The sequence below is a fragment of the Pseudomonas sp. MF6776 genome, assembly GCF_016613125.1.
In the GTDB taxonomy this organism is placed as follows: domain Bacteria; phylum Pseudomonadota; class Gammaproteobacteria; order Pseudomonadales; family Pseudomonadaceae; genus Aquipseudomonas; species Aquipseudomonas iridis.
The window spans coordinates 115,344-173,014 of the sequence record NZ_JAENSQ010000012.1; the positions used below are offsets into that span (position 1 = coordinate 115,344).

At 61.1% G+C, this 57,671-nt stretch carries 42 protein-coding genes and 1 pseudogene (1 of these 43 only partly in view); 15 read left to right on the forward strand and 28 right to left on the reverse strand.

All coding sequences use genetic code 11. The annotated features are described in order from the left end of the window. The first annotated feature begins 671 nt into the window (after nt 1-671). From JJD74_RS15930 to JJD74_RS15950, 5 genes are all read left to right on the forward strand, one after another. A complete protein-coding gene (locus JJD74_RS15930; protein WP_047301545.1) occupies nt 672-1,382 on the forward strand; it encodes a histidine phosphatase family protein in 711 nt (236 codons plus the stop codon). Nucleotides 1,383-1,446: 64 nt separating this feature from the next. Further along, nucleotides 1,447-1,761, forward strand: coding sequence for an SCP2 sterol-binding domain-containing protein (locus JJD74_RS15935; RefSeq protein WP_115147013.1), 315 nt, complete (start codon nt 1,447-1,449; stop codon nt 1,759-1,761). Nucleotides 1,762-2,187: 426 nt separating this feature from the next. After that, nucleotides 2,188-3,051, forward strand: a complete 864-nt coding sequence (locus tag JJD74_RS15940; RefSeq protein WP_047301547.1) for a LysR family transcriptional regulator — start codon at nt 2,188-2,190, stop codon at nt 3,049-3,051. A gap of 123 nt (nt 3,052-3,174) precedes the next feature. Then, on the forward strand, nt 3,175-4,320 hold the full coding sequence (locus JJD74_RS15945; protein ID WP_200615355.1) for a sterol desaturase/SRPBCC family protein: 1,146 nt from the start codon (nt 3,175-3,177) through the stop codon (nt 4,318-4,320). Next, nucleotides 4,317-5,393 (forward strand): SMP-30/gluconolactonase/LRE family protein, encoded by a 1,077-nt coding sequence (locus tag JJD74_RS15950; protein WP_200615358.1) that lies wholly within the window; start codon nt 4,317-4,319, stop codon nt 5,391-5,393. Before JJD74_RS15945 ends, JJD74_RS15950 begins: the two co-directional genes overlap by 4 nt. Nucleotides 5,394-5,516: 123 nt before the next feature. Here JJD74_RS15950 and JJD74_RS15955 read toward each other — a convergent pair whose 3' ends face one another. Both JJD74_RS15955 and JJD74_RS15960 read right to left on the reverse strand, forming a co-directional pair. After that, nucleotides 5,517-5,672 carry a hypothetical protein gene (locus tag JJD74_RS15955; RefSeq protein ID WP_200615360.1) on the reverse strand — a complete coding sequence of 52 codons (156 nt, stop codon included), beginning with the start codon at nt 5,670-5,672 and terminating at the stop codon, nt 5,517-5,519. Nucleotides 5,673-5,781: 109 nt separating this feature from the next. After that, entirely contained in the window at nt 5,782-6,024 is a 243-nt protein-coding gene (locus JJD74_RS15960) for a DUF465 domain-containing protein (protein WP_042559423.1), read from the reverse strand. Between the two features lie 206 nt (nt 6,025-6,230). On the opposite strand from JJD74_RS15960, the gene JJD74_RS15965 reads away from it, so the two are divergent. Next, a complete protein-coding gene (locus JJD74_RS15965) occupies nt 6,231-6,752 on the forward strand; it encodes a DUF4142 domain-containing protein (protein ID WP_047301553.1) in 522 nt (173 codons plus the stop codon). A gap of 63 nt (nt 6,753-6,815) precedes the next feature. Here JJD74_RS15965 and JJD74_RS15970 read toward each other — a convergent pair whose 3' ends face one another. Continuing rightward, on the reverse strand, nt 6,816-7,094 hold the full coding sequence (locus JJD74_RS15970) for a hypothetical protein (RefSeq protein ID WP_042559425.1): 279 nt from the start codon (nt 7,092-7,094) through the stop codon (nt 6,816-6,818). 250 nt (nt 7,095-7,344) lie between these two features. On the opposite strand from JJD74_RS15970, the gene JJD74_RS15975 reads away from it, so the two are divergent. Genes JJD74_RS15975 through JJD74_RS16000 form a run of 6 tightly spaced genes read left to right on the forward strand, consistent with a single transcriptional unit; the run spans nt 7,345 to nt 12,751 of the window. Further along, nucleotides 7,345-8,196, forward strand: coding sequence for an STAS domain-containing protein (locus JJD74_RS15975; protein ID WP_042559426.1), 852 nt, complete (start codon nt 7,345-7,347; stop codon nt 8,194-8,196). Nucleotides 8,197-8,200: 4 nt separating this feature from the next. Next, nucleotides 8,201-8,563 (forward strand): STAS domain-containing protein, encoded by a 363-nt coding sequence (locus tag JJD74_RS15980; RefSeq protein ID WP_042559427.1) that lies wholly within the window; start codon nt 8,201-8,203, stop codon nt 8,561-8,563. Continuing rightward, on the forward strand, nt 8,560-8,964 hold the full coding sequence (locus JJD74_RS15985; RefSeq protein ID WP_042559428.1) for an anti-sigma regulatory factor: 405 nt from the start codon (nt 8,560-8,562) through the stop codon (nt 8,962-8,964). Before JJD74_RS15980 ends, JJD74_RS15985 begins: the two co-directional genes overlap by 4 nt. Next, on the forward strand, nt 8,961-9,971 hold the full coding sequence (locus JJD74_RS15990; RefSeq protein ID WP_200615581.1) for an anti-sigma regulatory factor: 1,011 nt from the start codon (nt 8,961-8,963) through the stop codon (nt 9,969-9,971). Before JJD74_RS15985 ends, JJD74_RS15990 begins: the two co-directional genes overlap by 4 nt. Beyond that, nucleotides 9,964-10,839: a sensor histidine kinase gene (locus JJD74_RS15995; RefSeq protein WP_042559429.1), complete on the forward strand. Its 876-nt coding sequence runs from the start codon at nt 9,964-9,966 to the stop codon at nt 10,837-10,839. The genes JJD74_RS15990 and JJD74_RS15995 overlap by 8 nt, the downstream gene beginning before the upstream one ends. After that, nucleotides 10,829-12,751: a response regulator gene (locus tag JJD74_RS16000; protein WP_200615363.1), complete on the forward strand. Its 1,923-nt coding sequence runs from the start codon at nt 10,829-10,831 to the stop codon at nt 12,749-12,751. Before JJD74_RS15995 ends, JJD74_RS16000 begins: the two co-directional genes overlap by 11 nt. 183 nt (nt 12,752-12,934) lie before the next feature. Here JJD74_RS16000 and JJD74_RS16005 read toward each other — a convergent pair whose 3' ends face one another. The 13 genes from JJD74_RS16005 to JJD74_RS16065 all read right to left on the reverse strand — a co-directional run bounded on the left by JJD74_RS16005 (nt 12,935) and on the right by JJD74_RS16065 (nt 29,627). Next, nucleotides 12,935-15,568 carry an excinuclease ABC subunit UvrA gene (locus JJD74_RS16005; protein ID WP_200615366.1) on the reverse strand — a complete coding sequence of 878 codons (2,634 nt, stop codon included), beginning with the start codon at nt 15,566-15,568 and terminating at the stop codon, nt 12,935-12,937. Nucleotides 15,569-15,597: 29 nt separating this feature from the next. Beyond that, nucleotides 15,598-17,709 (reverse strand): hybrid sensor histidine kinase/response regulator, encoded by a 2,112-nt coding sequence (locus JJD74_RS16010; RefSeq protein ID WP_200615374.1) that lies wholly within the window; start codon nt 17,707-17,709, stop codon nt 15,598-15,600. 134 nt (nt 17,710-17,843) lie between these two features. Further along, nucleotides 17,844-18,533 (reverse strand): GntR family transcriptional regulator, encoded by a 690-nt coding sequence (locus JJD74_RS16015; RefSeq protein ID WP_042559433.1) that lies wholly within the window; start codon nt 18,531-18,533, stop codon nt 17,844-17,846. Nucleotides 18,534-18,804: 271 nt separating this feature from the next. Continuing rightward, nucleotides 18,805-19,464: a DUF799 domain-containing protein gene (locus tag JJD74_RS16020; RefSeq protein ID WP_042559434.1), complete on the reverse strand. Its 660-nt coding sequence runs from the start codon at nt 19,462-19,464 to the stop codon at nt 18,805-18,807. After that, entirely contained in the window at nt 19,461-19,829 is a 369-nt protein-coding gene (locus JJD74_RS16025) for a DUF4810 domain-containing protein (protein ID WP_047301565.1), read from the reverse strand. The genes JJD74_RS16020 and JJD74_RS16025 overlap by 4 nt, the downstream gene beginning before the upstream one ends. Nucleotides 19,830-19,858: 29 nt before the next feature. Beyond that, nucleotides 19,859-20,545, reverse strand: coding sequence for a CsgG/HfaB family protein (locus tag JJD74_RS16030; protein WP_162184601.1), 687 nt, complete (start codon nt 20,543-20,545; stop codon nt 19,859-19,861). Between the two features lie 197 nt (nt 20,546-20,742). Further along, entirely contained in the window at nt 20,743-23,820 is a 3,078-nt protein-coding gene (locus JJD74_RS16035) for an error-prone DNA polymerase (protein ID WP_200615384.1), read from the reverse strand. Further along, nucleotides 23,817-25,232 carry a Y-family DNA polymerase gene (locus JJD74_RS16040; RefSeq protein ID WP_042559438.1) on the reverse strand — a complete coding sequence of 472 codons (1,416 nt, stop codon included), beginning with the start codon at nt 25,230-25,232 and terminating at the stop codon, nt 23,817-23,819. Before JJD74_RS16040 ends, JJD74_RS16035 begins: the two co-directional genes overlap by 4 nt. A 7-nt stretch (nt 25,233-25,239) precedes the next feature. Continuing rightward, on the reverse strand, nt 25,240-25,857 hold the full coding sequence (gene imuA, locus JJD74_RS16045; protein WP_047301571.1) for a translesion DNA synthesis-associated protein ImuA: 618 nt from the start codon (nt 25,855-25,857) through the stop codon (nt 25,240-25,242). After that, complete coding sequence (gene lexA, locus JJD74_RS16050) at nt 25,857-26,474, reverse strand: transcriptional repressor LexA (RefSeq protein ID WP_047301573.1); 618 nt, start codon at nt 26,472-26,474, stop codon at nt 25,857-25,859. The genes imuA and lexA overlap by 1 nt, the downstream gene beginning before the upstream one ends. Before the next feature lie 80 nt (nt 26,475-26,554). Next, nucleotides 26,555-27,523: a Gfo/Idh/MocA family protein gene (locus tag JJD74_RS16055; RefSeq protein ID WP_200615387.1), complete on the reverse strand. Its 969-nt coding sequence runs from the start codon at nt 27,521-27,523 to the stop codon at nt 26,555-26,557. 19 nt (nt 27,524-27,542) lie between these two features. Then, nucleotides 27,543-28,430 (reverse strand): Dyp-type peroxidase, encoded by an 888-nt coding sequence (locus JJD74_RS16060; protein WP_115147030.1) that lies wholly within the window; start codon nt 28,428-28,430, stop codon nt 27,543-27,545. Between the two features lie 156 nt (nt 28,431-28,586). Then, the gene (locus JJD74_RS16065) at nt 28,587-29,627 is read right to left on the reverse strand and encodes an AraC family transcriptional regulator (protein ID WP_200615395.1); all 1,041 of its coding nucleotides are present in this window, start codon (nt 29,625-29,627) and stop codon (nt 28,587-28,589) included. A gap of 210 nt (nt 29,628-29,837) precedes the next feature. On the opposite strand from JJD74_RS16065, the gene JJD74_RS16070 reads away from it, so the two are divergent. Continuing rightward, nucleotides 29,838-30,785, forward strand: a complete 948-nt coding sequence (locus tag JJD74_RS16070; protein ID WP_200615398.1) for a SphA family protein — start codon at nt 29,838-29,840, stop codon at nt 30,783-30,785. Nucleotides 30,786-30,874: 89 nt separating this feature from the next. Here JJD74_RS16070 and JJD74_RS16075 read toward each other — a convergent pair whose 3' ends face one another. The 9 genes from JJD74_RS16075 to gspG form a co-directional block, all read right to left on the reverse strand. Then, the gene (locus JJD74_RS16075; protein WP_200615406.1) at nt 30,875-43,378 is read right to left on the reverse strand and encodes a filamentous haemagglutinin family protein; all 12,504 of its coding nucleotides are present in this window, start codon (nt 43,376-43,378) and stop codon (nt 30,875-30,877) included. A 192-nt stretch (nt 43,379-43,570) separates the two neighbouring features. Then, nucleotides 43,571-44,680 carry a substrate-binding domain-containing protein gene (locus tag JJD74_RS16080; RefSeq protein WP_042559458.1) on the reverse strand — a complete coding sequence of 370 codons (1,110 nt, stop codon included), beginning with the start codon at nt 44,678-44,680 and terminating at the stop codon, nt 43,571-43,573. Nucleotides 44,681-45,177: 497 nt separating this feature from the next. Continuing rightward, the gene (gene gspF, locus JJD74_RS16085; protein ID WP_200615409.1) at nt 45,178-46,389 is read right to left on the reverse strand and encodes a type II secretion system inner membrane protein GspF; all 1,212 of its coding nucleotides are present in this window, start codon (nt 46,387-46,389) and stop codon (nt 45,178-45,180) included. Continuing rightward, the gene (gene gspE, locus JJD74_RS16090; RefSeq protein WP_200615418.1) at nt 46,389-47,795 is read right to left on the reverse strand and encodes a type II secretion system ATPase GspE; all 1,407 of its coding nucleotides are present in this window, start codon (nt 47,793-47,795) and stop codon (nt 46,389-46,391) included. The genes gspF and gspE overlap by 1 nt, the downstream gene beginning before the upstream one ends. A gap of 160 nt (nt 47,796-47,955) precedes the next feature. Beyond that, on the reverse strand, nt 47,956-50,310 hold the full coding sequence (gene gspD, locus JJD74_RS16095) for a type II secretion system secretin GspD (protein WP_200615426.1): 2,355 nt from the start codon (nt 50,308-50,310) through the stop codon (nt 47,956-47,958). Continuing rightward, nucleotides 50,307-50,855 carry a type II secretion system protein GspM gene (gene gspM, locus JJD74_RS16100; RefSeq protein WP_200615428.1) on the reverse strand — a complete coding sequence of 183 codons (549 nt, stop codon included), beginning with the start codon at nt 50,853-50,855 and terminating at the stop codon, nt 50,307-50,309. The genes gspD and gspM overlap by 4 nt, the downstream gene beginning before the upstream one ends. Then, nucleotides 50,848-52,026, reverse strand: a complete 1,179-nt coding sequence (gene gspL / locus JJD74_RS16105) for a type II secretion system protein GspL (RefSeq protein WP_200615430.1) — start codon at nt 52,024-52,026, stop codon at nt 50,848-50,850. Before gspL ends, gspM begins: the two co-directional genes overlap by 8 nt. After that, the gene (gene gspK, locus JJD74_RS16110; RefSeq protein ID WP_200615441.1) at nt 52,023-52,979 is read right to left on the reverse strand and encodes a type II secretion system minor pseudopilin GspK; all 957 of its coding nucleotides are present in this window, start codon (nt 52,977-52,979) and stop codon (nt 52,023-52,025) included. Before gspK ends, gspL begins: the two co-directional genes overlap by 4 nt. A gap of 8 nt (nt 52,980-52,987) precedes the next feature. Next, a complete protein-coding gene (gene gspG / locus JJD74_RS16115) occupies nt 52,988-53,446 on the reverse strand; it encodes a type II secretion system major pseudopilin GspG (protein WP_042559465.1) in 459 nt (152 codons plus the stop codon). A 147-nt stretch (nt 53,447-53,593) separates the two neighbouring features. Between gspG and gspI the strand changes: the two genes are divergently transcribed. Next, nucleotides 53,594-53,968, forward strand: coding sequence for a type II secretion system minor pseudopilin GspI (gene gspI, locus JJD74_RS16120; RefSeq protein ID WP_200615449.1), 375 nt, complete (start codon nt 53,594-53,596; stop codon nt 53,966-53,968). A 262-nt stretch (nt 53,969-54,230) separates the two neighbouring features. Here the strand turns inward: gspI and JJD74_RS16125 are convergent, their stop codons facing one another. Then, a complete protein-coding gene (locus tag JJD74_RS16125; RefSeq protein ID WP_200615451.1) occupies nt 54,231-54,590 on the reverse strand; it encodes a DUF6124 family protein in 360 nt (119 codons plus the stop codon). 361 nt (nt 54,591-54,951) lie between these two features. Between JJD74_RS16125 and JJD74_RS31470 the strand changes: the two are divergent. Continuing rightward, nucleotides 54,952-55,069: pseudogene (locus tag JJD74_RS31470) on the forward strand (DUF6124 family protein); the annotation flags it as partial. A 256-nt stretch (nt 55,070-55,325) separates the two neighbouring features. Here JJD74_RS31470 and JJD74_RS16130 read toward each other — a convergent pair. Together JJD74_RS16130 and JJD74_RS16135 are read right to left on the reverse strand one after the other, a co-directional pair. Continuing rightward, a complete protein-coding gene (locus tag JJD74_RS16130) occupies nt 55,326-56,342 on the reverse strand; it encodes a CNNM domain-containing protein (protein WP_200615453.1) in 1,017 nt (338 codons plus the stop codon). Beyond that, nucleotides 56,339-57,671, reverse strand: partial view of a hemolysin family protein gene (locus JJD74_RS16135; protein WP_200615456.1) — the 3' portion only. Its footprint extends 44 nt past the window's final position; 1,333 of the gene's 1,377 nt are visible here — the last part of the coding sequence; its start codon lies beyond the right edge, outside the window; the stop codon is at nt 56,339-56,341. Before JJD74_RS16135 ends, JJD74_RS16130 begins: the two co-directional genes overlap by 4 nt.

The window sequence follows — 57,671 nt, forward strand, 5'->3', positions numbered from 1 at the left end:
CCCGAGGGCGACTTAAAGAGTCCGTCACTTAGGGCGGCTCCGAGCTTTGTCAGCAAGCGAACGTGACCAATACTGCCCATGCCACTACTGCCGAGACCTTCCCAGTAGGAGCGAGATTGTAAAACGCCTTCAGCAAGCCATAACAGATGCTCTTTGAGTTGCTCCCAAGTCGCGTCAGGGTTATCCAAATGGAAGGCTCTAAGAGTCGTCAGGAGATGAGTCGCAGTCGTCAACGCGGCCTGCCTTTGCGATGTCTTGAGGGAGAGTGAGCAGGTCATTCGGGAGCCCTTTGGGCGGACTCTGAGGGTGTATCGACCCTGCCTCCTATACAGATAAGGACAGGCAAGGTCTAACAGTTTTCTAACAGTTTGAGTCTGATTTTCTGCGGAGAGTATCGTCATGAAAGGCCCAGCCCGTATGGTTCTTAGGGTTCGGCCTCATCGATGTCAGTTGGTGAAAAACTCCACAGAGACTCCTCAAAACGAAGCGTGGATGTGATTTCCACGCGTAATGGCCCCAGCATACCCATGCGCCGGCTCGTCGGCCAGTCGTGAAACCTCTGGCAACACGCCTGTAACGGGCATTTCAAACAAGCGTATGTTTTTTCATTGACAGCTCCCCGGCATCCTCATAATCTCGCCAAACCTTCAACGTACCGGGACGACGCGGACGTGGGCAGCATCTATTTGATTCGACATGGCCAGGCCTCCTTTGGTGCAGACGACTATGACGTCCTGTCGCCGACCGGTGTGCGTCAGGCAGAAATCCTCGGTCAGCACCTCGCTGAACTGGGGATTCGCTTCGATCGCTGCCTGGCAGGTGATCTGCGCCGCCAACAACACACGGCCACCAGTGCGCTGGAGCAATTCACTGCCAAAGGCCTGTCGGTGCCGACGCTGGAAACCGATTCCGCGTTTAACGAATTTGATGCTGACGCGGTAATCCGCGCCCTGCTCCCGGCGATGTTGCCAGACGAGCCTGAAGCCCTCGACATCTTGCGCAACGCTGCGCAAAACCGCGGCGAGTTCCAGCGCATTTTTGCCCTGATCATCGAGCGCTGGCTGGCCGGCACCTATGACACACCGGGGCTGGAGAGCTGGCTGGGTTTCGTTGAACGGGTTCAGGCCGGGCTGCATCGAATTATTGAACAGGCCGAACAAAACCAGAAAATCGCGGTGTTCACCTCTGGCGGCACGATCACCGCCATGCTCCACCTCATTACACAAATGCCTGCCAAACAGGCTTTTGAACTGAATTGGCAAATCGTCAACACCTCGCTCAACCAGCTGAAGTTTCGCGGCCGCGAGGTGGCCCTGGCTTCCTTCAACAGTCATGCCCATCTGCAACTGTTGAAGGCCCCGGAACTCATCACTTTCCGCTGAGTCCGGATTACTGTGACCCTTGCTGTAATCACCCAGCTCCTATTACCCAAGAAAGGATCGAACCATGACCTCCGTAGCTGATGCCGTACAAGCAATGAAAGCCAAGTTCAACCCAGCCGCTGCTGCCGGCCTGGACCTGGTCTTCGGTTTCCGCATCGACGACACCAAGAACTTCTCGCTGATCGTCAAAGACAGCACCTGCGAGCTGCAAGAAGGCGAGAACCCGGACGCCCAGGTCACTCTGGTCATGGACGGTGAAACCCTGCAAGGCATCGTTGACGGTGAGACCGACGGCATGCAGGCGTTCATGGGCGGCAAACTGCGCGCTGAAGGCGACATGATGCTGGCGATGAAACTGTCCGAGCTGTTCCCTTCGTAATACCGCTGTTCAGTGACAAAAAATCCCGCCCCTGTGGCGGGATTTTTGCGTTCTGGAGCAAAGAAACCTGGCAGTGTGCGAACAGGCCACCCCCGCAATCGTCGGCGCGGCTGGTGGGATTGAGTTGGCGGGTTGATTCTGTGGCGACTGTTTTTCCCCTCACCCTGGCCCTCTCCCAACGGAGAGGGAACCGATTCGGGAATATTGGAGATGTACACCGACTTGAAAGACCTGTTCTGAATCCAAAGTCGACCGACCTGAAGGTTTGGCGCTGAATCCATAGTCGACATGGCGGTTCAGGTCGATGCATGACGAAAGACACCTCGGTCGGTCCCCTCTCCCTCGGGGCTGTCCGACGTTTCGGGAGGGTTAGGGTGACAGGCTCTTTGCATTTACAATGCCCGCACCTCAAACACCGGCCCGCCCATGGACATCGACCTCGCTCGCACCTTTCTGGAAATCGTCCGTCACGGCAGTCTCGCGGCGGCGGCGCAGAAGCTGTTCGTCACCCAAACGGCGATCACCGCCCGGGTGCAGAAACTCGAAAGCCAGTTGGGCAGTACGCTGTTCGTGCGCAATCGCGCCGGGGCGAAATTGACAGCCAATGGCGAGGCCTTCGTGGTCTATGCCAATCAACTGGTGCAGACCTGGGAGGCGGCGCGACGCGACCTGCCGCTGCCTGAGGGTTATCACAACGTGCTGCACATCGGCGGCGAAGTCAGCCTGTGCAACCCGCTGATGCTCAGTTGGGCCGCCGAGCTGCGCGAGAAGATCCCCGGGCATGCCCTGCGCATGGAAATCCGCGACGGTGAAAACCTGCTGCGCCAACTAGAACTCGGCGTGCTCGACGCGGCGCTGGTCTATCAACCGGAATACTGGCCGGGGTTGCAAGTCGAACAGGTGCTGGAGGAAAAACTGATTCTGGTGCGCGCGCCTGATCGCCCGGACCCCTACGTTTATATCGACTGGGGCCCGGACTTCCGCCGCCAGCACGACGCCGCCCTGCCGGAAAAAGCCAAAGCCGCGCTGAGTTTCAATCTGGGCCCACTCGCCCTGCAATACATCCTGGAAAACGGCGGCAGCGGCTACTTCCGCACCCGTGTGGTGCGCACCTATCTGGAAAGCGGCGCACTGGAAACGGTAACCAAAGCCCCGGAATTCGGCTATCCAACCTATCTGGTGTATTCGCGTGATCGCGACTCGGCGACATTGCAGCAAGCCTTCAATCTGCTGCGTGAAGTGATCCGCACCGATGACGATTGGTCACAACGCTGGAACCCGCTGAGCTGATCGCGAAGCCCGAGTGGGCGCTTTACACCGGATCATGGCGCATGTGGCCTCAAGGTCCGGCCTGCATCGATGGCCGGATCGGCTAATCTGCCGGGTACAACAAAATACCCGCAGGTGAACGCAGTGAGGCAGACCACCGAGGCATTCCGCAGCCGCTATCGTGCGGCCATTCATCCGCGCTACAACCCGTGGCTGCACGGCGCCTTCGTGCTGCTGTTCGGGGTGCTGGCCATCGGCGCGTTCTGGAGCAGCGTGCACCAGGCGAGCTGGCTGGAATGGCTGAGCGTGCCGCTGACCCTGCTGTTTTTCAACTTTGGCGTGTACATGGTCCATCGCCATCTCGGCCACCACAAAAAAACCTTCGCCAAAATGTTCTACGCCCGGCATGCGGGGGACCATCACAGCTTCTTCACGCCCGGCCACATGACCTACGACAGTGCTCGCGACTGGCGGGTGATTCTGTTTCCGGCGTGGCTGATCGTGATCCATACGCTGGTGATTACCCTGCCGCTGTGGTGGCTGTTCGCGCAGTTCAACGCCAACGTCGCCGGGCTGTTTGCTGGCAGCATGGTGCTGGGTTACCTGACTTACGAGGTGTTTCACGCCGCCGAACACTTGCCGCCGCACAACCCGCTGACGCGCCTGCCGTGGATCCGTCAGATGCGCCATTTGCATGAGCTGCATCACCGTCGCGAGCGCATGCAAGAGCGTAATTTCAACATTGTTCTACCGCTGATGGACTACCTGTTCGGCACCCTTTACTGGGAGCCGCAAACCGCCCCTTTGAGCTATTCAAGAATGCCCATGACCCGCATGCAGCACCAGATCGATATCGCTGGCGACCCGATTGCCGTACTCGCCTACGCGGCCAGTGTCGGCCGCTGGCCTGAGTGGCATCCGTCATCGCTGAAGATCGACGGCCCATCCGGCCCGCTGCATGCAGGCGCATGCTTTGAAGAAGACATTCATGCCGGCGGCCGCGCAGGTCACTTGAGCTGGGCAGTCACCGAATACCTGCCCGGGCGACGCTGGTGCGCGCGGGCCCAGGGTGATCACGGGTTGTCGCTGGCGTTGACTTACGAGTGCTACGCCGAAGGTGACAGCACGCGGTTTGTGCGCACGCTGGATTATCGTTTCGACGGCTTGGGCATGCGTATCGCCAATCGATTGCTGCTCAAGCGCCGGATCGACCGTGAGTCCGCCGCATCCATGCTCGCGCTGCGTGACATGGCTACGCAGTATCTGGCTTCAGCGAGGGCCAGCGCATGAGGTGGGGGCAGTTTCTATTGTTGCTGATTGTCGTCGTCATCGCGTTTCTGCTGCTGATGCCCACCAAGGTCGAGCCGGTTGCCTGGACACCGCAGGCGGCGCCCTCGTTGCGCGAAGGGATCTACGCCGATAACCAGCGCCTCAAAGGTGCGGTGCAGGTCGGCCCCAGTGACATCGAAGGGCCGGAAGCGCTGCTGCTGGAAGGAGAATTCCTGATCACCGGTCTGCATGACGGTCGGCTGATCCGCAGCAGTCTTGATGGCAAGGAACGCAAAGTGCTGGCCGACACCGGTGGCCGGCCGCTGGGGCTTGCGCGGCATCCCAACGGGCTGCTGGTGATCGCCGACGGGGTCAAGGGTTTGCTGTCTCTCGATGCACAGGGCCAGGTGACGGCCTTGACCAAAGAGGCCAATGGCGTGCCCTTCGGTTTCACCGATGATGTGGCGATCGACAAGTCCGGGCACTACGCCTACTTCAGCGATGCCTCCAGCCGATGGGGCTACGGTCATGACGGCGAGGCGATCATTGAGCACGGCGGTGACGGGCGTTTGCTGCGCTATGACTTCCAGACCGGCAAGACCAGCATCCTGCTCGACAAACTGCAGTTCGCCAACGGCGTGACCCTCGGCCCGGATGATGCCTATGTGCTGGTCAATGAAACCGGCGCCTACCGCATCAGTCGCTTCTGGCTGAAAGGCCCCCAGGCGGGCACTCATGACCTGTTTATCGACAACTTGCCGGGGCTGCCGGACAACCTGTCATTCAATGGCCACGACCGTTTCTGGGTTGCGTTGTACGCACCGCGTAATGCCTTGCTCGATGGCACGGCCGGGCATCCATTCGTGCGCAAGATGATTGTGCGGGCGTTGAGCGTGTTGCCCAAACCCGTGGAGAAGCGCGGTTTTGTATTGGGGCTGGATTTGCAGGGCAAGGTGATTACCAATCTGCAGGACGCGAGCGACGGCAATTATTCGCCGATCACCACGGTGAGGGAGTATGGGGACTGGTTGTATTTCGGGTCGTTGAAGGCGATGCATATGGCGCGGATGCCGTTGGCTGATGCGCTGAAGTGAGTCTGTCGGTTTTGTGGTGAGTTGACTGACGCCATCGCTGGCAGGCCAGCTCCCACAGGGGTTCACAGAGTATGTGCACGACCCAATACCTGTGGGAGCTGGCTTGCCAGCGATAGCGGTCTGTCAGTTGGAAGACTTGTCGGGGTTTTCGTCTTCAGGAAGATCCTCGACAGGCTCATCTGGATTGGCCGTGGTATGCGCCGGGCTGTTCGGCTCGGGATGCGTCGGCACCGGGTCGAATGCGCCCTGCTCTTCACTCGGGAATTTGGGATCGCTCATGAGGCACCTCGCAAGAAGTCGATGAATTCGGACTCTGTACATTCGAGGTGCCGGCAGGGGTTGTCGTTCCCGTCCATTTGCAACCGTAGGTCGGCGGACAACCAGAAGATCAGGACGGCGCCTGCAAGTGGCTGACGATCTCGTCCTTGACCTTCAGACGCTTCTCTTTGAGTTTTTTCAATGCGTCGTCGCTGGGGGCGTCCGAGGTGGCTGTCTCTGCCTTGACCACGTCGGCATCAGCCTGAGAATACTTGTTGATCAATGAATCCAGTCGCGGATCCTGGGTGCGTTTTTGCTGGATCTCTTCCTTCGTGCAGCTCAAGTCCTGAAACAGGTCATGGGGAACCGGCATGGAACACCTCCGTGAGTTGATCGGTGACCAACGCGACCGATTGCGCTGGCCAGCCATCAGAATGGCCTCGGTCAGGGCGTTCTGTCGACTCCCTGTCAGACCAGCGGTGGCCGTTCGTCGCCCTGTCGCAAATGCGATAAAACCTTTGATCGCCCTCGCCTCTCCACTCTTTAACGCTCACAAAAACCTGCGTGGAGATACACCAAATGGACGGATTCAACCTGCGTCACCTGGCTCTCGCCGTTGCCCTGAGTGCGAGCATGGGCAGCGCATTTGCCGCTACCGACAATGACTTCGTCGACAATGCCGCTGCCGGTGGCATCGCCGAGATTGAAACCAGTCGCCTGGCGCTGGAAAAAAGCCAGTCGGCCGACATCAAGCAGTTTGCCGAAATGATGATCACCGATCACGGCAAGGCCAATGACGAACTGGCGACGATTGCCAAGGCTCACGATATCGAGGTGCCGGACACCACCACGCTGGTCAAACAGGCCAAAGAGAAAATCCTCGAAATGCGCGATGATTCCTTCGATGCGGCCTACGCCAACAATCAGGTCAAGGCCCACGAAGACACCATCGAGTTGTTCAAGAAGCAAGCCAATACCGTCACGGATGACAAGGTCAAAGGCGCGACCGAGCTGAAAGCCTTCGCCCAGAAAATGCTGCCAGGGCTGGAAAAACATCTGTCGGCGGCGAAAGAGCTGCAAGCCAAATATCCGAGCAAGTAAGTATCGGGCAGGCAAAAAAAGAGGCCGCATCCAATGGATGCGGCCTCCTCGTTTCAGCCTTGATTAACCCCCGTCAGTATCAATATCCGCGTCGGTCTCTTCACCCGGCTTCGCCCGATCCGGTTCAGGTTCGAAACCGGGGCTGAACTCGTTGTCGTTATCGGTGTTCTGGTTCTTCTGATCCACTGCCGGATCAGCACTTTGCGCCTGGTCTGTATCGCCCTGTTGCTGCGCAGGCTGCGTCGGCGCCGATTGCCCCGGCACTTGCGGGTCAATCGCCGGGTCATTGCGATCGATCGGTTCCCCGGATTGATTGTTCTGCTGTGTCGATTGCTCGTTCATAAGCACCTCTTTAGTCATCGCCAGCGCGACTGAAACCAGTCGGGCCTTGCAGATTCGAAGCCGCCTGCACGCCAACGTTCAAAACTTCGCGCCTTGCAGCCATGCCGACTAGAGTTACTCGGGCCTTTCTTGAGGCAAATCAAAAATATCCTCGAAGACTGCACAACTATTTGAAACGGCTACGGTCACTGATTTCGCGCCGATCAATTTGATGAAATCGGCCCCTCATTCGTTACGGAGCAACAGGCACATGGCAGCACTGCAGAACAGCACACTCGATGCGATGAAAAACAAGCAGGCACAACTGCTGGGCGAATGGATCAACGGCCTGGAAGCGAGCGGCGCCACGCGCAATCTGAAAGAACACGACCTGCAGCAGCAAACCAGCGAATTCCTGCAACTGGTGGTCACGGGCCTTGAGAGTGACAACGGCACCAACGTCAATGCGCAAGGTTGGGAAACGACCCGCCTGTTCCTTGAAAAGCTTTCCCATAGCCGCGCCCTGCTCGGCCAGGACTCACAACAAACCGCGAGTTTCATCTTCGCCCTGAAAGGCCCGCTATTCAGGCTGCTGCAAGCGCACTACAAAGAACAACCGGCGCTGCTCGCCGAGCAGCTCTGGGAAGTTTCCGAATTGCTCGACGCCTTCGGCCTGCACACCATTCGGACCTTCCAGAAATCCCGCGAAGCGGTGATCAAGCGTCAGCAGGAAGAACTGCTGGAACTCTCCACACCCGTGGTCAAGCTTTGGGACGGCGTGCTGGCGTTGCCAATGATCGGCACCCTCGATTCGCAGCGCACACAGGTCGTGATGGAATCGTTGCTGCAACGCATCGTCGATACCGGTTCGGAAATCGCCATCATCGACATTACCGGCGTGCCTACCGTCGATACCCTGGTCGCCCAGCACCTGCTGAAAACCGTTACCGCGATCCGCCTGATGGGCGCAGATTGCATCATCAGTGGCGTGCGTCCGCAGATCGCGCAGACCATCGTGCACCTGGGGCTCGACCTGCAAGGCGTGGTCACCAAGGCCAATCTGGCCGATGCTTTGAAACTGGCCCTGACACGCCTGGGCATCACCCTCAGCAAAGCGGTCTGACGTCATGGAAAGAATTCCGATTCTTCAGATGGGCGAGTTCCTGCTGGTGACCATTCAGGTCGACATGCATGACCAGCTCGCCTTGACCCTGCAGGACGATCTGTCCGAACGCATCAGCAGAACCTCGGCGCGTGGCGTGTTGATCGACATCTCGGCGCTGGACATGGTCGACTCGTTCATCGGCCGGATGATCAGCACGATTTCCGGCCTGTCGAAAATCATGGACGCTGAAACCATGCTGGTTGGTATGCAGCCGGCGGTGGCGATTACCTTGGTCGAACTCGGCCTGACTCTGCCCGGTGTCAGCACGGCGCTCAATGTCGAGCGTGGGATGAAAGTGCTGCGGGAACGAGTAAGTCAGCAATGACCGTGCGCAGTAGCGGTACTCAACCCATTCACATTGAGCAGGATGTGGTGCTGGCCCGCCAGACCGCACGCAAACTGGCCACCGAGTGCGGCATGCGCCTGATCGACCTGACCAAAATGGTCACGGCTGTCAGCGAACTGGCGCGCAACACCATGGTTTACGGGGGAGGCGGCGACATGGACTGGCAGATCCTCGATGAGGATCACAAGGTCGGTCTGCGCCTGACCTTTCGCGACGAGGGGCCGGGTATTGCCGACATCAAACTGGCAATGACCGACGGCTGGACTTCCGGCAGCGGCATGGGCCTGGGTCTGACCGGTGCTAAACGGCTGGTCCAGGAGTTCGAACTGGACACGGAGCCCGGCAAGGGCACCCGCATAACGATTACGCGATGGACATGAACATTAACGGGTCACTGACCCAAGTCTTACTGATCGAAGACAGCAGCCAGATCGGCTATGCAAGGCGCACGGCTCAACGGCTTGCCGAACAGCACGGTTTCAGTGAAAGCGATGCCGGACGCGTGGCACTGGTGGCCACCGAGCTGGCGAGCAACCTGCTCAAACATGCCGGCCGTGGCGAGCTGCACTTGCGAGTGCTGCCACGTCAGGGCGATGCGGGGATCGAACTGCTGGCGGTGGATCGTGCCAAGGGCTTTGATCTGGAGGCATGCCTCACTGACGGCTTTTCTACCGGCGGCACCCAAGGCATCGGCCTTGGCGCGGTGTCACGCCTGGCCGATGTGTTTGACGTGTATGCCGACCACCGCGGAGCCGTGTTGCTCGCGCGTTTGTACCCGCGCAACACCCGTCAGCCTGACCTGCTTTACGGCGTTAGTCAGCACTCGCTGCATGACGACCCGGCCTGCGGCGATGTCTGGCATCTGGCGTATCACGGCGCAGATATCAGCGCGCTGATCGTTGACGGCCTCGGCCATGGTGAAGACGCCGAAATTGCCGGCCGCGCCGGCGAGGGAGCGTTCGCCCGTGCGCCTTTCAGCACACCGACGATGCTGATGGAAGACCTGCACCGGGACATGATCGGCACCCGTGGCGGCGCGGTGGCGTTTGCGCAGTTTCATGCCGATAGCGCCAGCCTCCGTTTCACCGGGGTGGGCAATATCGGCGCCAGTCTGATTGCTGCCGACAAATCCCGCGGACTGGCTTCGCACCCTGGCATCGTTGGCGTCCAGTACCGGAAAGCCCAGCCCTTTGACTATGCTCATGTGAACGGACATCTTTTGATCATGTACAGCGACGGTTTGCAGTCCCGTTGGAATCTTCAAGACTATCCCGGCCTGGTGCACCGCCATCCTGCCGTGATAGCCGCCATTTTGCATCGCGACTTCTGCCGCGGTCGGGATGATGTAACGGTACTGGTCGTTGCTCTGGAGGCCGCCCATGGCTGAGTCGCCCCTTGCGAGCAATGCCGAACAGGCTGCGCTGATCGCCCAGTTGCAGAGTGAAACTGAAGCCTTGCGCGCAGAGCTCGATGAAACCAATCAGGGCGTGCTGGCGCTGTACGCCGAGCTAGACATTCAGGCAGAGGAATTGCGCCAGGCTTCGGACCTCAAAAGCCGTTTCCTGTCGTACATGAGCCATGAGTTCCGCACCCCGCTGGGTTCGATCCTGAGCATCAACAGCCTGCTCGCCGACGAGCTGGACGGGCCGCTGAGCCCCGAGCAACACAAACAGGTCGCCTTCGTCAGCACTGCCGCCCGCGAACTCAGCGACATGGTCGACGACTTGCTCGATCTGGCGAAAATCGAGGCCGGACGCATCACCATTTCCCCGGCGTGGTTCGACATGTTCGATCTGTTTTCCGCCCTGCGCGGGATGTTTCGGCCTATTGTCGATGCGTCGGCAGTGGACCTGATCTTCGAGGAACCCAAAGGCCTGCCGCGCCTGTACACCGACGACAAGAAACTTGCGCAAATCCTGCGCAACTTCATTTCCAACTCGCTGAAGTTCACCACGCGTGGCGAAGTGCGGGTTTCGGCACGACTTGAAGGCACGGACAAAGTGCGTTTTGCCGTCAGCGACACCGGTATTGGTATCGCGGCGGAGCTGCATGGTGCATTGTTCGAGGACTTTTCCCAGGTCGACTCGCCGCTGCAGAAACGCTTGCGCGGCACCGGCCTGGGACTTTCCTTGTGTAAACGCTTCGCGACCCTGTTGGGTGGAGAGGTCGGAATGGACAGCGCACCGGGCGTCGGCTCGACCTTCTACGTGATTATTCCGTTGGCGATCGCTTTGGAGAACGTCGATGAAACGTGACATCCGCCTGTTGATCGTCGATGACAACGTCGCCACCCGCTATGCCCTGCGCAAACGTCTTGAACGCCACGACTATGAAGTCCTCGAGGCCGGCACTGGCACTGATGGTCTGGCGTTGATCGAAAGCGAAGCGTTCGACGCCCTGATACTCGACGTCAACCTGCCGGACATGAGCGGCTTCGATATTGTGCGCATCCTGCGTGCCGATGCCCGTACCGCACTGCTGCCGGTGATCCACGTCTCGGCGGCATCGATCCAGACCGGCGACATCATCACCGGCCTCAATGCCGGAGCCGATGCCTACCTGATTCACCCGGTCGACCCGGACGTGCTGCTCGCCACCCTGCGCACCCTGCTGCGGGTGCGCGACACGGAAAATGCACTGCGCGAAAGCGAGGCGCGATTCCGCGAGATTTTCGTCAATGTGTCCGCGCCCATCGCGGTGCTGGATGCGAACCTCAAGGTGCATGAGTGCAACCACGCGTTCAATCAGTTGATTCTGGATAACCGCGACCCGCAGGCCCTGAGCGAATGCTTCGCCGACGATCAAAACGCGATTCTCAATGAACTGCGCCTGCGCCTGGTCGATGGCGAGCGCTGGAAAGGCACGCTGAACATGCGCGTGCAGGGCGAGATTCGCGAGACCGAATGGCAGATTTCGCCGTACCGCACGCCCGAGCTGAGCCTGGTGTTTGTCGAAGACGTCACCGAACACCGCCATCGCGAACGCACGCATCTGGCACGACTGGATGACACGACCTCACAACTGGAACGCGCCGAATCGCAGTTACTGCAAGTGCAGAAAATGGATGCCCTGGGCAAGCTCACCGGCGGCATTGCCCACGACTTCAACAACCTGCTGACCGGCATCATCACCAGTCTTGAGCTGATCCAGAAGCGCATCGACGACAATCGTCCGGAAAAGGTCAAGTTGTATGCCGAAGCGGCGCTGAATTCCGCGATGAGCGCAGCCTCGCTCACCCATCGTTTGCTGGCGTTCGCCCGTCAGCAACCGCTGGACACCCGGCCCGTAGACATCAACGAGCACATGCGGTCGCTGGAAGAACTGCTGGTGCGCACCATCGGTGAGCGGATTGCGCTCAAGCTTGAGTTGACCAACAAACCGGCCATTGCGTTGGTCGATCCGAGCCAACTGGAAAGCGCGATGCTCAACCTGGTGATCAACGCCCGCGATGCGCTGCCCCATGGTGGCAATATCTGGGTCAACACCTACGCGGCGTATTCCCACGGTGATCCGAATCTGGCCGATGGCGCCTATGTGGCGTTGTCGGTGCGCGATGACGGCACCGGTATCGAGCACAACGTGATCGACAAGGTTTTCGACCCATTCTTCACCACCAAACCCTTGGGCCAGGGCACCGGGCTGGGCTTGTCGACGATTTATGGTTTTGCCCGGCAATCGGGTGGTGATGCGCACATTCGCAGTGTCGCCCGACGGGGCACGGAAGTGACCATCATGTTACCGGCCACCAGCCATCCGGTCGGCGTTGAAGCTTCACCAGAGGTAGTCAATGCGCGGGGTACTGGCGAGCATGTGCTGATCGTCGAAGACATGGCTGCGGTGCGGATGTTCGTCACCGAAGTGCTGGAAGATGCCGGTTACCGCTGCACTCAGGCCGGCGACATCGAGACGGCGCTGGACCGCTTGCAGAACGATCCATCGATCAACCTGTTGCTGAGCGACGTCGGCTTGCCGCGCATGAGCGGGCGCAAACTGGCAGATGTTGCGCGAGGCTGGCGCGAAGAGTTACCGATTCTGTTCATGACCGGCTACGCCGAAACCGCGCTCAACCGTCAGGTATTTCTCGGCGAAGGGATGGACATGCTGGTCAAACCGTTTCAGATCAGCGAATTGCTGGACAAGGTTCGCCGCACACTCGACGGCGCCTGAACCACCGCTATCGCTGGCAAGCCAGCTCCCACACGAATTGAAGGGAACTCAAAACCCGAGCACATCCCAAAAACCTGTGGGAGCTGGCTTGCCAGCGATCAGGCCTGCTCGCTCAACATCAATGCTGCCTGCTCCACCGCTATCGCTGGCAAGCCAGCGATTAGGCCATCGGGATCGAAGCCATTATCGGCTCAGGGCGCGGGCCAGGAATGGCGCAGTCCGGCTTTTTTTGCTGGTTGCCACTTTCTGCGGCGTGCCTGCCACGACAATTTTGCCGCCCTCATCTCCCGCCCCCGGGCCGATGTCGATCACCCAGTCGCTCTGCGCAACCACGCGCATTTCATGCTCGACCACGATGACCGTGTGCCCGGCTGTCACTAGCGAATCCAGTTGTTCCAACAGTCGGTCGACATCCCGCGGATGCAGGCCGGTGGTCGGTTCATCTAGCACATACAACGTCGCGCCGCGCTGATTGCGCTGCAACTCGGTGGCCAGTTTGATCCGCTGCGCCTCACCGCCCGACAGCTCCGTGGCCGGTTGACCAAGTCGCAAATAACCAAGGCCGATATCGCGCAACACCTCCAGCGAACGGCGAATCCCCGGCTGCCCGACAAAAACTTCCACCGCCTCATCGACCGTCAATTGCAGCACCTGCGCGATGCTCAAACCCTCCCACAAAACCGCCAGCGTCTGCGGGTTGTAACGCGCGCCATGACACGTCGGGCACGGCGCATACACGCTGGGCATAAACAGCAACTCGACACTGACAAACCCCTCACCCTCGCACGTCGCGCAACGACCCTTGGCAACGTTGAAGGAAAACTGCCCGGCGTCATAGCCCGCCGCCCGCGCCTGGGGAGTGGCGGCGAACAGCTTGCGCACGTTGTCGAACAGCCCGGTATAGGTCGCCAGATTGGAGCGCGGCGTACGACCGATGGGTTTCTGATCGACCTGCACCAGGCGCTTGATCGACTCCAGCCCGGCCGTGATCTGGCCGCTGCTGACTTGCGGCGCGTCGTCTTCAAGGCTCAGCTCTTCAGCCTCAGCCTCAGCGCTTGGCCGTCCCAGTTGTGCACCGACAAGTTCCAGCAATGCTTGACTGACCAGACTCGACTTGCCGGAACCGGACACACCGGTCACCGAAGTGAAACAGCCCAAGGGAAACTCGGCACTGAGGTTGTTGAGGTTATTGCGGGTGATGCCTTCCAGCTTCAGCCACGCCGTCGGCTTGCGCGCGGCACGCGTCTGGCGTGGCGTTTCGGCGAACAGATAAGCGCGGGTCTGCGATTGTTCGATGTCGGCCAGCCCCGCAGGTGGGCCGCTGTACAACACCTGACCGCCCTTCTCACCCGCCGCCGGCCCGACGTCGATCAACCAGTCAGCGCGGCGCATGGTTTCCAGATCATGCTCAACCACAAACAGCGTGTTGCCATCGGCCTTCAAGCGCTGCAAGGCTTCGAACAACGCCTCTCCGTCGGCTGGGTGCAAACCGGCGGAGGGTTCGTCGAGCACGTAAATCACGCCAAACAACTGCGAGCCCAATTGCGTCGCCAATCGCAGGCGCTGCAACTCACCGGACGACAAGGTCGGCGTGCTGCGTTCCAGAGCCAGATAGCCCAGACCCAGTTCTGTCAACGTGGTGACCCGTTCCAGCAGATCCTCGGCAATGCGCTGCGCCGCCAGGCGTTTTTCCAGTGACAGGTTCGGTGTATGGCGCACATCTGGCGCGCTGGCGTGACCACTGGCACCCTTTGCGACGCGCTGTTGTCGGGCTTCGCGGGTTTGCGCGTGACTGAGGGTTTCGCCGGTTTCCTCGGCGTGCTCCAGATAACTGGCAGCCGCCACCGGTTTTAGAACTTCAGCGACTTGCAGCAGCGGCATCTGTGACAACTCACCGATGTCGTACCCGGCAAATGTCACCGCCAACGCCTCGCGCTTCAGCCGTTTGCCATCGCACAACGGGCAAGGGCTGCCGAGCATGAACCGCGCCACGCGCTTTTTCATCAGCGCACTTTGCGAGTGGGTGAAGGTGTGCAGGATGTAGCGGCGGGCGCCGGTGAAGGTGCCTTGATAACTCGGCTCCATCTTGCGCTTGAGGGCGACACGGGTCTCTTCCGGGGTCAGCCCGGCGTACACCGGCACGGTCGGGGTTTCTTCGGTGAAGAGAATCCAGTCGCGCTGCTTTTTCGGTAACTTTCGCCATGGGATGTCGACGTCGATGCCCATCGTCACGAGGATGTCGCGCAGGTTCTGCCCTTGCCATGCCAGCGGCCAGGACGCCACGGCACGCTCGCGAATGGTCAGGTTCGGGTCCGGCACCATCAACGCTTCGGTGACTTCATAGACCCGCCCCAGACCATGACAATCAGGGCAGGCGCCCTGCGGCGTGTTCGGCGAAAAATCCTCGGCGTACAGCATCGCCTGGCCCGGCGGGTAACTGCCGGCGCGGGAATAGAGCATGCGGATCAGGCTCGACAACGTAGTGACACTGCCCACCGAGGAGCGCGTGCTCGGCGTGCCCCGCTGCTGTTGCAGGGCCACGGCGGGAGGCAGGCCTTCGATGGAGTCGACATCCGGCACTCCGACCTGATCGATCAGCCGCCGCGCGTATGGCGCGACCGATTCGAAGTAGCGGCGCTGGGCTTCGGCATACAAAGTGGAAAACGCCAGGGACGACTTGCCCGACCCGGACACGCCGGTGAACACCACCAACGCATCGCGGGGGATGTCGATGTCAACGTTCTTCAGGTTGTGCTCACGGGCGCCGCGCACGCGAACCATGCCGGCGGGTGCTTTGGAGGTGCGTTTTGAAGTCATCAGCCTGCCTTGGTGGGAAGTTTTCAAGCTCAGCCGCTTAGCACCGAACGAATCATCTGCAACAACGATTCCGGGCCATACGGCTTGCCGAGCAAATGTGTGTCGGGGCTCAACTGGTGATTGCGCGAGATGATGTCGCGGGTATGCCCGGAGGTGAACAGCACCGCCACCGGAGGCTTCTGCACCTTGGCCCAGGCGAACAGGTCGGAACTCTTGATCAGCCCAGGCATGACCACGTCGGTGAAAATCAGATCCACTTCAACGCCTTCCAGCAGCATCTGCATCGCGGCATCGCCGTTGCCGGCAATCAGTACCTGATAGCCCTCATCGCGCAGCAATTCCACTGCCGAGGCCCGCACCGCGTCGTTGTCCTCGACCACCAGAATGGTCTCGTTGCCCCCGCCCAACACTTCATCAGCGGTGGAGCACTCTTCGCGAATCGGCCGCAAACTGCGCGGAAAGTACAGCTCGACCCGCGTACCTTCGCCCAGCTTGCTGTCGATCTCGACATGCCCGCCGCTCTGTTTGACGAAACCGAACACCATGCTCAAGCCGAGCCCGGTGCCCTGGCCATCGGCCTTGGTGGTGAAGAACGGTTCGAACACCTGCTCCAGTATCTGCGCGGGAATGCCGACGCCGGAATCGCAGACCGTCACCCGCACGAATTCGCCGGGGACGATGCCTTTGCCGGCGCAAAACGTGCTGTCCAGAAACGTATTGAAGGCGCTCAGCACAATCGTGCCCTCGCCTTTCATGGCATCGCGAGCGTTGATTGCCAGGTTGAGAATGGCGTTTTCCAGTTGATTGCGGTCGACGTTGATGTGCCACGGTGCTTGTGGCAATTGCACATCGATGTGAATGGTTTCGCCGAGCGCCCGTTGCAGCAACTCGTCGACGCCTTCAAATATTTGCTGCGGATTGCACACGGCCGGCGACAGCGGTTGACGCCGGGCAAACGCGAGCAGTTGCGAAGACAGCTTGGCCCCGCGCTCGACCGCCGCCAGCGACGCGCTGACGCGCCGCTGCACGTTGGCGTTATCCGGCTCATGCCGCGCCAGCAGGTGCAGGTTGCCGGCAATTACCTGCAACAGGTTATTGAAGTCATGGGCCACGCCACCGGTAAGTCCGCCAATGGACTCGAGCTTTTGCGATTGGCGCAGTTGTTCTTCGGCAGTGAGCCGCGCTTCGACTTCATCGGCCACGCGCTGTTCGAGGTTACGGGTGAACTTGAGCAGGGACTCTTCGGCGCTCTTGCGCTCATGAATGTCGATCAACACCCCGGGGAAACGCAGTGCTTCACCGCGTTCGTCGAATTCGCAACCGCCGCTGGCCAGCACCCAAAGGTAACTGCCATCGCTGCGCAGTACGCGGTATTCGACGTTGTACGGCGCGCCGGTCTTTACACAATGGTCGATATTTTCCTGAACCCAGGCACGGTCATCGGGGTGAATTCGCGATTGCACAAAGTGTTGTGCCAGGTTGCTCAGATCATGTTCCGGCGGGTAAGAAAACGTGCGGGCAAAACGCTCATCCGCCGACAACACATTGTGCTTCACATCCCAGACAAACGAGCCGAGCAAAGCCCCGGCGTTGAGCGCCAGGCGCACACGTTCGTTGTCGGCGCGGAAGGCTTCTTCCGCGGCTTGACGCAATTGCTCGGAGCGCACGAGTTCGGTGGTTTCCACCACCATTGCCATCACCCCGGACGGGCGACCTTCGTCATTAGCCACGGGGCTGTAATAAAGATCCATCCAGACGTCTTCCGGAACCCCGTCGCGCAACAACACCAGCTCTTTGTTGCGAAACGACAAAGTGCCACCCGCCAGGCAAGTGTCGACCACATGCCGATTGAACTCGGCAACTTCCGGCCAACCCAACTCCACCGGCACGCCAAGCAAGTAAGGATGGCGGCCACCGGCAAACTCCGAGTAGGCGTCGTTATAGATCATGTAACCGGCGCGGCCCCAGAGCATGACCATCGGCAACGGCGAGGCGAGCATCATCTGCACGGCGCAGCACAGACTGGCGGGCCAACGATCGAGCGGGCCCAACTCGGTATGGCTCCAGTCGAACGCGCAGATGCGTGCGGCCATTTCGCCTTTCCAGCCTTCACAACCGTGGCTATCGGATAAAAACTGCATCGAGTGACTCGGTGTCCTGTGTGTTTGCCCGAATGATCGCGAAACCAGATCTCTGCGATCGCACGTCTGTTTCGAGCATCGTCTGACTCATTGGTTTCATTAGAGGTATAGCCGATTTCAAGGCCGGCTCAGGATTAAACGCCGATCAGGTGTTTGAGCGGATGGTAGCCAGTTTTCATCTTCGCGGCGACGTCGAGAATCGCCTTCTCGATACCGTTGAGGTGCGTGCAGGTCAACTCGATGGCAGCGCTCTGATCGCCGGCCTCGATGTATTCGATCAGGCGCAGGTGTTCGTTGTCGCGGCAGGCCTCATGGCTGTCGTCGTCCAGCGCGGCAATGTACAGCGAGGCGCGGGAAATCAGCTTCTGGAACCAGTCGAGCAGCACCGGGTTGTTCAGGCTGCGCGCGAGTTTGATGTGGAACTCGCCGAGCAAGTGAATCAGCCGCGGATGGTCCCCGGCCGCGTGGGCCTCTTCCTCCAGCAGCAGGTGTTCACGCAGCTCTTGCATCGCTGCGGTGTCCTTGCGGCGGCACAGTTCAGTGACGATGCCGATCTCGATCAAGCGCCGGGTTTCGAACAGCGAACGGATCTCTTCATTGCTCGGCAACGACACCGACGCACCTTTATTGGGCTCGGTCGTCACCAGTCCGTCGGCCTCCAATTGCTTGAGCGCGGCGCGAACCGACGTGCGGCTGACATTAAATAACTCCGCCAGCGAGGCTTCGCCCAGTTTCATCCCCGGACGCAGCGATCGCTTGCTGATCGCCTCGTAAACCCCTTGGTAGACACGGTCGACCGTGGTTTCCGGTTTTTTCTCGGTCATTCGAAAGCTCCTTCAGTGCTGGCAACGCAGCAGTGGCGCATGAACTGTCGCGCAGAATATCGCCTTCGGCCGGAAGATGCAGGGTCTTGATTGTAAGTCGATGGGGCGAGGTAGCGTTGCCGCTGATGCGCTCGTTGCAAGCGCGGACGGAGGCACTGGGAGTGGAGAGATCCCCCTGAAAGCAAAAGATCGCAGCCTTCGGCAGCTCCTACAGGGAAATGCATTCCAAATGTAGGAGCTGCCGAAGGCTGCGATCTTTTGATCGGTGTTTTTAGTCCGTGCCGTACTTCGGCGAACGCGGGCCGTACAACAGACCTGCCGGATGCCCGGCCGACAGCAGGCGGTTACTCGCCACGCCGGCAATCGGGAAACCGGCATCGGTGGAACTGTTGATGATCTGCTTCACCGCCGCCGTGATCAGCATGCCGATCAGGCCGCCGCCACCGTTGTTACCGCCCTCTTCGCTCGATGCACGGGCCGAGCCGGTCCACAGCGTGGTGCCGCTTTTCAGGTCAACCAGTTTCGCCGTTGCAGTGACTGCGGTTTCGCTGCTGATCACCATGTAACGCGTGCCGTATTCGGTCACGGTGATATACAACGCCGCATCGGCGCCGAAGATTTCCTGCAGCTTGTTCGCCGGAGCCTGGTGAATATCATCCGGCGTGGTCAAACCATTCTGGCGAAAGGTCTCGTCAACCAGTGTGATCGGCAACACGTAGTAACCGGCCTCGGCCAGTGGAAACGTTACCTGCGACAGCAGGCTGTAAGATGCTTTGACGTCAGGCGAAGTGTTCAGCGGCGGCAATACCAGAATGGTCTTGGGCCGTGCCTGCTTGTACGCCGAATAGTCCACGGTCTTGGGCTTGACGCAGCCACCGAGCACGCTCAGCGCCAGCACGCCGACCAGCAGTTTCACTGCACGCGGAATCATTTGGCGTCTCCGGTCTTGGCGTTTTTAAGCAGAAAATCCATGTACGTGCCGGACTCGGGAAACAGCGTCTTTTCGGTGCGGAACTGCTGCACCATCTGATCATCCTTGCCCATGCTCAGATAGAGCAGGCCCAGGTGCGCGTGGTAACCCGGTGGTACGGCCTTACCGGTGGAGCGGATTTTTTGCAGGTCACGCTCAAGCGCTTCGGCCTGGGCTTCTTTCGGCTCTTCGCCTTTGAAGTATTCGTAGACCTGCGGTTCGTAGCCTTCCCACTGGTACAGGGTTTTCGGGCCGGCACAACCGGCCAGCAAGGTGCTGGCGGCCAGGGTCAAGGCCAGCAGCGACCGCGACAGAGTCAAATTCATGTGTTGTTGCTCCTTGCAATGGGCGTCGATCAGTTGCCCGGTTTCCAGGCACCGGCGTTCATGCCATCCACCAGACGATTGATCGCCTCGCGCATGGCCAGATCCAGGACTTTGCCGTTGAGGGTGGAGTCGTAGGCAGCGGTGCCGCCGAAGCCGATGATTTCGCGGTTGGACAAGGCGTACTCGCCTGCACCCTGGGTCGAATACACCACTTCCGAAGTGCTGATGTTGACGATATTCAGGTTGACCTTGGCGTAAGCGACCTGGGTCTTGCCACGGCCGAGAATGCCGAACAATTGGTGATCGCCAGTCTCTTTACGGCCGAACTCGGTGACGTCACCGGTGACCACGTAATCGGCGCCTTTCAGACGCTGGGCCTGGCCCTTGATCGCCGCTTCCTGCTGGATTTCGCCCATGTTGTCGCGATCCAGCACGGAGAAACGGTTGGTCTGCTGCAAGTGCGTGATCAGGATGGTCTTGGCCTGACCGCCGAGACGGTCAACGCCGTCGGAAAAGATCCCGCGCATATAGCTGGAACGGTTGTCGAACTTGCCCACCGCCATCGGCACGCGAACGCCGGTCCAGACTTGAGAAGCACTTTCAACCTTGGCCACCGGCAACGCGCGGGAGCTTTCGGTAGCGCAACCGGTGAGCGAGGTAGCCAGCGTGCCGAGTACCGCAATTGCAACGCCTGAGACCAACATCCGGGAGATCATTCTCACTGTGTATTCCTTCTTGAAAAACGGTGTGTCCCGGCACGGCAAAGCGGTGGGGAGCGGAAAAGGGGCGGCATTATGACAAAGTGCCATCATTCGCGACAGATTTTTTTGACGCCAATTAATCGGCTCAAAATGACCGTGACTGGTTCGTCCTCGCGCACCCGAATGATTCGTGTCGGCAGATATAAAGCGGATCAGTGAAAATCGCGGCTCTGCACGCGGATGCCGTTGAGCAGCGGGCTCAGATCACTCAGGCGTCCGGCGATCAGGTGGCGCACTTCGCCTTCGCGTTCCCAGCGGCCATCGACCCTGAGCAGTTGCGAGCCGACCAGCACCTGGCGCTGACGCTCGGCGAGGTCGCGCCAGACCACCACGTTGACGTTGCCGAACTCGTCTTCGAGCGTGACAAACGTCACGCCGCTGGCAGTGCCCGGACGTTGCCGGCCCGTGACCAATCCGGCAATGCTGACCGGGCGTCCGTGCTCGATATCGAGCAACTCTTGCGAACTGCGGCAGCGCCGCGCCTTCAACTCATTGCGCAGCAGCGCCAGCGGATGCGGCCCCAGCGTGGTGCCGACCGTTGTGTAATCCGCGTGCAGGTCCTCGCCAACACTGGGTTTGGGCAGCACCACGTCAGGCTCTTCCTGACTCGACAACCCGGCAAACAACCCAAGCTGTTTCTGCACCCCGGCCACTTCCCAGCGCGCCCGATGCCGATGTCCGGCCAGACCGCGTAACGCCCCGGAATCTGCCAGCAACGCCTGCGCCCGACTGTCGAGCCCGGCGCGCTCCCCCAGATCGGCGACATCGGCAAATGCTCCGCGTGCCCGCGCCGCCTCGATACGCCGGGCGTCGTCCTCACGAAAACCCTTGATCATCCGCAGGCCCATGCGGATCGCCGGTTGCGCGCCGCTGATCGGTTCCAGGCTGCAATCCCAGTCACTGGCGCGCACATCCACCGCACGGATCTGCAACTGATGCCGGCGCGCGTCCTGCAGAATCTGGTCAGGACTGTAGAACCCCATCGGCCAGCTGTTGATCAGCGCACAGGCGAACGCCGCGGGTTCATGGCATTTGAGCCAGCAACTGGCATACGTCAGCAAGGCAAAGCTGGCGGCGTGGGATTCGGGAAAACCGTAACTGCCGAAGCCTTTGATCTGCTCGAAAATCTGCGCGGCGAACTCCGGTGTGTAGCCGTTTTTCTTCATGCCGGCAGCGAGTCGTTCCTTATGCGGCTCCAGCCCGCCGTGGCGTTTCCAGGCAGCCATGGAGCGGCGCAGCTGATCGGCCTCGCCGGGGCTGTAGTCGGCGGCGACGATGGCGATCTGCATCACCTGTTCCTGAAACAGCGGCACGCCGAGGGTGCGTTTAAGCACCACTTCCAGTTCCGGCGAAGGATAGGTTTCCGCCTCTTCCTTGTTTCTGCGGCGCAGGTACGGATGGACCATACCGCCCTGAATCGGCCCCGGCCGGACGATGGCCACCTCGATCACCAGATCGTAAAACTCCGCCGGTTTCAGGCGCGGCAGCATCGACATCTGCGCGCGGGACTCGATCTGGAACACGCCGATGGTGTCGGCACGGCTGATCATCTCGTAGGTCGGTTTGTCTTCGGCAGGAATCGTCGCCAGTGTCAGGTCTTGATGGCGATGACGGCGCAGCAGGTCGAAACAGCGGCGAATCGCACTGAGCATGCCCAGCGCAAGAATATCCACCTTGAGCAGCCCGACCGCGTCGAGATCGTCCTTGTCCCACTGGATGATCGTGCGGTCAGCCATCGCCGCATTCTCCACCGGCACCAGACTGTCGAGCGGCTGTTCGGAAATCACGAAACCGCCGGGATGTTGCGACAGGTGCCGGGGAAAACCGATCAGTTGCCCGGTCAGGCTCAGCACCCGGCGCAGCACCGGACTGTCGGGGTCGAAGCCGCCTTCGAGCAAACGCGCGAGCGGCGGCGTTTCATCACTCCAATGGCCGCAGCAATCGGCCAGCGCGTTGATTTGATCGGGCGGCAGGCCCAGGGCCTTGGCCACATCACGTACCGCGCCGGCCGCGTGATAAGTGCTGACCACCGCCGTCAACGCCGCACGGTTGCGACCATAACGACGAAACACGTACTGCAGGACTTCTTCGCGACGTTCGTGTTCGAAATCGACGTCGATGTCCGGCGGCTCGTTGCGCTCTTTCGACATGAAGCGTTCGAACAACAGCGTGGTGCGATCCGGATCGATCTCGGTAATGCCCAAGGCAAAACACACCGCCGAGTTGGCCGCCGAACCGCGGCCCTGACAGAGGATGTGCTGTTCGCGAGCGAAGTTCACCACATCATGCACCGTGAGGAAGTAGCTCTCGTAACCGAGTTCGGCGATCAGCTTTAATTCCTTGTTGATCTGCCGCAGCACCTTGAAGGGCGCGCCTTGTTTCCAGCGCCAGGCGATGCCCGCTTTAGTAAGGTGCCGTAACCAGGAACTGCCGGTGTGTCCGTCCGGTACCAGCTCTTTCGGATATTGATAACGCAACTGACTCAGCTCGAAGGTACAACGCCGAGCCAGCGCGACTGACTCATCCAGCAACACCGGCGGATACAGTTCCCGCTGCACCTCGACGCTGCGCAGATGCCGTTCGCCATTGGGGTGCAGGCGCAATCCGGCTTCGGCCACGGGCACGTGGTGCCGAATTGCCGTCATGGTGTCCTGCAAGGCACGCCGGCCACGGGCGTGCATGTGCACATCGCCACTGGCCACCGCGGCAATCCCCAACTCAGCGGCCAGGCTCAACAACGCCGCCAATCGCCGCTGATCGTCCTGCCCGCGATGCAATTGCACCGCCAGCCACAGCCGTTCGCCGAAGGTTTGCCGGAGCCAACGCCCCTCTTCCACGTCATCGACGCTGTCCGGCACCCAAAGCGTCAGCAACCCCGGCAACGGCTCGCTGAAGTCCTCGCGCAGCACCTGATACTGGCCTTTTTGCGTACGCCGCCGGGCGCGGGTTATCAGGCCGCACAGTGCCTGATAACCGGCAAGGTTCTCCACCAACAGCACCAGTTTCGGGCCGTTTTCGATGCGAATTTCGCTGCCGATAATCAACGGCAGTTCAACGGATTTCGCCGCTTGCCAGGCACGCACGATCCCGGCCAGCGTGCATTCATCGGTGATCGCCAGCGCCTGATAGCCGTGCTTTTTCGCCCGCTGGAACAGCTCCAGCGCACTGGAAGCACCGCGCTGGAAACTGAAGTTCGACAGGCAGTGCAGTTCGGCGTAGCCATCGTTCATGCGAACCAGCCCTGCAGCCACAACGGGCCGCCCTCGCCCACCGCCCGATAGGCCCAGCCCTGCTGCCCGGCGCGGTTCTGGATCAGGTAGTAATCGCGGCGCACATCGTCACCGTCCCACCAGCCGGATTCGATGCGCTCAGGCCCCATGAGGATCCGTGCCGCACCCTCCGGTACGCTCTGCGGTTCGCCCAGCAACCAGCCCGGACGCTGAACACTCGGCAAACCGGCGCAGCGCTGTTTGTCGACGGCGTTTTGCCACGCGCACTCCGGACGATGGTCGGCCTGAAAACGCAGGCCTTGCACCGCGTCGTCGCCCAGCCTTGCGCGCAGGCGTTCGCGCAATTGCTCCCAAGGCAAGGTCTGCTGCGGACGGTCGTCGAACAATTCCTGAAACTGCGGCACGAAACTCGGCAGATCTTCGGCCCGCAGCCGGAAGCCGCGCACCGGGGCCTCGACCTGCACTTGTTCCAGTCGGCCACGGGCCAGTTCGAAGAGCATCGCCGGGTCGCGCTCGGCGCTGAGCAGGCCGACCTTGATCAGCGTATCCGGCAACCCGGCATGTTCCAGATGCAGATCGAAACGCTGCACGCCGCTGTCGCGCCCACACAGGAACGCCGATAGATCGCCGGTCAGGCGCCGCAGTGGAAACAGCAGCGCCTGATGGGACTGCACGTCGAAATTGAGTTCGATGCGCACATCGAAACGATCCGGTGGCAGATAAAACGCCAATGCCAGCGGACGTGCGCCAAACAAGGTGTCGAGATGCTTGAGCATCTGCGCCTCGAAGCGCCGTGCCAAGGCCTGACGCGGCAGGCTCTGCACCTGACTGAGACTGCGCAGGCCCATGCGCGACAATGCCGTAGCCACGTGTGGCTCCAGGCCGACGCGGTCGATGGGCAATTGCCCCAGGTGATGCTGCAAGGCTTCACCGTCCGGCACCACCAAACCGTCATAAGCATTGGCCAGTACTCGTGCCGCCACCGGGTTGGGCGCGGCGACGATGCGATGACGAAAACCCAGCTCGGTCAGCTCTTTGCGCAACCGCACTTCGAACTGCGCCCAGGAACCGAACAGGCCCAGGCTCGATTCGATCTCGAACACCACGGTACGCGGATAATGCACGCTGACCTGTGAGCTGAAACGATAGGCCCATGCGGCGAGAAACTGCTGCCAGTGCTCGACCTCGGCGACGTCGTAATCGGCGGTGGCAAAGCCTTTGCTCAAGGCTTGCGCAGCGGTCATGGACTGGCCGGGGCGCAAGCCAAGTTTGCGCGCCGCGCCATTCACGGCTTGCAGCACCCGGCGCTGGGCCGGACCGCTGAGCAGCACCAGCGGCTCATCGGGTTCGGGGCGCTGACGCAGCACGGCGTCGAGGGCCAATTGCGGGAACAGAATACACACCCAGCGCATGACGACCTCAGTGACCTATGGCAAAGGCAATGGGCGTCGCGCGAGCCAGGCCGCCACGGCATTTGAGCACGCGCAACTGGGCAGGTTTGGCATCAATGGCAATGCGCAACGCCGCCGGTGACGGGTTGATCGCCTCGCTCAGCGAGCGCCAGGCAAAGGCCAGGGTCTGGCCGGTTTCCGCCGCCACCTGCAAACGCCTTAACGCGCGGTCATCAGCCTTGTGCGGCCAGCACAGCACCGCGCCGCAACTGCCGGAGCGCAGGCATTGTTCCGCCGCCCACAAGGCATCGCGCTCACTGGCCTGAATCACCGACAACTGTCGCAGATCGACCCCGGCGTTTTCCCACGCTTGCGGGTAGGGCACGAACGGCGGCGCCACCAGCACGATGCGCTCGCCCGCCGCCGACAGCCGCGCCAGCGTCGGCCAGACCAGTTGCAGTTCGCCGACCCCGGGGCCGGCCAGGAGGATTTCACTCAGCGCCGCTTCCGGCCAGCCGCCACTGGGCAACGCTGCGTCCAGTGCGGCATGCCCGGTCGGTTGCGGGCTCGCGGCCGGTGGCGCAGGCCGGCCTTTCCAGACCTGGCCGCCATTGAACAGCGTATCCAACGCAACGACGGCGCCCATCAGCCTTGCCTCACCAGACCGCAGAACACTCCCTCAATAGCCAGATCCTGATCGTCACGCACCACAATCGGCTGGTAGGCCGGGTTGCGCGGCAGCAGGCGAACCTCGTCGCCCGTGCGCTCAAAGCGTTTGATGGTGACTTCACCGTCGAGCCGCGCCACGACGATCTGGCCGTTGAGCGCCTCGGGATTGCGCCGCACACCGACCAGATCGCCGTCAAGAATGCCGTCCTCGATCATCGAATCGCCCTGCACCCGCAGCATGTAGTCGGGCGTACGGGAGAACAGCGCCGGGTCGAGCAGCAAACGGCTATGGAGATCGGCATCGGCGCCAATCGGCGCACCGGCGGCCACCCGGCCGAGCACGGGAATATCGAGCAACTCCGGTCGCGCCGGTTGCCCGAGCAAGCGAATGCCCCGCGCCTGATGCGGGTTGACCTCGATAAACCCGGCTTCGGTGAGCGCCAGCACATGCTTACGCGCCACGCTGCGCGAGGCAAAACCAAAAGCCTCGCTGATTTCAGCGAGGCTTGGGGGCTGACCGTGTTCGGCGATGCGTTCGCGGATAAAAGTCAGAATGGCGGTACGGCGGGGAGTCAGGTTTGTCATGGAGTACATTTGTACTCCTGTGGGATTTTCCTGACAAGCACCGCCAGTCGGCCTAAGCCGACCTAGTGGGATTGGGTGACGTCTGAGATTCAGTGACGCTTGAGGATCTGGTCCATGACCCAATCGGTCTTCAGCGCTTGTTCGGCCATCGCCGGATGCTCCGATTCACCACGAATATGTGCATTCATGCCCAGCACGTGATGCCACTGAATGTGTTCGTGATGGGCAATGTCCAGGCTGATCTGCTCATCGGCATGCAGCTCGACCGGATGCTCATCAAACACTGAAAAGCTGATCCGACCGAGGCTGCCGATGATCTCGACCCGATCCTCGCGCCGATCGGCAACAAAACTCCAGCAGCCCATGCCCAGCGCCCCAGAGGCAAAGCGCCAACTGGCGCTGACCGCATCTTCCGCCGCGTACAACCCGGCCTGCCGCGCGGTGAAACCGGCGACCTCGACGATGTCGCCGAGCAAATACTGGAACAGGTCGAAACCGTGGCTGGCCAAATCCGCGAAGTAACCGCCGCCCGCTACCGCCGGGTCGGTGCGCCAGTTGTCGCGGCCCTCCACATCCGCCGGCGACGGTGCCTTGGTCAGCGTCCAGCTCAAATGCCGCACTTCGCCGATCCGTCCCTGTTCCAGCCATTGCCGCACCTGCGCGAAGCGCGGCAACGAGCGGCGGTAATACGAAACGAACAGGTGCAAACCGGCGTCGGCAAACGCCTGCTGCATCTCGCGGCTTTGGCCGGCGTTGAGTGACATGGGTTTTTCCACGCAGCAATGTTTGCCGGCGGCGGCGACTTTCAGACTGTAATCGCGGTGGCTGTCGGGCGGCGTGGCGATGTACACCGCGTCCACTTCGGGATCGTTGATGAGTGCATCGACGTCGGTGTAAACCCGAGCGATACCGTGGCGCGCGGCGTAATCACTCACGGCTTCAAGGCGTCGGCCCATCACCGCCACCAGTGCGGACCCTGGCGCCTTGTAAAAGGCTGGCCCGCTCTTGCGTTCCGCGACACTGCCGCAACCGATCATGCCCCAGCGCACCACGTTCATCTTTAGTCCTTATGCAGAATCAGCCGATGCGCAAGGCACGCAGATCAAGATGACCGTCCTTGAGCGGCGGGCACCAGTAATAGCCGCCGGTGATCGGCCGACTGATGCGGTACAGGCCATCGGCGATGCCGTCTTCCAGACCGCTCATGCGCCGCAACTGGGCTTCGAAGGCATCCAGCGAGAAACCGAACGCGAGGAACATCAGCCCCGCGCGGTCACCTTCAATCCACGGCATCGAGCGACGCACGACGAACGCTTCAGGCGCGAAGCTTTCCTGCGCGGTGCGTTTGACGTGAGCGGAGACCGGCGCGTCGTCGATCTCTTCGTTATCGCTCAGGCGACGGCCCATGATGTTGTCTTTGTCGTCGGCGGACAGTTTGTGGAAACCCTTGAGGTCGTGCTGCCACTGCTGGATCGCGGCGAAGCTGCCACCGACCAGGCCTTCAGCGCCTTCGCTCTGCAACGCGGCAGCAATAGCGGCTTCGTCATGAGGGTTTTCAGTACCGTCTTCGTAGCCGGTCAGGTCGTGACCGTCCTTGTGGCGGAAGGCTTCCTGCATCTCTACCAGGCGCAAAGCCGGAGCCAACGCAGCTTCAATGGCGTTGCAGCGATTGAGCAGGTCGCCACGGTCGACGCCGTGCAACCAGACCCAGAGCGCATGCTGGGTGGACGGGTTGTTCACGCCCACGCCACTCATGGCCGGGAAACTGCGCAGACCGGCGATTTCCACGTTGAGGGCCTTGGCCAGGGATTCACCGAAACCGACCACCGCAGACTTGCCGTCCACCAGGCTCAGCAGGTTGTCGATCGCCTGCGGCAAGGCTTCAATCGAGGCCAGGGCGAAAAACAAATGACGTGCTTGCAATGGAACGGGGGTGGCGAGAATGCCCGGCTGGTAGTGACTCATGTGAACTCCTTGAAAAAGTGCGCGGAGTTTACCTGTAGCCAGACAGTTTGTGTGGTTGAAGCAAGATCAAAAGATCGCAGCCTTCGGCAGCTCCTACACGAACCCCTGTAGGAGCTGCCGAAGGCTCGGGCCGCGATCGGACGATCTTTTGATCTTCTAAAGCGTCATGCTGGTCTCGACGCGCCACGCACTCGGGCTCAGCCCCGTCCAGCGCTTGAACGCCCGGCGAAAGCTGCGCACATCGCTGTAGCCAACCTCTTCGGTAATCCGCTCGATCGGCATGTCGGGATTTGCCAGCAGACTCATCGTCCGCGCCTGCCGGACTTGTTCCAGCAACGCTTCAAAGGTCAGCGCATGCTCGGTCAGCCGTCGCCGTAAAGTGCGGCTGCTCATGTTCAGGTCGCCGGCTATCTTTTCGATATGACTGCCCCGGCTCAGGTCGCGGGCGATCGCACGCTCCACGGCTTGAATCAGGTCGATTTTCTGGTGCACCTGCGCCGCTTCCAGTTCCAACAACGCGACTGCCTGACGCAACGCCAGTGAATGATGATTGGGCAGGTTGACGTCCAGCCATTGCACATCAATCAGCATGCGATTGTGCAAGCAACCAAAGCGCACTTGCGGCCCAAGCAGACGCTGATATTCACTCAGGTAATCCGGCGCCGCATGCACGAATTCCACAGCGATCGGCTTGAAGTCGGCACCCGCCAACGCGCGGCCGTACACCAGCAAACTGGCAAAGAACTCCTCGACCGCGAACACCTGCACATCGGCGAATGGCAGACGACATTCAGCATCGAGGTGCACCTGATCACCGACCACATCGACGCTGGAAACCACGATCCCGCCCGAGGTGTGTTGATGGCGAATCCCCACGGCAAACGCATCGCGCAAGGTTTTACTCAGTGAAAGCACGTGCCCGAGCAGCCCCAGCGTGCCAAGTACGTTCTGCGCGCCGACCCACAGGCCCAACCCTTGGTTTGGCAGGGCTTTGAGCGCGCGTTGGATCATCGCCACGGCCTGACGATAGGAAATCCGCTGCGCCGGGTCCTGCAGATCTTCAAGGGTAAAACCCAGGCCACGGCACAAGCTTTCGGGATCGACGCCTTTGTTCTGCGCGACTTCGGCGAGGGTTTGCAGGAGAAATGGCGACACCAGCGCCAGTTCAAAGGTCGGGTCTTGGACTTTTACGTTCATGTGGGCTGACATTCCGGATCACGCTTGATTGTTATTTTTGTTACCGGTTATGTCGAAGGAAGTTAGCACAGGGTTTGTCGAGTGTCCGCAGAAGTCCCCCTAACTGTCCGCCAATACCCTGCCCCGTCGGGCCCAGAGCGCTTATTTCTATCGTGCCGGGCGACCTGCGTGCCCGCGTTGCGCTCCAAAACAATAATAATGAGGACGGATATGCACCCCAACCACGCGGCATTGCCCCTGCGTCTGGCCCTGATTTTGCTGGGCTGCACCGCGACCCTTCCGGCCCTGGCCACCGAGGCCGGCGTCGATAACATCGGTACCGGCACCGACGGCTTCTTCATGCTGCCGATGGAGGTCGACAGCCTTCCGGAAAACATGGTCGCGTTCAACGTCTACTACAACCATTACAAGGCCAGGAAGCTCAATATCAGCTCGCTGGGCGGCAAGGTGCCGAATGTCGAAATCGAGTCGACGGCGGTGATTCCGCGCATCGATTACTTGAGTCCGGTGCGGATCTTTGGCGGACGCCTGGCCGGGTACATCGCGCAACCGTGGCTGAAGCAGGAAGTGTCAGTGTTCGGCTTGAGCGACACCCGCGAAGACATGGGCGACACCACCATCGCGCCGATCATCCTGTGGGACATGGGCAAGGACCTGACCCTCGGCGCCGCACTGGAAATCACCGTACCCACCGGCGAATACAGCGTCGATCGGCTGGCCAACACCAGCAACAATTTCTACACCTACAAGCCGTTGTTCTCGTTTACCTGGTTGCCGACCGAAAAGACCGAAGTCTCGATGAAGACCACCTACAGCTTCAACGAGAAGAACAAGGACACCGACTACAAATCCGGGCAGATTTTCCACTTCGACTACTCGGCCAGCTACAAGCTCACCGATGACCTGATGCTCGGCCTCAACGGCTACTACCTCAAACAGACCACCGACGACAAACAGTTTGGCCGCACCGTGCAATTCGCCGGGCAAGACGTGGACGACGGGGTGCGCGGCGAGGTGTTTGCGATCGGCCCGGCGCTGCACTTCACCTTCCTCAAATACGCCAGCGCGGAGATCCGCTGGGCCAAGGAATTTGATGTCGAGAACCGCCCCGAGGGCGAGATGCTCTGGGCCAAAATCAGTATTCCCTACGCGTTCTGACAACCACCACCGTCCCGCAGGCTTTACGTTAACTGGCTGAAAAAAAAGGGCGGCCAAACGGCCGCCCAAACGTACTACACGAGAGTCTTTTACAGCGTCAGTTGCCCACGCTCCTCCTCGGTCAACTGCTGTTTCGCCTGTTCATCCCGCGCCCCGGCGCCCAGCACTTGCACCGGACTGTTCGGGTTGTAGCCCGGCGCCGCTGCACGGCTGGCGCCATCGCGGGATGGGGTGAGTTGTTCGCTGCCGAAGCTCAACACCTGCACGGTAAACACCGACGCCTGATTCTGCCGCGCTGCCGCCTGTTGCTGGCGCGCGACATCTTCAGCCGCTTGCGTCGCGGATGAGGCGGCGGAGCTGGCTGAGGTGATCGCCCCGGTGTTGACCGCCGAAACCACCGGTACGCCGGTCGCTTTGCCCTGCACCGAGATGTTCGCCGCGTTGACCACCGTCAATGCGGCGATGTTGACGTTGCCCGACACGCGGATCCCCGCCTCGCCCGCATCGATGGTGCCCAGCGGTGCGATCAGATCGATGTCGCCCGGCGCCACTTCGGCAATCGGGTTGAGCGTGGCAATACCGGCGCCAGTGCTCGGCACCGATGGCGACAAGGTGACGTTGCCCCAGGTGTCGTAAACCCGTTTAGGCGGTGTGTAAACCACGGTGGTTTTCGAGCCGCGACCGGCGTTGATATCGCCCTCTGCCGACCAGCCGAGGATCGAGCCGCCGAACGTGGTCATGATCCGGCTCTGGCCGAGCAAAATGCTGCCCTGCGAATAGAGCTGAATGTTGCCCGAACCCTGGGTGATGATCCCCGCTGTGGATGGCGGCGCCGCGCCTTCGATGCCGAACACCTGACCGCCGCCCGGCGTGAGCATCTGGATGTCGCCACCGAACAGGGTCTTGACCCCGGCACCGCCATACAACGTGATATCGCCATCGTAACGAATCGGATTGCCCGCCACATCGGTGGTCGGGAACAGCGCTGCAATGGCATTGCGACCGCGCAAATAGCTGCCAGTGCGCGGGCCATCGACGTCGTTGTATTCCAGGCCACCGGCACGCAATTCAGCGAAGTACACCTGGCGGGCGAAGATAGCTTGCTCGGTGCTCGGCAACGCGGCGAAGAAGGCTTGCGCCTGATCTGCGCTGCCGCTGAAGCCATAACCGAGGGTCAGCCAGCTCTGCAATTCGTCGAGGTAGGTTTTGACCACTTTGCCCGGTTGCGCACTCAACGACGCATCCGGATTGGCGAGGTTCTGCGCGCTCAGGTAACGGGCAATGAACCGCGAATAATCCGGCCCCTGCGCGCCCGCTCCGGCCTGCAACACGACACTGGCGCCGGGTCGATTGTCCCCGGCCACCAGTGGCCCGAGACTGGTGATACTGGCGCGATCCTCCAGCAGAATGTTACGCCCGGCATTGATGTCGAGAAGGCCCGGGCCGGCGATGTCGAAGCTGCTGTAAAGGATGTCGCGGCCAGCCGAAACCCGGGACACATCCCGAGGGGCATTGTGGATCAGCAGATTGCCTGAAGAACTGATCTGTTCGTTATTCCAGCCCATTTCCGACGGTGCCGTGGTCGGTTGTCCGAGGTTGGCACCGGAGGCGACGATATCGCGCCCCGCCAGCATCCATACCGGCGCCGCGCCTTCATACCAGGTGCGCATTGAGTTGGTGAAATACAAGGTTTCGCCGCTGCGAACGCCGACCAGATCACCGGTCAGCGCATAAAAGCGTGCCGGGGCCTGAACGTTGTTTGACCCTGAATACGTGTCAGCACCAAAAGCGAACAATGGATAACGCGAGTTCAGAGACGGGGCCACGCCATCGTTGCTGTAATTGCTCATCACCGGTCTGCTCGCGCTGTATTGCGCATAGCCGGTGAACGCGGGCGCGAACGGTGTGGCGATGCTCGACAGACTGGCGCCGGACTGGTTGATCGCGTAACCGCCGGCATAGATCGAATCGCCGGCGAGCATTTCCAGTTGTCCGCCGTTTGAAGGCGCCAGCAACAGCGAATAAGCCGGTGCTGCCGCATCGCCGCGGTCTTTGTATGCCGCCGACAGACCGGCATAGATCGAACCCTGAGCGGCGACTGCGCGCAACACAGATGGATAGACGAATCGCCCGTCCGTTGGCGAGGAATTGAGGCCCGGCACGGGACCCTGCGAGTAGGTCTCGTTCAACTGGGTGCTTGGCGTCAAGTTACCGCCCGCCGAGAACAGATCAATGGCGGTGTGATCGCTCCACAAGGAGAAGCCTGTAAGGCCGCCTCCGGCGTGAAAAACGCCATCCGCATCGGTAAACGCCGTGGAGTTCTGCAACCCTACCCGGCCTGGATCGGCCGCGCCGCCCAACACCAGATCGCCGCGGGTGCTCAAGCGCATGCCCGAGTCGCCGGGAATCAACACCAGACCTCCGGAGGCACTGCCCAGCGTCGACGTAAACGGATCGAAGGCACGGGTTTCGCGCGAGTCCTGGAATTCGGCCGCCGCACCATACTGCAAATTGATTGCCCCTAATGCCCCGCCCGAAAATTGCGCAGCACCGCGCAGGTTGATCAATGCGCCTTGCAAGTCGTGACGCGGCGCTGCAACGCCGCTTTCCCCGGCACGTGCCAGCAATGACGGATTGAGCGCACCTGCGATGCGGATGTCCATGTCGCCGCCACCGGTGAGTTGCAAGCTGCCGTCGCTGCCGACCCGGCCGGTGCTGCCCACCGCCACGATCAGGCCCTGACTTCGCGGATTACTCTTGCTGTCGCCCAACGGATTGAGCATGCCGGCATCGCCACCGGCGCGCAGGCTGACGTTGCCACCGCCCAGCGCGCCGAAACCGGTAAAGCCCACCAGATAAGGGGCGGTATCTGCACCCGCATCAGGCAAAGGCTGGGTGGCATAACTGCCGAAGTTGATCCACCACGCCGTCGGCACATCGGTGTTGCCCGTGCCCTGGCGCCAGAGCCAGTTGCCCACCGACACACTGGACACCTGTTCTCGATAGTCCGCATCAGGGTTTATCCCCCGTCGCCCGACTGCATCACCCGACACCGAGCCGCCGGCATTGATTGTCAGGTTGCCCCCCAACGTCGGATACCAGGCCTGATAAAGGTTGTCGGTACCGCCATTGACCCATTTTTCGTAGTCCATTCCCTTGCTGCCCAGCACCGAGCCATCGTCCGTCAGACGTCCACGCGGCTGGTTGTATCGCGGATCAATATCGCTGGACTGAGTGCCGGCGGTGTACACGCCGAAAGGCGAATTCATGCTCAGATTAACGGCCGCCAACACGTCCAGATCGCCGGTACCGGTACGCAACACACTGAACATTTGCGAGTGCGTGGTGACGGAGATGCCGCCCTTGTTGGCCACACAGGACCCGGGGTCGATGTCACACCAGAACAGGTCATCATCGATGATCGGCGTGCCTGGCTCCATGCCCATGATGTTGCCCTCCGCCCACAGGAATTTCGACGGAGCGACACAGGCGCCAGGAATTGCATCGCAATAAAACAGATCTTCCTCTTTCACCACCTCACCCGCCGGGTAGCCCAGCGGATTGCCGTCGGCCCATGTGGTGTCGAGCTGCTTCTCGACCACTTTCAAACCGTAGTGGGTATCGGCCAGGCGCAGATTACCGTCTGCGGTCAGCGGCTTCAGCGCACGGCTGTCGGCCGCGTCAAGGTCAGCACCGGCCGCCACGCGCATCGACCACGAAGAACTGCCCGGCGCCAGCATGCTCGCGACCGCCCAGTTGCTGCCCTGTTGCGTGGTGCTGGTGTAACCGCGCAGTTCAATGAATTGCGTGCCATCGGCCAGCACAACGTCGGTCATGGACGGGATCAGCGCGCCGCGCAGCAACGCCAGCGTACCGCTCAACTTCACCCCGACCACTTTATTATCCGCGCTTATCGCACGTGGCAGCGGTACGTCTTTGGGCCAGAGCATCGCTTGCACAGCGGTAGCACTGTTCAACCGGATGCCAGCCCCCAGGCGGCTGCCTGCCGGTAACGTCACGCTGTCCTTGAGCAACGTGCCGGCGGCGTACATCAGGTTGCCCGAGGCGTCATGAATGGCGCCGGACAACACAGTGCCAGCGCTCACCGCGTAGTCGTTGACGAGTACGCCTTCGGTTGGCAGCAACGTGCCGCTGGCCAACGTGGTTGCTTGAATCGGCAAGTCATAATTAAGCGTGGTGCCCGCCGGGAACAGCGTGCCCTCGGCCAGGTTCACGCCGGCACCCGGCACGATCAGATCGCCGCCAAACGGCTGCACACCCGGCAACAGTTTCCAGCCAGCATCGTCGACAGTTTCCGCAGGCGGTGCGAAACCGTCGTTGATGCTGCCGTAGATATCCAGGTTGCCACCGGCACGAATCACCAGGTTGCCAGACTCGCCTGAACCATAGACCGTGGTCTTCTGCGTATGCGGGTTGAGGCTGGCATAACGGTAGCGGGACAGGTCGATATCGCCCTCCACCACCAGGTCGCCGTCTGCCGTTTTACTGGCGATCTCAACGCCAGGGCGCAGATGGAACGAATCGGCGTAAGTCGCGTTATTGAGACCTGCGAGTTTGCGTTGCAACAGGTCGTTGTTGACCAGCGCCGCGTCGATGAATGCGCTGCTATCACCATCGATGCGATCGAACATCGCCTGATCGAGCACCTGATAGGGTCGGCCACTGGCCGCAGGATCGACGCCATCGCGGGCGTCAGTGTAGCGGCGCATGCCGTTGAGACCGATGGAGCGTGCGCCTTGAACGGTCAGCGGACCGCTGGCATCGATGGCGATATCGTCGACGCCCAGCCGTGGTGCGTTCAACTCCAGGGTTCCGCGCAGCATCCCGTCGTTTTGCCCAGGCAATGGGCCGTTAACGGCAGCGGTGCCGTGACGCAAATCGATCCGTGCACCGGAGGTCAGCACGAGCGCGCCTTCACCGGAATTGAGCTCGACCATGGCACGGTTCGGCGCGTCGATGATCTTGCCGTAACTGTCGACCCGCAACACCCGACCATGGGCATCGAGCACGGCATTGCCACTGATCGTCAGACCGTTTTTGCCAGACAGGCGAATACTGCCGACCCGCTCGCCGCTGGCATCGATCAGCCCGCCAACGGTGAGGCTGCCATTGTCCACCGACACGTTGACTTCGCCGGCCTTGAGCCCGTCACCGATCAGCAGATCGCCCTGTTTGAGCTGCAAGCTACGGCTGCCAAACACTTGCCCGGCGTTCAAACGTTGGTTAAGTGCGGCGAACTGTTCATTCAAGTCCCCACCCAACCGTTGCGCACGAATATCCACGCCGCCGGCCTTGTACGGCACCCGCGTGCCACCGGCATCGTAATAACCGCTGCTGGCGCCGAGGATCTCGCCTTGCAGATCGACCACGCCCGCATCCGCCGCCAGCGCCACAGCATTGAGGTTGCCGGCCTGATTGTTCTGCGCCGACAGGTCGATTCGCGAGCCGGCCGCCTGACGGATATTGCCGTTGTGGCTGTAGAGCGAAACGTCACCGCCCCAGCTGTACTTTTTCACGTCATTGAACGGCAAGGTGCGCCCCGCGAGATCCAGTTGCGCATTGCCGGCCAGGGTCAAATCATCGTCAGACTTGACCACCAGTTTGCCGCTGGCCAGCGCAATACGGCCATCAAGCACGACATCGCGCGCCTCAAGATTCAGTTCCGCACCCAGTGCATCAGCCGTTGCAGAACCGCCAGCGCCAGACAGGATCAGGCGGTTACCGGCCTTCATCGTGTTGACCGACGCCGCTTCACCCGTCAGCAACGGCGTGCGCAAATTCAGGTTGCCGCCGCTGTAGGCGTAACCCTCGACCGGGTCATAAGCCCCCTGCTCCTGGTAAACCGCGAGGCTGCCTTTGTGATTGGCCGTAATGCGTTCGCTGGCCGTCAGATTGACGTTGGCGAACCCCAAGGCCAGACGATCGTTTTGATCCAGGCCGTTGGGTTGCGGATTGGGGCCGTAACCCAATTCGATGCGCTGCGCCTGAATGTCCAGCGTGCCGCGACCAGTCCCGGCGCCGTCGCTGACCACTGCGCCGGGTGCCTGTGTGGCGCCGTTCCAGATCAGGTTGGCGGTGCGGATAGTCGCCACATCCTGAGCGTCACCCTGACCGTAGATCGCCGGAGTGGTCAAAATCAGGTTTTGCAGTTTGCTGCGCCCGGTTTGCGGGTCCAGCGTATCGAGCGAAACATTGCCGAAGAAGTTGAACGAGTCACGGGCCGTCAGGTTCAAGGATTCCAGCGCCGGCGCACCGAATTGTGTATCGCCCTGCAACAGGCGATTGAGCACGCTCTGGCTCAGCGTGAGGCCGACCGGCACGCGGCCCTCTGCGTCGGTCAACACCTGGGCATTGCCCACATTGATCGCGCCAACCGCCAGGGTCAGGTGCTTTGTGCCGAAACGCACCGCATCGCTCAGTTCAAACTGATTGTCGGTGGCTGCGGTAATGCTGCCGTTGGAGTAGAGGGTCGCCGGGTTAGTGCACGGTTCCAGCGAACAGGTGCCGATACGGATGCTGCCCGCGCCATCAAGACCGACTGACTTCGCCGGCGCCAGCACGCTGGTTTGGCCGTTGGACACTAACAGCAGACTGGCTTTGCCGGGGTCGTAAACAAATCCGCCGGCCGAGTCGAACGGAGCGGCGCCGCGTCCCAGCGTATTGATACCCGCACCCGCCTCAAGGGTGATGCCGCCGTCGGGTCTGCGGGTGCGCAGTACCACCTCCGGCGCAGAAAGCACGGCGCCTTCACGCAGGATGATGTTGTTTGAACTGATGTTGTCGGCGAAGGTGACAATATTGCCCCCGGAGCCGTAATTCACCGTCGGCATGGCGCCAATGGCCAGCCGTCCGCCATTCATTCGATTGAGGCTATCGGCGTAAAGCGCAATGCCGCTGAAATCCTGCGTGCGCGAACGACCCGCCCCCAGCACCTCGATGTCGCCGTCAACTGCGCGCACAACAGCTGTACCCGCCACACCGCCCTCGGTCGGTTTGAACAGCACCTGCCCGTTGAAATCCAGGGCAATGTCACGCTCCCCGCCGCTATTGAAACGCAGCTCCAGCAACTTCCCATCCATCGGTGCCAGCGCGCGCGATACCCCCAGGCGCGCGGCATCGCTTTTGATGAACTGGCTGTAGCCGGTTTCGTTGTATTGCGAGTAACGCCGCAAGACGTCGGCCGAGGTCAGAATCAGCGCGCTGGAAAGGCTGTCGCGCACACCGGTATTGGCGATCGACATCTGCCCGCTGCTGGTCCATGAACCGTTGCGCATCTGCAAGGCAGGGCTCGTCCCGGCCGCCGTGGCCTGACCGTTGACCTCGACCCGAAATGCTCCGGGCAACAAGGCGAAGGTCGATGGCAGCAACGTGTAGGTGCCAGCCGCCAGACCCGGCACACCGGCACCGACAGTGATTTGCTGGCCGATGCGCGGATCGACCGCGCCCGCCTCGGCAAGCACCGGCGCATACACACTCTGATTGCCCGGCACGATGGCGTAAACCGGATTGCTGGCCAGACCCGGCAGGCTGAAAGAGCCGTCACTGGCATTGCGCACCAACGGGTTGTAGCGCGCATCGGTAGAACCGCCACGGCCGGAGACGAAGCCGGCGCCACGCAAGTCGCCACCGCCCGACAGATCGATCACCGCACCTTGCGCCACGTCGATGTGCTGCGACAGCAAGGTCACGCCCGTCGAAGCGCCAATAATGCCTTTGAGCGCTACAGCGCTGCCGTTATGGCGATAGTCGATGCCATCCGTCGTGCCGCCGTAAGGCATGACCAGCCCGGCGGCGCTGACCGACGTGAGACTGCCCGGCAATAGCTGAACCTCTCGGGTCAGCACCGACTTGCTGTTCTCGCCCAACTGGATCAAACCGAGCGGTGCCCGCAGCACCCCGCCCTGCTCGATGTGGCTGGCCGCCAGCGTCAATTCGCCGAACACTGAGTACGGCAACGCCGAGGGCGTCGCGCCGTTACCGAGAATGCGCAGCGTACCGTCGGAGGGTGCCGTTTCCTGCTGGAAACCGGCGCGAACCCTGGCTCTCGCCCCGGTCACCGGGTAGATCTGCGCCGCACTGAGGTTCAGGTCGCCCGGCGCCCAGAGTTCGGTGAGTGTGCCGGTGCTGGACGCCAGAAAACGCATGTCCCCCGAACTGGCCAGAGAGACCTGAGCGAAGCCACGGCGACCGACCTGCAGCGCCGGTGCGTTGCGTTGCACAATCGACCCGAGGGTGCCGAACGACAGACTGTTGCCAATGTCCAGCAGACTCGACGTGGCGCTGAACTGCGCCGCTGACAGGTCCGGCGTTGGCGCGTTCATGACCCTTGGGCGAATCACGCCATTGGAGTCGTAATAGCGGCCCGTGCCGAGCAGACGCAGGTAAGGCGCAGACAGATTGATTCGTGCAGTGCCTTTCGAATCGTTGGCCAGCGACACGGCACCGGCGTACAGGCTCAAACTCTGATTCAGATGCAGGTCGACATCGCCGTCGAATGAAATCAGGCCATTGCTCAACAGGCCGAGATGATCGAAACCGCCAGCCATCAACGCATCGGCACTTAGCCGTGCGCGGCCGTAGACCAACTGCTGATCCGCCTTACCCGGCTCAAGATCCGCCGGCAACAGGGACTCGCCTTGCTCCTGGCCAATCATCAGTTCTCTTGGCAGGCGCACGTCATTGCTGGCCAGGTTGGGATTGTAAATCGGCGTTTCCAGGGCGATGTCCAATCGACCACCGGCAGCCCCGGCAGCCCCGGCACCGCCTGCCGCCGCCCGCAGATCACCGTCAATAAACAGGCCGTTGTAGGCGCTCAGGGAAATCTTTCCGCCATCCGTGGCAACCGTGGTCGGCCCCTGCCCGGCGATGTCCAGTACGGTCTGAGCACCGGACGCATCGAGACGCGCGCCGTTGCGCACAATCACATAAGCATCGGCGGAGGTGGCAGTGGCTTTCTTCGCGTCGAGTTCACCGCCGATGACGATGTTGCCACCCTTGCCGACCTGGCCGTAGACACGGCCCAGTGCATCCACCGCCGTCGTCGCGCGACCGGCAACATCGAGCACGGCACGTTCGCCGATCCAGATCGAGCGGTTGTGCGCCTGATTGGCAGCTTCCAGAGGATTCACGGCGGGGTCAGTCAAACCGAACTGTTGCTGACGAACATCGATAGTGCCGCCCCAGGCATTCAGTTCACCGTTGAGCGTGATTTGCCCCGGCCCGCGCAGGCCGATGCGCTGCCCCGGATCGACACTGATACGAGATCCCGCGCCCAGCGTCAGTGCGGTGTTAAGCGGATCGAGCAGACCGGCCTCACTCGACCCGGCCTGCAACGACAGGCTGGCGCCGCCACGTTGAGTCAACACAGCCTTGGTCGGGTTTTCCTGAAACAGCGTCGGCGTCCACACCTCCAGCGCCGCCTGCGGATCGACGCCGCTGGCCTGCCCCGACGCCGATGCAGCGAGACGATAAACCGGCATCGTGACATCGAGCACGCTGTTGTCGGCCACCTCCAGCCCGTTAAGGCCAATCATGCTGTACGCCGAAAAACCCCTGCTGAACAGGCTCGGTGCCAGTTGCACAGTGTGCTCGGCCAGTACCTCATCGGTTTGGCCGATCAGAACCTTGTTGGCCTGTACCGACAGCGTGCCGCCGCCCGTGACACCGTAACCGCGCACATCGCCGTCGAGGATGAGCTGCGAGTTGCCTGCCGCGGTCATGGCGCTGGACTCCAGCGTCACGCTGCCGCCCTTGCCCCCGCGGATCTTGCCGTTCGCCAACAGCGCCGCACCAGAAGAAACATCCAGCAGACTGCTCGCCTGGACGTCGACATCGCCACTGCTGCGGATCGAGATCAGGCCTCCGCTCAAATGCGCAAGCGCGTTGCCGTCATCCGGGTTGGTGCCCAGATTGCTCCACAGACCACGGGTATCCAGTCGCACGCCTTCAGCCACCGTGACGCGGGTGGCGTGTCCTGTTAACGCAGGAATTCGCGTGTCGGTGACCTGATTGAGCTGCAACTGATTGAGCACGTTGCCCAAATGAACACGGCCGCCACGGGCCGTCAGATCAGCATTGACCTGCACATCCGGCCCGTACAGGGTGATGTCGCCACCGGCATCGACCTTGATTGAATCGTTAACGTCGATCACATCCCTGGCCGCGACTTTGAGCGCTCCCAACGTGAACCCGTTGAGCTGCCCGGCGTCGAGAAACAGCTTGCCCTTGCGCACTTCGGACACTGCCGCGAGCAGGTTTTGATCATTGCCATCGACAGGCTTCTCGCCGCCAATCTGTACCTGGTCGAACGTCGGGTTGAGGCCGTAAAGCAAGCTGCCCGCCGAAGCGACATAGGCTGGGTCATAACTGCCGACGATCAGTTGCCCGCGCCTAGCCGCGGCGGTCTGGCTCTGCTCATAGCCGTCCAGCGCGGCGCGTGGGGTCTGGGTCTGGCGTTCACCCTGATAAGCCTCGCCAAGCATCTGCCCGTTGAGCACTGCGTTGCCGGTCGCAATCACCAGTTGCCCGGCATCGCGGCCCACGGTGTAGCCCGACTCGACACGCGTGCTTGGGGCGATCAGCGGGGTGTAGTAATAATCGGTCTGCCCCCAGCGCTCGCTGCTGTCTTCATAACCCTTGTAAAAACCGTCGTAGAGCATGTCGCCGGGGGCTTGCGAAACTTCATGCAGGCGGCCATCGGCGCCACGTAGCCAGCTCTGACGAATCTCGCCGCTCTGCACATCCAGCGTGCCGCCGGACAGGTTGATCAGCGAACCGTTCTCGGTGACCACATCGTTGCCGGCGAAACTGACCATGCCGCCCTGGGCCATCCATTCACCGACGCGGTGGCCTTGCGTGCCGAGATAACCGCCGACTTCAAGCAAGCCACCGGCGGTGTACCAGCGATCCGTCGCGTAGCCGTTAGTGCCCGCCGGCACATACACCAGCTCACGCACATCAACCCACACATCATTGCTGTTGAGCGCGCCTTTCTCGCGATTGACCGACGCATCACGCTGTTCGTTGCCTTGCACGTTGATCTTGATGTTGTTGGATTCCATCGCGACTTTTACGCCGATGGCACCCGATACATCGATCATCGCGCCGTCGCGCACGAGGCTGCGTCGCCCCGCCGTCACAGCCACCTGGCCGCCGGTGGCGAGGGTGATCGAGCCATTCTGGAATTCGACACTGCCGCCACTCTGGATCTCGACACGCGACTGGTCGCCGCGCACTTTGTTATTGGCGTTGACGCCGGTCAGCGCGGCTTTGTGCTGACTGTCGAGCGCCGTCAAATCACTGCTGTCGAGCATGATCGCCGTGGCGCTGCCCTGGCCCAACGTTACGCTGCCGGCGGTGTCGGTCGCCGGGTTGAGCAAGTGAATGGTGCCGCGCGTCGCCACCGACGTGCTGGTCAGCAGCACACCGTTTTGCTGCACCTCATGGCCCGTCAGGGTGATGTCGCCCGTGGCCGCCTGAATCAAACCACTGTTGCCGACCTTGCCGGCACTGCTGCCGGCCTTGAAGCCCGGAGTGACTTCGTTGCCAAAGGTCGTGGAGAAGCTGTTGCCTTCGGTGCCCGAACCTTTGCGGATATAGAAACTGTCACCGGCGCCCAGTACGGTCTGGCCCTTGGCGGTGTTGATGCTGCCGTCATTCTGCACCTCGTTGCCGAGCAGCAAGGCATAGCCACCGGCGTCGGTGGACGTCGCCGGTTTATGGGTTGCAATCGACGCGCCGCGCTCGACCAGCACCTTGCCGGCCGCATCGGTGAAGGTCGGCTGGCTGCCGCTGCTGTCGAAGTACAGGCCACGGTCACGAAACTGGATATCGGTGATGTTCGCCGCGGCCGCCACCAGGTTGCGCACATTGACCTGGCTGGTGCCGCTGAAGACGATGCCGTTGCGGTTGATCAGCATCACCGTGCCGTCGCCCTTGATCTGGCCCTGAATCTGGCTGGCCCGTGCACTCGGATCATTGACCCGGTTGAGCACTGCCCAGTTGGATTGCTGGGCGAATTCGACCGTGGTGTTGCGGCCGACGTTGAAGGTTTCCCAATTGAGGATCGCCCTGTCGGCGGTCTGCTCGATGCGCACGTTGGTCTTGCCGTCGGCCTGGGTCTGCTGCGGGCCTTTGGCGTTCTGCCAACCCTGCGCAAGGCTGTTATCGACCTTCAAACCGCCCTCGCCCAGACCGTCCGGCACAAACTGCACCGAGCCCAACGCCGTCGCACGCCCGGCCGCCTGAGCGGCCTGTTGCGCAGCAATGGCTGCCACGGTGTTGTTCAACGTCTGAATCGAGCGCTGCAACTGCTGATTGGCTTTCTGTTGCTGCGCCAAGGGCGGCGTCATGCCCGGCAGGCCGCCAGTGCTCGGCCTAGCAGCGCCGGCTTGCTGCGCAGCGCCCTTGGCGGCGAACCAGCCTGAGCTGAACGCAGTTTGCGCGTGCGCACTGCCCGCCACCAGACACAACGCCACGACCTGCGCCAGCGGCTTGAGCAGCCACAGTGCCGGGTCGGCATCACGCTTGAGAGTCTGGACATGGGTACGTCGACGGGATGGGCGAGCGAGCATCACTACGAGATCCTTTTTGGTAGCCGCAGGTCGGCAACAACCTGCTGTTAGGACATAGGCGGTTGGCGAGAGGCGCGACCGAACGGATGTCACACAAACTTCATGTTGGGGGAGTAACTGCGCTGGAAACGGCAAAAAAAATGGCAGCCCCAAAAGGGACTGCCATTCGTACAGCGGACTAGATGCGAAGTCTTACAGCGGACGACCAATACCGTTGCAGATGCTGGCGTTGTTTATGTCCAGGTTGTTGCCGGTGGTGTTGGTGATGAAGTTGGCGGTCACAGCGTTTTTCCAGTTGGTCGGAACCACGCTGAAGCCGTGAGCCACGGTCGCTACGGCATTACCCGGCACGCTGTAGTGTTTGGTCAGGAAGGTCTTGATATCAGCGGCCACGGTTGCATCCTTGTAGCACTGGCCGAAGACAAGGTTGGTGTAGGCAGCGATTGGATAACCGCTGACTGGGTTGGCGACCACCGGAGCCCACTGGGCAGGGTTGGATGGCGCGAGTGGCAGAGCAACCGAAGACAACGCGGCAGTCACGTTGGCAGGCGTCGGTTGCACACCGTTGACGCGGGAAACCACGGCGTTGCTGCCGGCATTCACGCCGTCCGGGCCGACATAACCGATGGAGCCGTCAACAGCGTTCACGGCAATGGCGACGTCAGCCGTGTTGGCCACGCCCACGAAAGACAATGGCAGCGGGGTACCGGCTGGCTTCAGGGTGTTGGCGAATGTGGTGGTGACGGTAAATTTGGTTGGGCAAACCGCGTTCAAGTGACGCGTGAGGATTTCCGAAGTGCCGCTGGAAGTGGTGCGATACACGACGCGGATCGGCGTGGCGTCAGCAGAACCCAGCAATTGGCCCCACGTGGTTTTAGTGCCCGAGAACACGTCGCACAGCTGAGCGCTGGTCAGGTTCAGAGCGGTCTGGCCGGATTTCTTGTAAGGGATGGCAACCGAAGTGGCCACCGAAGGCAGTTGGATCAGCGGGCCGTAGGAAGCACCGAAGGCGCCGTTGTAGGTGCTGATTTCAGAAGCGCTGAGCACCGAGTCGCTACCGGCGAAGTGTACCGAACCGGTGGTGTTGAACAGTGCCGAGTTGTTGCTCAGGAAAGCGGTTTTGCCAGTGCCGCTGCCGGTGCCCAGGTAGCTGAAATTGGCTGGCAGGATGCTATTGGCAGAACCTTTGTACAGAGCGGCAGGCAGAGTCGCGCCACCACCGGTTACGTTAGCGGCCATGGCCTGGGCGGATGCCAGAGCGGCGACGGTCAGTGAGGCGGCGATCAGAGTGCGCTTGAACATGAAGAATCTCCTTTTCAACGGGGGTTGTGAACACAGGGTTTCAGATTGCTTGCATGACACTGGGAAAACTCACCGGGCCCTCGCGAGCGTTGGCCGTGGTTAAGTCGCACTGAGAAATTCGCAGTTTCCGGTGACAGATAAAGGAAAAAACCTCGGGAGCTGCGAGGTGATTTTCGTCAAGGTTTCTCGGGTGTTTGCGCAGGTCGAAGGTGCGTCTGGATCAAGTGTTTCGCGCAATCGGGCTGGAGCCGTTGAAGGGCCGTTGCAGATGACAGAAAGGAGAACCCGAGGATGGCGGGGTTGAGGCTCGGGTGGTAGGCAGACCGGTGAACGTTATTTAAGAAATTTGTCGGCTGGAATGGCCCTATCGCTGGCAAGCCAGCTCCCACAGGTTTGAGTGTTGTGGGGCAGATTGCATTAACAACACAAATCCCTGTGGGAGCTGGCTTGCCAGCGATGGGGCCAACCCAGACACCATCAAAACATCAGATACACCACTACTGAACCAACTGATTGATCTCAATGATCGGCAGCAACACCGCCATCACGATCACCAACACCACCCCACCCATCACCACAATCATCAGCGGCTCAAGCAACGCCGTCATGCCCATCGCCCGGCGTTCAATATCTCGGGACAGGGTTTGCGCCGCGCGCTCCAGCATCGGTGGCAGCGAGCCGGTTTTCTCGCCGCTGGCGATCAAATGAATCAGCACCGGCGGGAACACGTTCTCGACTCGCAGCGCCGCGGCGAGGTTGACGCCCTCGCGCACCTTGGCCGTGGCATCGCTGACGCTCAGGCTCAAGCGGTCGTTGGACAAGGTCTTGCGCGCCGCTTCCAAGGCTCTTAACAACGGCACCCCCGCACCGCCGAGAATCGCCAAGGTCGAGGCAAAACGCGCGGTATTCAGGCCTAGAATAAAACGACCAAACAACGGCAATTTCAGCACCCGGTGATGCCAGCTTAAACGCGCCGCCGGGTTGCGCAAATACAAACGCCAACTCCAGAACGCCCCGGCCATGACCGCTGCACACAACCAACCCCACGCACGAATGAAATCACTGGCCGTCAGCATCGCCAGCGTCAGCCCCGGCAGATCCTGCCGCGCCTGGGAAAACGCGCTGACCACCTGCGGCACCACGTAACTGAGCAGGAAAATCACAATGCCGATCGACACCAGCCCGACCACGCCGGGGTAGATAAACGCGGTGAGAATCTTGCCGCGCAGGTTGTTGCGCTCCTCGATGTAGTCGGCGAGCCGCTCCATCACCTGCGCCAGATCCCCGGACTCCTCGCCCGCCGCGATCAATGCGCGGTAGATCTCGGGAAAGTCCCGCGGCCGCGACGCCAGCGATTCGGCCAGACGCATGCCGCTGCGCACATCGGCACGCACGGCGCTCAGCGTGTGGGCGATGTGTTTTTTCTCGGCCTGCTCGACCGTGGCACTCAACGCGGCCTCCAGCGGCAGGCTGGCGCCGAGCAGGCTCGACAGTTGCCGCGTGGCCCACGCCAGGTCGTTATCCGACAGCCGTGCACTGAACAATCCACCGCCGCCATGCTGGGCGACATTGCTCTCCTTGTGCACTGCCAACGCAGTCAAACCGCGCGCGCGTAATGCGCTGAACGCGGCAGTCTGGCTGTCGGCCTCCAGGTGCCCCGATTCGATCTTGCCAGTGGCATCGGCGGCTTCAAAACGATAACGATTCATCAGGCGTCCCGTGTCACGCGCAAGATTTCTTCAGGCGCGGTGGCGCCGCTGCGTATCCAGCGTTCACCGTCCTCACGCAGGCTGAACATGCCGGCCTTGTTGGCCGCCGCACGCAAGGCCTGCTCCCCTGCCCCTTGGTGAATCAGCGTGCGGATGTCGTCGTCGATGCAGAACAACTCGTGGATGCCGGTGCGGCCGCTGTAACCGGTTTGATTGCAGTTTGCGCACCCGACCGGGCGCCAGGTGCCGGGCGCGGTAGGGTCTTCTTCCTTGCATTGATTGCACAGCCGTCGTACCAGTCGCTGCGCCAAAACCCCGAGCATTGAAGACGCCAGCAGAAACGGCTCGACGCCCATGTCGATCAAGCGGTTGACCGCCGACACCGCATCGTTGGTGTGCAATGTCGCCAGCACCAGGTGACCGGTGAGCGACGCCTGCACGGCGATTTGTGCGGTTTCCAGATCACGGATTTCGCCGATCATGATGATGTCCGGGTCTTGCCGCAAAATCGCCCGCAGTGCCAGGGCAAAGGTCATGTCGATCTCGGCGTTGACCTGAATCTGGCTGATGCCCGGCAGGTCGTATTCCACCGGGTCCTCCACGGTGAGGATGTTGCTAGTGCTCGCATCCAGCCGCGCCAGCGCAGCATAAAGACTGGTGGTTTTGCCGCTGCCGGTAGGCCCGGTGACCAGCACGATGCCGTGGGGCTGACGGATCAGGTGATCGAGCTTGGCCAATACCTGCGCGTCCATGCCAAGGGTTTCGAGGTGCAGACGCCCGGCCTGCTTGTCGAGCAGACGCATCACCACCCGCTCGCCGTGGCCGGTGGGCACCGTGGAAACCCGAATATCGATCGGCCGTCCCGCCACGCGCAAAGCGATGCGGCCGTCCTGCGGCAGACGTTTTTCCGCGATGTCGAGCTGGGCCATGATCTTGATCCGCGACACCAGCGCACCGTGCAGCGCCTTGCGCGGCGAAACCACGTCACGCAGCGTACCGTCGACGCGATAGCGCACCACCGAATGGGTTTCGAACGGTTCGATGTGAATGTCGCTGGCCTCATCGCGCGCCGCTTGTGTGAGCAAGGCGTTGATCATGCGGATCACCGGCGCGCCGTCCTGGGTATCGAGCAGGTCAGTGATTTCCGGCATGTCCTGCATGAGGCGATCGAGATCGACCTCGTTCTCTGCGGCCCCCACCACCGCTGCCGCGCTGCCGGTGTCGGCATAAGCGGCGGCGAGCAAGCCATCGAGTTCTTCATCGCGCACGCGCTGTATCGTGGTCGCGCCAAACTGCCGCCGCGCTTCACTGATCGACCAGCCCGGCGTCGATGGACACACCGTCAGCACCCCGTCGCGCAACAAAATGCGCTGAGCCTTGGCCCAGGCGTAAGGCAACGCACTCATCGCCCACCCTCCCCAACGCGAATGATCTCCCCCGTGGCAATACGATCCCCTGTAGGAGCTGCCGCAGGCTGCGATCTTTTGATCTTGATTTTTTCAATGCTGCCAAAGAGCAGGATCAAAAGATCGCAGCCTGCGGCAGCTCCTACAGGGGATAGTGTTTTCATTGCAGAGGCACCGCTTTAATGGTTGCCCTCGGACCTGGGGCCGGCACGCCTTGCGCAGTTGCAGGCAATTGCGGCGCCTGCATGTCCGGCATCGCCCAACTGCGCTCCGGCTGCAAACCGCCCTGCGCGCGGCGCATGAAATCGTAGCGGTTGAGGGTAATGCTGCGCCCCGCTTCGCTGTCGCGGATGATGTACGGGCGCAGGAACACCATCAGGTTGGTCTTGGTGATCGCCCGGCGTTCGTTGCGAAACAACGCGCCGAGTCCGGGAATGGTCGACAGCCAAGGCACGGCTTCATTGCTCTGGCTGTAACCGTCCTGCAGCAAGCCGCCAAGCACCATGATCTGGCCGTCGTCGAGCAAAATACTGGTGTCGATTGCACGCTTGTTGGTGACGATGCCCGTCGATGTCGGGCTGTTGGAGGCGCGTTCGTCGATGCTGCTGACTTCCTGATAAATGTCGAGCTTGACCGTGCCGCCCTCGGAAATTTGCGGGCGCACGTTGAGTTTTAGCCCCACCTCTTCACGGGTTACTGTCTGGAACGGGTTGTTGCTGGTCCCCCCGCCCCCGGTAACGTAACTGCCGCTGACAAACGGAATGGTCTGGCCGACAAAGATGCTCGCCGCTTCGTTGTCCAGGGTCAGCAGGTTCGGCGTCGACAGCACGTTGGTGCCGCCCTTGCTCTTCAAGGCGCGGGCCAGCACTTTCAGATCAAGAATCTTGCCGATGCCGGGGATGTCCACGGTGCCGTTGACGTAGCCGAGGTTCAAACCTTGCGGAAGCACGTCGAGGCTGGTCTTGCCGCTGAGGTTGATCCCCGAGCCGCCCAGGTTCGCCCCGCCAATCACGCCTTTACCGCCCAGATCCCCGGTCTGCCATTGCACGCCGAATTCGCTGGCATCGTCCTCGCCGACTTCGACGATCAGGCTTTCGATCACCACTTGCGCACGCCGCTGGTCGAGCAGGTCGATGACTTCACGCAGACTGCGATACAACGGCTCCGGCGCGGAAATCAGCAAGGTGTTGGTGGTCGCGTCAGCCTGGATCGTCACGCCGCCAGCGCTGAAAGCGACGTTCTGCTCGCTGGCCTGCGCACCGCCATTGCCACTGGTACCGCCACTGCCCTGCGCGTAACTGCCGCCAGTGCTGCCCGTTGAAGTGGTCGACGTGGTGCCGCTGGTTTGCGTGCTGCTCTGGCCGTTTTGCCCGCCGGAGCTGCCGCTATTGCTGCCCATTGCACTGAGTACCGAACGCGCACTGTCGCTGGTGCCGCTGTCGCTTTCTCCGGTGAGCAAACCGCGCAGTGCCTGGGCCAGTTTTGCCGCTTGGGCGTTGCGCAGATACACCACATGCAGGTTGCTCGGATTGCTCTGCGCGTTGTCGAGTTTGTAGATCAGGTTACGCGCCAGCTCGGTGCGCTCCGGGCTGCCGGCGCGGATGATGATGGTGTTGGAACGCGGATCGCCAATCACCGCGATTTTCTGCGTCGGGTCGTTGCCCGGCGCGTCGAGCAGGTCCGCAACCATCGGCGCGATGTCGGCGGCGATGCCGTTCTCGATCTGCACCACATCGGTGTCGATGGCGCTCGGCGTATCGATGCCGGCGATCAACTGTGCGACACGGGTCAGGTTCTCGGCGTAATCGGTGACGACGATGGTGTTGTTGCCGGGGTAGGCGTTAATCGGATTGTTCGGCGACACAATCGGGCGCAGCACCGGAATGAGGTTCACCGCGTTCTCGTATTGCAGGCGAAAGGTGCGGGTGAGCATGCCGTTGCCAACGGGTTTGTCGGCGCTGTAGATCGGCCCGCCGAGCAGCTTCGCATCGGCCTCCGGAACCACTTGCGCAACACCGCCCACATCGACCACGGCAAAGCCCTGCATGCGTAACGCCGACAGCAACATGTCGTACGCCTGACGTGCCGGCACCTGACCTTCCGAGACCAGCGTCAAGTTACCCTTGACCCGCGGATCGACCAGAAATTGCTGCCCGGTCGAACGCGACAACGCGCGCACCACCGCTTGAATATCCGCCTCGACGAAATTCAGCGTCACCGGTTGATCGCCCAGTGGGTTGCTCGGCAACGCAGTGCCGCGTGCAGCACCGCCGCCACGGCTGCGCTCGGTGATGTTGTGCAACTGCTTCGGCGCAGGCCTGGCTTGCGCCTGCATGCGTTCACGGTCGAGCACCGCATCGCCACTGCGCTGAGTGTTGGCCAGCGGGCGGCCGAGTTCGCTGTCGACCAGCAACGGTGGCTGATCTTTCGGCGTGGACGTGTTGCTGCACGCGCTCAATGCCATCAGCAGCAGCGGCAACGCCATGCGCGTCGGTTTGGATCCTGACCCCATCATGAAGCTTCCTTAGCGCCAAGCGCCTGATCCATGCGAACGGTGCCTGACAAAGTGCCGGCAGTGACTTCAGTCGTGGCTGTGTCTGCGCGTTGCAAACGGGCCTCGACCACTTGCAGAGAAAGTTGTGCCGGATGGCTCAGCAGCCAGTCGAGCACCGCGTCGGCCGGCGCGACGTCGAAGGTCAACTGCCATGAACCGGCATCCGCCGCCTGTAATTGATAATGTCCGGCCAGACCGCTCGCTTGCAGGGATTGCTCCAGCGACTGGCCGAGACTTTGACCGTCCGGGCGCACGCTGACGTCGCGCAGCACCAGCTCCAGCGCTTGCGTCTGAGCGCGCAACTTCGGCGTTTCGCTTTGCCAGTAAGTGATTTTCTTCAGCGGCGGCTGGATCAGCGCGACCCAGACCAGCAGACCGATCACCGCAATTGCCATACCGCCGACCATGCGTTTTTCGCGCAACGCCAACGGCTGCCAACGTGCCTGCAACTGACTGTTGAAGCGCTGCCAGCGTGCGCGGTAAATCGCCAGCGATGCCTTATTCATCTTCTGCCTCGCTGCTGTTGTCTGCGCTTTCGTCAGTGGTCGCTTCGCTGGCCGGGCGCAATGTCCAGCCGTCGTCATCGGCAGTCACGCTGATACCCGCCTGCGTCAGTGTGGATTGCCAGTCCTTGTCGTTGCCGGTGCGACGCGCGTCTGCGATCAGACCGAGTTGCAGCGTCCCGTCGACAAACGTCAGACGCTCGACGCTGCCAGCCATGAACGGGATGCCCGTGGCAGCCTGCAGCACCAGTCGATTGAAATTCTGCGAGGGATCGTCCGCTGCACCTTTGTGCCGCGCCGCCAATTGCTGGCGGGCCTGTTGCAACGGATTGAGGATCACCGGCAACTCGGGAAACGCCTGCTTCACGCGCTGATTCATTTGGCTTTTGAGCTGCTGCCCCTGACTGGCTTCGCGCGCCGCATAGAGGTTGAGCCCGACCACCCACACCGCCACGGCCAACGCCGAAAACCCGATCGCCCGGCCCCAGCCGCGATGTTCAGTGCCTTGTTGTTGCAGCGCACCGTGCAGACCCCAGCCTGGCAACGGCCCGGTCCAGCGCTGCGCCTCGGCCATCGGCAAGTCAGCACCGGGCGGCGCAGCGTCGCCGATCCAGTGCAACTGCGCGCCCGGTTGCCACAACGCGTGGTCGACGCCTTCATCGAACAACGGCTGAACCTGCGCGGTCTGCATGCTTTCGCGCAGCAGCAAGTGACCGTCCTGCACGCAAGCGACGGTGCCCGGCAGCACCGGCAAGCTGTAGGCCGCCGGGTACAGACCGCGCAGATTCAAACCGGTTTGCTTGAGCATCTGGCCGAGTCGCTGCAAGGCCAGCCGCGGCACCCACGCGATCTGCACCCGCCCTGCTGCGTCACGCGGACTGTGGGCGATGTGCATCTCGCTGCTGTCACCAAGCATCAAGGCTTGCGCCGCACATTGCACCGCTGCAGCGGTCTTGTTGGCCGGCAACGGCGGTAAATCGATACTCGCCAACAGGCTGTCCGCCGGGTGCAGAAAACCCATCAGCGGCGGCTGTTTCTGCATCTGACTCAACTGCTTCAGGCTACGGCGCTCTTCACGGCTGACCTGGCCCTGACGATCCAGCCAGGCGCAGTTCAATTCACTGTCGAGGTCAAGATCCGCCAAGGGCGGCAGGGCAATTCTCAGCTGATTCATGCACCCACCCGCGACCAGATCACCTGCGGCAGACGATCCTGGCTGCGATGCAGCAACGCATCCAGACTGACCCGCCGCTGCTCGCGACGCGCTTCACCGCGCAGTCGAAACCAGTCGCTGGTGATGCCGACCTTGACGCTGGTGAGTTCCAGACTCGGCATGCGCAAACGGTTGACGAAATCGCCCCGGTTGATGAACCAGCGCCCGGCGTCACGCTCATTGATCAGGGCCTGCGCACGCTCCAGCGACAGGCCCGGCACATACGCGGCCAACACCGGCGCGGTGGCGGTGTTGCCGTTGATCCACGTCGTCGCGGGAATCACCGTCAGGTACGGTGCAAGCTTGCTGATGACGGCGTCGTTAACTCCCTCGACGCTGCGCAGGTCTTCGAGGTTGCGCAGCATCGGCAGTTTCGGATTCTCAGGCTTTCGCGAAGCGTTGGGCGACGTGGCGCGACCGCTGTCGAAAGTGTTCTTGTTGTTGGCGATCTGCGGATTCAACAGTCGCGGGTAGGACGCGATCACGCGCTGACTGATGCGCTGACTCAAACCGGCGCTGATCCCGATCAATTCGCACAAGCGCCCAAACGCCTGAATCTGCGCCTCATCAACACGCTCGTTGGCCACCAGATTGCGCAGGTTGAACTTGCCCTGCTCGTCCTCCAGCCGACCCTCAAAACCCTGCACTTCAAGCCGTTGCGCCCACGGCTGATCGAGCCGGGTCAACGGATCGCGCTGGCGAGCGTCCCACAACAACTGGCGGCTGATCTCCAAACCGCCCTGCACCACCCAGCGCCCCTGCACGCGATGCTGATCGGCCTCCAGCGCACGGGTCGCAACGCTTTGGCGGGTCAACATGCCCGCCGCAATCACCGCCACCACGGCAGCAATCAGCAACGCACTGATAATCGCCATGCCTTGTTGCTTCGCCAGATCCGGCGAACGTCTGTTCATGGCCGGCCTTACAGCTGCCAGGAACCAATGTCGGCATTCACGCCGTCGCCGTCAGGCTGCCCGTCGGCACCAAGCGAGAAGATGTCGATTTCACCGTTGGCGCCGGGATTGAGGTACTGATACGGGCGGCCCCACGGATCGTTGGGCAAGCGCTCAAGGTACGAACGCCAGTTGCTGTTCTTCGCATCCGCCGGGCGCTCCACCAGCACTTTCAAACCCTGGTTCATGCTCGGATAAGTGCCGTGATCGAGGCGATACAGCTTGAGCGCCTGCATCAATCCGCCAATGTCCTGCTTCGCCGCCGTCGCCCGCGCCTGATCCGGACGATCAAGCACTTTAGGCACCACCATCGCCGCGAGAATCCCGAGAATCACCACAACCACCATGATCTCGATCAGGGTGAAACCCTGCTGGCCACGGGGCATACGCGGCGACTGCTTAAGCGGTTTGAACTGTGCGATATCCATCTCGACATTCCTTGGCTTGATTCGATTCGACGCGCAGTGTTGCAAGAAGATATGTCAGGGATGTTGAAAATCCTCGGGAGTTTTCGTCGTCAAGCCGTCAAGGACGGGGGTTAGCGTCGGGGGCTGTGTTTTCGCTTTGAGCCCTCCATGCGTGCGCCTTCCCGAGAAAACGGATTTACCCTGATCGAAGTGCTGGTGGCGCTGGCCATTATTGCCGTGGCGATGTCGGCGGCTGTGCGCGTGGCGGGGTTGATGACGCAGAGTAATGGGCTTTTGCGGGATCGCTCGATTGCTTTATTGGCCGGGCAAAGCCGCATGGCCGAGTTGCGGCTTGAAGGCAAGTTGCCGATGGGCATGAAAGCGCAGGAATGTGATCAGGGGCGATTGTTGTTGCGGTGTGAGCAGGTGATTGGCGCGGCGGAGAATGGGCGGTTGCTCAAGGTCGGGATTCAAGTATTCGACCGCAACCAAGACGCGCCACCACTGGCAAAACTCGAAACCCTACTGAGTCGCCCCCTGTAGGAGCTGCCGAAGGCTGCGATCTTTTGATCTTGTTTTTCAGGATCAAAATCAAAAGATCGCAGCCTGCGGCAGCTCCTACAAAGATATCTCAGGCAGCAGAAACAGCGCATGTGTCATCGCCATCACTGCCAGCCCAGCTCCCAAAGATTTCACAGCCAGACACAACATCCCTGACCAACCCAAAACCCTGTGGGAGCGGGCTTGCCCGCGAAGGCGCCAGGACGGACACCCAATCAATCACCAGGTGATACCGATACGCGCATCACCCCGGCAATTGCAAATTATCCAACGCCCGATTCACCGCCAGTTCCCCGAGCATGATCAATTGCGCAATCCCCAACAATGCCCGACGCTGCGACGCCGGCAACAGACTGGCGACGTTCTGCGCGATGGTTTGGGCCGAAGCGAGCGTTTGACTGGCATCGATCAGCAGTTCTTCATTTTTGTTGTCCGCGGTTACAGCGTACATCCCACGGGTTTTGCGTGGAGGTGTTGTAGAGCCGGGCGGACAGAGGTAATGATCGAGCGCGCGGTCGGCGGCTTCGTTGAGTTTTTTTGAGTCGAGGGACTCATAGGGGGAAACAGGATCGGTTTCGGGCGGGTTGGGTGTTGGTTTGATCATGGTGAAGCTCCTTGATTGTTGGAGCCGCCACATTTCGCTGCGAAACGAAGAGAGGTGGCAGCTGTACGCAGGTTCGCAGACCGGGAATCAAGGAACCCGGCATACCCGAAGGTATCCCGCGCACAGCCGCCATAAAGCACCGTTGCCAAAATGGCAACGTTTCGGAGCGCTGTGCGCCTTGATTGATCCGGGCTGCGAAACCCGATCGCTGATTCGTCAGCGACCAGACCACAATAGAACCCACCCCCAAGGCGCACAAGCCGGCGGATTCTGGCGTAGCTGTAGGCAATGGCGCAAGGATATGTAGCCTGGGAGAGTGTTTGGAGATGTCTTTTTAAACGCTGGCGTTTATAGAGTGGTCTTCGCCGCCATCCATGACCCCGCCCACCGCAAAACCGCACAGGGGATTGCGCAGGTGATAATGCTGGGGGGGATTGGCGGTGAATCAGGCGCTGGATGATGTTGAGGTGAAGCCGTAGACGTCTATTGCTCTACTTCAATAGACGGAAAGAAAATGGCCAAGGTTGCCAGACATAACTGACAACTTCGGCCACGAGCATCGGTCTATTTGGCGACACCTCTCGACGCTCTCCTCCCTCCAAGATGCCCCTCTTGCCTACCAATGCTCTCGAGTAGCCACTCGGTCGTTTCCCAAGACTGGGTTCGGCCGGGCCAAGGCAAGGTGTAACTACCAAATAGTTACGGGCAAACTCTCAGCATTTGTACGTGCGGACGCTAGGAACTAGAGGCAGCAGGGAGTACTCGTTTGAGGATGTCGGCCAGCGTCACAACTCCCAGCAAGCGATCCGCGCTCACGACCAGAGCAAGCTGAATGCTCGATTTACGCATGCGCGCAAGCGCTTCGTAGACGGGTGTTTTCGCGTCAAGCACAAAAGCTTCTCGTGCAAGCTCATGCGCCAACCGAGTCTCTGGCTCAAGCAGGGTGTCGCGTACGTGAACCACCGAGGGTTGTATGCCCTCGGTTCCCAGCACGAGAATGCGCAGGTGCCCGGACTCGATGGCTGCAGTGCGGACATTTGCCACCGTCGCATCCCGCGTAACGTGAACCGGCACCTCCCCCGGGATTAGCAAAGCTTCGACGGGCAGTGTGCCCAGGTCGATCAGGCCTGAAATCTGCTGCTGCATCTGCGGCTGTAGCGTGCCGACCTTCGCCGAGTGCTCAACGAGCTGCCTAATGGTCTCAATATCCTGACCACCAACTGCGGCGCTTTCAACGGGCTCTACACCTGAGGCTTTTACCAGACGGTTGGCGATTCGATTCACCAAGCGCAACAGCGGACGTAGCGGCCAGGTATAGATGCGCGACACGATGCCAATTGCCAGAGCGGACCTTTCCGGATGTGCAATGGCCCACGACTTGGGCGCCATTTCACCGACAACCAAGTGCAAGAATGTCACCAGGAAAAGCGCGAAGCCAAAAGCTGCACCACCCGCTGCCCACTCAGGCAAGCCCCACGCAGTGAACACTGGGCCGAGCCATAAGTCGACCGCAGGTTTCGTCACCGCACCCAGGGCAAAGGTACACAGCGTGATACCCAACTGAGCACCAGCAAGCATTAACGTCAAATCATTCATGCCGCGCAGCGCAGCACGAGCGGACAGACTGTTGATGGCCAGCTCTTCAAGGCGGTGCCGGCGAGCGCCGAGCAACGCGAACTCGATGACAACAAACAAGCCACTCAGCGCGATGAGAACGACTGTGGCTATCGTGACTATCAGCGGATCATTCATTGAGCGTCCTCCGCCATAGACACTTTGACCAACCGTACGCGAACTTCAGTCGGAACATGTCGTTCAATACGCAGTACATCAACTTCGAGTCGATATCTCACCGGCTCGTCGGAAATCAGTTCGGCAGCATCGATAGGTAGATCAACGGTGACTGTGTCGCCTTCTCCGGGCAGTGCGCCAAGCTCAGCGATCAGCATACCTGCCACCGTTTCAACATCAACGCGCGGCAGGTCGTGACCAATGATGCGCCTGACTTCGTCGAGGTGAACGTCGCCTTCCATTGTCCAGGTGTCTTCCCCTTCTGACACGATGGCGTCGCCGACTTCCGCGTCATGCTCGTCGGTAATTTCACCGACGATTTCCATGGCAAGGTCTTCAATCGTGAGCACCCCGGCGAAACCACCATACTCGTCGATAACACAAGCTAACTGATCGGCTGTCTGAACCAGTTGATCAAGAGCATCCGGCAGCAGCATCAGCGTCGGCAGCACCTTGGCAGGTCTCATCAGCGAAGCAACGGTCTCATTACTGTTTCCCGTGGAGAGACGTGCAAGCACGTCGGCGAGATGTACAACGCCCACAGGGGCATCATCGTCATCGATCACCGGATATCGGGTGTGAGCACGCGCCATCAGCCCTCGCAGCTCTTCGAGCGTCGTATCGGGTTCAACCCAGTCAACTTGTGATCGGGGCACCATAGCGTGTTCGACGTTGCGTTGCGGGAAGTCGAGGATGCGATCCATCATGAGTGACAACTCGCGTGGCAGGTCGCCACTGTCGCGCGAGTCGGCGATGATGTGTGGCAGATCGGTAGCCGAGGCGCTCACATCGAGGTCATGAATCGGTTCGATACGCAGTAACTTCAGGAGAAGGTTGGCCGATTTGTCGAAGAAACTGATTAGCCAGCCGAAGGCCGACATATAGAAGAGCGTGGAGCGGGCAAGCCGAAGCGACAGGGGCTCAGGGTTCGCAATGGCAAGGTTTTTCGGATAAAGCTCACCCACGACCATTTGGATGATCGTAGCCGCAACCAAAGCAATACCTGTACCGACGGCCACCCTAGCCTCAATCGGTATACCGGTTCCTGCGAGCAGAACGCCTAATGATTCACCTACCAAGGGTTCCGCGACATAACCAACAAGTAAACCTGTGACGGTAATGCCAAGCTGGGCACCCGACAGCATAAAACTTGTGCGGTTCGTGACGGCCAATGCGCGCTTTGCCGACGCATCACCGGCAGCTGCCAATGCTGAGAGCCTGGTACGGTCAACCGCCATGTAGGCAAATTCTTGCGCAACAAAATAGCCATTCACAGCGATGATGGCCAGC

Coding starts and splice junctions, on each gene's coding strand:
- JJD74_RS15990 (WP_200615581.1), top strand. CDS start 8,961: ATGAACATTAACGGGTCACTGACCCAAGTCTTACTGATCGAAGACAGC.
- gspG (WP_042559465.1), bottom strand. CDS start 53,446: ATGGATATCGCACAGTTCAAACCGCTTAAGCAGTCGCCGCGTATGCCC.
- JJD74_RS16075 (WP_200615406.1), bottom strand. CDS start 43,378: ATGCTCGCTCGCCCATCCCGTCGACGTACCCATGTCCAGACTCTCAAG.
- JJD74_RS16055 (WP_200615387.1), bottom strand. CDS start 27,523: ATGAACGTGGTGCGCTGGGGCATGATCGGTTGCGGCAGTGTCGCGGAA.
- JJD74_RS16130 (WP_200615453.1), bottom strand. CDS start 56,342: ATGAATGATCCGCTGATAGTCACGATAGCCACAGTCGTTCTCATCGCG.
- JJD74_RS15980 (WP_042559427.1), top strand. CDS start 8,201: ATGGAAAGAATTCCGATTCTTCAGATGGGCGAGTTCCTGCTGGTGACC.
- JJD74_RS16040 (WP_042559438.1), bottom strand. CDS start 25,232: ATGCGCTGGGTGTGTATTCTGTTCCCGCAATTGGCCCTCGACGCCGTG.
- JJD74_RS16000 (WP_200615363.1), top strand. CDS start 10,829: ATGAAACGTGACATCCGCCTGTTGATCGTCGATGACAACGTCGCCACC.
- gspF (WP_200615409.1), bottom strand. CDS start 46,389: ATGAATCGTTATCGTTTTGAAGCCGCCGATGCCACTGGCAAGATCGAA.
- JJD74_RS16015 (WP_042559433.1), bottom strand. CDS start 18,533: ATGACCGAGAAAAAACCGGAAACCACGGTCGACCGTGTCTACCAAGGG.
- JJD74_RS15955 (WP_200615360.1), bottom strand. CDS start 5,672: ATGAGCGATCCCAAATTCCCGAGTGAAGAGCAGGGCGCATTCGACCCG.
- JJD74_RS16060 (WP_115147030.1), bottom strand. CDS start 28,430: ATGAGTCACTACCAGCCGGGCATTCTCGCCACCCCCGTTCCATTGCAA.
- JJD74_RS16030 (WP_162184601.1), bottom strand. CDS start 20,545: ATGATCTCCCGGATGTTGGTCTCAGGCGTTGCAATTGCGGTACTCGGC.
- JJD74_RS15995 (WP_042559429.1), top strand. CDS start 9,964: ATGGCTGAGTCGCCCCTTGCGAGCAATGCCGAACAGGCTGCGCTGATC.
- JJD74_RS15970 (WP_042559425.1), bottom strand. CDS start 7,094: ATGAACGAGCAATCGACACAGCAGAACAATCAATCCGGGGAACCGATC.
- JJD74_RS16025 (WP_047301565.1), bottom strand. CDS start 19,829: ATGAATTTGACTCTGTCGCGGTCGCTGCTGGCCTTGACCCTGGCCGCC.
- gspE (WP_200615418.1), bottom strand. CDS start 47,795: ATGAGTGCGTTGCCTTACGCCTGGGCCAAGGCTCAGCGCATTTTGTTG.
- imuA (WP_047301571.1), bottom strand. CDS start 25,857: ATGGGCGCCGTCGTTGCGTTGGATACGCTGTTCAATGGCGGCCAGGTC.
- gspK (WP_200615441.1), bottom strand. CDS start 52,979: ATGAACAGACGTTCGCCGGATCTGGCGAAGCAACAAGGCATGGCGATT.
- JJD74_RS16035 (WP_200615384.1), bottom strand. CDS start 23,820: ATGAACGATGGCTACGCCGAACTGCACTGCCTGTCGAACTTCAGTTTC.
- JJD74_RS15940 (WP_047301547.1), top strand. CDS start 2,188: ATGGACATCGACCTCGCTCGCACCTTTCTGGAAATCGTCCGTCACGGC.
- JJD74_RS16010 (WP_200615374.1), bottom strand. CDS start 17,709: ATGCAGTTTTTATCCGATAGCCACGGTTGTGAAGGCTGGAAAGGCGAA.
- JJD74_RS15975 (WP_042559426.1), top strand. CDS start 7,345: ATGGCAGCACTGCAGAACAGCACACTCGATGCGATGAAAAACAAGCAG.
- gspD (WP_200615426.1), bottom strand. CDS start 50,310: ATGATGGGGTCAGGATCCAAACCGACGCGCATGGCGTTGCCGCTGCTG.
- gspI (WP_200615449.1), top strand. CDS start 53,594: ATGCGTGCGCCTTCCCGAGAAAACGGATTTACCCTGATCGAAGTGCTG.
- JJD74_RS16005 (WP_200615366.1), bottom strand. CDS start 15,568: ATGACTTCAAAACGCACCTCCAAAGCACCCGCCGGCATGGTTCGCGTG.
- lexA (WP_047301573.1), bottom strand. CDS start 26,474: ATGTACTCCATGACAAACCTGACTCCCCGCCGTACCGCCATTCTGACT.
- JJD74_RS16080 (WP_042559458.1), bottom strand. CDS start 44,680: ATGTTCAAGCGCACTCTGATCGCCGCCTCACTGACCGTCGCCGCTCTG.
- JJD74_RS15950 (WP_200615358.1), top strand. CDS start 4,317: ATGAGGTGGGGGCAGTTTCTATTGTTGCTGATTGTCGTCGTCATCGCG.
- JJD74_RS16125 (WP_200615451.1), bottom strand. CDS start 54,590: ATGATCAAACCAACACCCAACCCGCCCGAAACCGATCCTGTTTCCCCC.
- JJD74_RS16070 (WP_200615398.1), top strand. CDS start 29,838: ATGCACCCCAACCACGCGGCATTGCCCCTGCGTCTGGCCCTGATTTTG.
- JJD74_RS15935 (WP_115147013.1), top strand. CDS start 1,447: ATGACCTCCGTAGCTGATGCCGTACAAGCAATGAAAGCCAAGTTCAAC.
- JJD74_RS15985 (WP_042559428.1), top strand. CDS start 8,560: ATGACCGTGCGCAGTAGCGGTACTCAACCCATTCACATTGAGCAGGAT.
- JJD74_RS15960 (WP_042559423.1), bottom strand. CDS start 6,024: ATGCCGGTTCCCCATGACCTGTTTCAGGACTTGAGCTGCACGAAGGAA.
- JJD74_RS16065 (WP_200615395.1), bottom strand. CDS start 29,627: ATGAACGTAAAAGTCCAAGACCCGACCTTTGAACTGGCGCTGGTGTCG.
- gspM (WP_200615428.1), bottom strand. CDS start 50,855: ATGAATAAGGCATCGCTGGCGATTTACCGCGCACGCTGGCAGCGCTTC.
- gspL (WP_200615430.1), bottom strand. CDS start 52,026: ATGAATCAGCTGAGAATTGCCCTGCCGCCCTTGGCGGATCTTGACCTC.
- JJD74_RS16020 (WP_042559434.1), bottom strand. CDS start 19,464: ATGATTCCGCGTGCAGTGAAACTGCTGGTCGGCGTGCTGGCGCTGAGC.
- JJD74_RS15965 (WP_047301553.1), top strand. CDS start 6,231: ATGGACGGATTCAACCTGCGTCACCTGGCTCTCGCCGTTGCCCTGAGT.